General features: G+C 70.7%; 46 protein-coding genes and 1 tRNA gene (1 of these 47 only partly in view). 28 read left to right on the forward strand and 19 right to left on the reverse strand.

The window, feature by feature from the left end:
• The 4 genes in view from FXO23_RS01950 to FXO23_RS01965 are tightly spaced (at most 3 nt apart) and all read left to right on the forward strand, a layout consistent with a single transcriptional unit that may run on beyond the window.
• On the forward strand, window positions 1–267 hold the final stretch of the coding sequence (locus FXO23_RS01950) for an ABC transporter permease (RefSeq protein ID WP_158879905.1). It extends 510 nt beyond the left edge of the window; 267 of the gene's 777 nt are visible here — the last part of the coding sequence; its start codon lies off the left edge, out of view; it ends in the stop codon at window positions 265–267.
• A complete protein-coding gene (locus FXO23_RS01955) occupies window positions 264–1,247 on the forward strand; it encodes a glycine betaine ABC transporter substrate-binding protein (RefSeq protein ID WP_158879908.1) in 984 nt (327 codons plus the stop codon). The genes FXO23_RS01950 and FXO23_RS01955 overlap by 4 nt, the downstream gene beginning before the upstream one ends.
• Window positions 1,248–1,250: 3 nt before the next feature.
• A complete protein-coding gene (locus FXO23_RS01960; protein ID WP_425484826.1) occupies window positions 1,251–2,228 on the forward strand; it encodes a glycine betaine ABC transporter substrate-binding protein in 978 nt (325 codons plus the stop codon).
• A 3-nt stretch (window positions 2,229–2,231) separates the two neighbouring features.
• Window positions 2,232–3,206: a glycine betaine ABC transporter substrate-binding protein gene (locus FXO23_RS01965; protein ID WP_158879910.1), complete on the forward strand. Its 975-nt coding sequence runs from the start codon at window positions 2,232–2,234 to the stop codon at window positions 3,204–3,206.
• Here FXO23_RS01965 and FXO23_RS01970 read toward each other — a convergent pair.
• Entirely contained in the window at window positions 3,203–3,670 is a 468-nt protein-coding gene (locus tag FXO23_RS01970; protein WP_158879913.1) for a DUF6474 family protein, read from the reverse strand. The two genes, FXO23_RS01965 and FXO23_RS01970, sit on opposite strands and share 4 nt — an antisense overlap.
• Before the next feature lie 123 nt (window positions 3,671–3,793).
• Here FXO23_RS01970 and FXO23_RS01975 point away from each other — a divergent pair, with 123 nt between their 5' ends.
• A complete protein-coding gene (locus FXO23_RS01975) occupies window positions 3,794–5,434 on the forward strand; it encodes a TM0106 family RecB-like putative nuclease (RefSeq protein ID WP_158879916.1) in 1,641 nt (546 codons plus the stop codon).
• 105 nt (window positions 5,435–5,539) lie between these two features.
• Here the strand turns inward: FXO23_RS01975 and FXO23_RS01980 are convergent, their stop codons facing one another.
• Window positions 5,540–6,298: an SDR family NAD(P)-dependent oxidoreductase gene (locus tag FXO23_RS01980; protein ID WP_158879918.1), complete on the reverse strand. Its 759-nt coding sequence runs from the start codon at window positions 6,296–6,298 to the stop codon at window positions 5,540–5,542.
• Window positions 6,299–6,459: 161 nt separating this feature from the next.
• Here FXO23_RS01980 and FXO23_RS01985 point away from each other — a divergent pair, with 161 nt between their 5' ends.
• Both FXO23_RS01985 and FXO23_RS01990 read left to right on the forward strand, forming a co-directional pair.
• Window positions 6,460–7,761 carry a UDP-glucose dehydrogenase family protein gene (locus tag FXO23_RS01985; protein ID WP_179956649.1) on the forward strand — a complete coding sequence of 434 codons (1,302 nt, stop codon included), beginning with the start codon at window positions 6,460–6,462 and terminating at the stop codon, window positions 7,759–7,761.
• Between the two features lie 42 nt (window positions 7,762–7,803).
• Complete coding sequence (locus FXO23_RS01990) at window positions 7,804–9,588, forward strand: gamma-glutamyltransferase family protein (protein ID WP_158879920.1); 1,785 nt, start codon at window positions 7,804–7,806, stop codon at window positions 9,586–9,588.
• Between the two features lie 138 nt (window positions 9,589–9,726).
• On the opposite strand, the gene FXO23_RS01995 is transcribed toward FXO23_RS01990, so the two are convergent.
• The 4 genes from FXO23_RS01995 to FXO23_RS02010 are packed head-to-tail and all read right to left on the reverse strand — an operon-like array spanning window position 9,727 to window position 11,663.
• Window positions 9,727–10,083, reverse strand: coding sequence for an ester cyclase (locus FXO23_RS01995; RefSeq protein ID WP_158880127.1), 357 nt, complete (start codon window positions 10,081–10,083; stop codon window positions 9,727–9,729).
• On the reverse strand, window positions 10,080–10,958 hold the full coding sequence (locus FXO23_RS02000; RefSeq protein ID WP_158879923.1) for a VOC family protein: 879 nt from the start codon (window positions 10,956–10,958) through the stop codon (window positions 10,080–10,082). The genes FXO23_RS01995 and FXO23_RS02000 overlap by 4 nt, the downstream gene beginning before the upstream one ends.
• A complete protein-coding gene (locus tag FXO23_RS02005; protein WP_158879926.1) occupies window positions 10,951–11,475 on the reverse strand; it encodes an RNA polymerase sigma factor in 525 nt (174 codons plus the stop codon). The genes FXO23_RS02000 and FXO23_RS02005 overlap by 8 nt, the downstream gene beginning before the upstream one ends.
• The gene (locus FXO23_RS02010) at window positions 11,472–11,663 is read right to left on the reverse strand and encodes a hypothetical protein (protein WP_179956650.1); all 192 of its coding nucleotides are present in this window, start codon (window positions 11,661–11,663) and stop codon (window positions 11,472–11,474) included. The genes FXO23_RS02005 and FXO23_RS02010 overlap by 4 nt, the downstream gene beginning before the upstream one ends.
• A gap of 188 nt (window positions 11,664–11,851) precedes the next feature.
• Here FXO23_RS02010 and FXO23_RS02015 point away from each other — a divergent pair, with 188 nt between their 5' ends.
• The gene (locus FXO23_RS02015; protein WP_158879929.1) at window positions 11,852–14,023 is read left to right on the forward strand and encodes a molybdopterin oxidoreductase family protein; all 2,172 of its coding nucleotides are present in this window, start codon (window positions 11,852–11,854) and stop codon (window positions 14,021–14,023) included.
• Here FXO23_RS02015 and FXO23_RS02020 read toward each other — a convergent pair.
• A complete protein-coding gene (locus FXO23_RS02020) occupies window positions 14,020–14,574 on the reverse strand; it encodes a hypothetical protein (protein ID WP_246256821.1) in 555 nt (184 codons plus the stop codon). The two genes, FXO23_RS02015 and FXO23_RS02020, sit on opposite strands and share 4 nt — an antisense overlap.
• A gap of 177 nt (window positions 14,575–14,751) precedes the next feature.
• On the opposite strand from FXO23_RS02020, the gene FXO23_RS02025 reads away from it, so the two are divergent.
• Window positions 14,752–15,807 (forward strand): LysR family transcriptional regulator, encoded by a 1,056-nt coding sequence (locus FXO23_RS02025; RefSeq protein ID WP_246256824.1) that lies wholly within the window; start codon window positions 14,752–14,754, stop codon window positions 15,805–15,807.
• Window positions 15,808–16,047: 240 nt separating this feature from the next.
• On the opposite strand, the gene FXO23_RS02030 is transcribed toward FXO23_RS02025, so the two are convergent.
• Window positions 16,048–17,490 (reverse strand): MFS transporter, encoded by a 1,443-nt coding sequence (locus tag FXO23_RS02030; protein WP_158879931.1) that lies wholly within the window; start codon window positions 17,488–17,490, stop codon window positions 16,048–16,050.
• Window positions 17,491–17,592: 102 nt separating this feature from the next.
• Between FXO23_RS02030 and FXO23_RS02035 the strand changes: the two genes are divergently transcribed.
• The 5 genes from FXO23_RS02035 (at window position 17,593) to FXO23_RS02055 (ending at window position 22,513) form a co-directional block, all read left to right on the forward strand.
• Window positions 17,593–18,468 carry a helix-turn-helix transcriptional regulator gene (locus tag FXO23_RS02035; RefSeq protein ID WP_158879934.1) on the forward strand — a complete coding sequence of 292 codons (876 nt, stop codon included), beginning with the start codon at window positions 17,593–17,595 and terminating at the stop codon, window positions 18,466–18,468.
• 87 nt (window positions 18,469–18,555) lie between these two features.
• A complete protein-coding gene (locus tag FXO23_RS02040) occupies window positions 18,556–19,680 on the forward strand; it encodes a sensor histidine kinase (protein ID WP_246256826.1) in 1,125 nt (374 codons plus the stop codon).
• Window positions 19,677–20,348, forward strand: coding sequence for a response regulator (locus FXO23_RS02045; RefSeq protein ID WP_158879937.1), 672 nt, complete (start codon window positions 19,677–19,679; stop codon window positions 20,346–20,348). Before FXO23_RS02040 ends, FXO23_RS02045 begins: the two co-directional genes overlap by 4 nt.
• Window positions 20,349–20,606: 258 nt before the next feature.
• Window positions 20,607–21,602 (forward strand): GDP-mannose 4,6-dehydratase, encoded by a 996-nt coding sequence (gmd, locus tag FXO23_RS02050; protein WP_179956651.1) that lies wholly within the window; start codon window positions 20,607–20,609, stop codon window positions 21,600–21,602.
• Complete coding sequence (locus FXO23_RS02055; RefSeq protein WP_158879940.1) at window positions 21,599–22,513, forward strand: FkbM family methyltransferase; 915 nt, start codon at window positions 21,599–21,601, stop codon at window positions 22,511–22,513. Before gmd ends, FXO23_RS02055 begins: the two co-directional genes overlap by 4 nt.
• Here the strand turns inward: FXO23_RS02055 and FXO23_RS02060 are convergent.
• The 7 genes from FXO23_RS02060 to FXO23_RS02090 form a co-directional block, all read right to left on the reverse strand.
• Window positions 22,498–23,307: a DUF1698 domain-containing protein gene (locus tag FXO23_RS02060; RefSeq protein WP_158879943.1), complete on the reverse strand. Its 810-nt coding sequence runs from the start codon at window positions 23,305–23,307 to the stop codon at window positions 22,498–22,500. The genes FXO23_RS02055 and FXO23_RS02060 overlap by 16 nt on opposite strands.
• Window positions 23,304–25,673 carry a glycosyltransferase family 4 protein gene (locus FXO23_RS02065; RefSeq protein WP_158879946.1) on the reverse strand — a complete coding sequence of 790 codons (2,370 nt, stop codon included), beginning with the start codon at window positions 25,671–25,673 and terminating at the stop codon, window positions 23,304–23,306. Before FXO23_RS02065 ends, FXO23_RS02060 begins: the two co-directional genes overlap by 4 nt.
• A complete protein-coding gene (locus FXO23_RS02070; protein WP_158879949.1) occupies window positions 25,673–26,800 on the reverse strand; it encodes a methyltransferase domain-containing protein in 1,128 nt (375 codons plus the stop codon). Before FXO23_RS02070 ends, FXO23_RS02065 begins: the two co-directional genes overlap by 1 nt.
• A gap of 102 nt (window positions 26,801–26,902) precedes the next feature.
• Window positions 26,903–28,168 (reverse strand): alginate O-acetyltransferase AlgX-related protein, encoded by a 1,266-nt coding sequence (locus FXO23_RS02075; protein ID WP_158879952.1) that lies wholly within the window; start codon window positions 28,166–28,168, stop codon window positions 26,903–26,905.
• On the reverse strand, window positions 28,165–30,777 hold the full coding sequence (locus FXO23_RS02080; protein ID WP_158879955.1) for a glycosyltransferase: 2,613 nt from the start codon (window positions 30,775–30,777) through the stop codon (window positions 28,165–28,167). The genes FXO23_RS02075 and FXO23_RS02080 overlap by 4 nt, the downstream gene beginning before the upstream one ends.
• 169 nt (window positions 30,778–30,946) lie before the next feature.
• Window positions 30,947–32,149, reverse strand: a complete 1,203-nt coding sequence (locus tag FXO23_RS02085; protein WP_246256828.1) for a hypothetical protein — start codon at window positions 32,147–32,149, stop codon at window positions 30,947–30,949.
• Between the two features lie 112 nt (window positions 32,150–32,261).
• A complete protein-coding gene (locus FXO23_RS02090; protein ID WP_158879958.1) occupies window positions 32,262–33,341 on the reverse strand; it encodes a hypothetical protein in 1,080 nt (359 codons plus the stop codon).
• A 138-nt stretch (window positions 33,342–33,479) separates the two neighbouring features.
• Between FXO23_RS02090 and msrA the strand changes: the two genes are divergently transcribed.
• The 4 genes from msrA to FXO23_RS02110 all read left to right on the forward strand — a co-directional run bounded on the left by msrA (window position 33,480) and on the right by FXO23_RS02110 (window position 36,734).
• Window positions 33,480–34,145: a peptide-methionine (S)-S-oxide reductase MsrA gene (gene msrA / locus FXO23_RS02095; RefSeq protein WP_158879961.1), complete on the forward strand. Its 666-nt coding sequence runs from the start codon at window positions 33,480–33,482 to the stop codon at window positions 34,143–34,145.
• Window positions 34,142–34,396, forward strand: coding sequence for a helix-turn-helix domain-containing protein (locus FXO23_RS02100; RefSeq protein ID WP_218951874.1), 255 nt, complete (start codon window positions 34,142–34,144; stop codon window positions 34,394–34,396). The genes msrA and FXO23_RS02100 overlap by 4 nt, the downstream gene beginning before the upstream one ends.
• 131 nt (window positions 34,397–34,527) lie before the next feature.
• Window positions 34,528–36,261: a hypothetical protein gene (locus FXO23_RS02105; RefSeq protein WP_158879964.1), complete on the forward strand. Its 1,734-nt coding sequence runs from the start codon at window positions 34,528–34,530 to the stop codon at window positions 36,259–36,261.
• 68 nt (window positions 36,262–36,329) lie between these two features.
• The gene (locus FXO23_RS02110; RefSeq protein WP_158879966.1) at window positions 36,330–36,734 is read left to right on the forward strand and encodes an Imm7 family immunity protein; all 405 of its coding nucleotides are present in this window, start codon (window positions 36,330–36,332) and stop codon (window positions 36,732–36,734) included.
• 64 nt (window positions 36,735–36,798) lie between these two features.
• Here the strand turns inward: FXO23_RS02110 and FXO23_RS02115 are convergent, their stop codons facing one another.
• The 3 genes from FXO23_RS02115 to FXO23_RS02125 form a co-directional block, all read right to left on the reverse strand.
• A complete protein-coding gene (locus tag FXO23_RS02115; RefSeq protein ID WP_158879969.1) occupies window positions 36,799–37,476 on the reverse strand; it encodes an alpha/beta fold hydrolase in 678 nt (225 codons plus the stop codon).
• Window positions 37,477–37,485: 9 nt separating this feature from the next.
• Entirely contained in the window at window positions 37,486–38,070 is a 585-nt protein-coding gene (locus tag FXO23_RS02120; protein WP_158879972.1) for a lytic polysaccharide monooxygenase auxiliary activity family 9 protein, read from the reverse strand.
• Between the two features lie 203 nt (window positions 38,071–38,273).
• Window positions 38,274–38,346, reverse strand: a tRNA-Gly gene (locus FXO23_RS02125).
• Between the two features lie 184 nt (window positions 38,347–38,530).
• Between FXO23_RS02125 and FXO23_RS02130 the strand changes: the two genes are divergently transcribed.
• The 3 genes from FXO23_RS02130 (at window position 38,531) to FXO23_RS02140 (ending at window position 41,484) form a co-directional block, all read left to right on the forward strand.
• On the forward strand, window positions 38,531–40,072 hold the full coding sequence (locus FXO23_RS02130; RefSeq protein ID WP_158879975.1) for a zf-HC2 domain-containing protein: 1,542 nt from the start codon (window positions 38,531–38,533) through the stop codon (window positions 40,070–40,072).
• 103 nt (window positions 40,073–40,175) lie between these two features.
• Window positions 40,176–40,616 carry a DUF983 domain-containing protein gene (locus tag FXO23_RS02135; protein WP_158879977.1) on the forward strand — a complete coding sequence of 147 codons (441 nt, stop codon included), beginning with the start codon at window positions 40,176–40,178 and terminating at the stop codon, window positions 40,614–40,616.
• A 7-nt stretch (window positions 40,617–40,623) separates the two neighbouring features.
• Window positions 40,624–41,484 (forward strand): DNA-formamidopyrimidine glycosylase family protein, encoded by an 861-nt coding sequence (locus FXO23_RS02140; protein WP_158879980.1) that lies wholly within the window; start codon window positions 40,624–40,626, stop codon window positions 41,482–41,484.
• 1 nt (window position 41,485) lies between these two features.
• On the opposite strand, the gene FXO23_RS02145 is transcribed toward FXO23_RS02140, so the two are convergent.
• A complete protein-coding gene (locus FXO23_RS02145; protein WP_158879983.1) occupies window positions 41,486–42,592 on the reverse strand; it encodes a serine hydrolase domain-containing protein in 1,107 nt (368 codons plus the stop codon).
• Window positions 42,593–42,785: 193 nt separating this feature from the next.
• On the opposite strand from FXO23_RS02145, the gene FXO23_RS02150 reads away from it, so the two are divergent.
• From FXO23_RS02150 to FXO23_RS02180, 7 genes are all read left to right on the forward strand, one after another.
• The gene (locus FXO23_RS02150) at window positions 42,786–44,072 is read left to right on the forward strand and encodes a sensor histidine kinase (protein WP_158879986.1); all 1,287 of its coding nucleotides are present in this window, start codon (window positions 42,786–42,788) and stop codon (window positions 44,070–44,072) included.
• Window positions 44,073–44,103: 31 nt separating this feature from the next.
• Window positions 44,104–44,949: a S49 family peptidase gene (locus FXO23_RS02155; protein WP_158879988.1), complete on the forward strand. Its 846-nt coding sequence runs from the start codon at window positions 44,104–44,106 to the stop codon at window positions 44,947–44,949.
• 127 nt (window positions 44,950–45,076) lie between these two features.
• Entirely contained in the window at window positions 45,077–46,018 is a 942-nt protein-coding gene (locus FXO23_RS02160; protein WP_158879991.1) for a glycoside hydrolase family 16 protein, read from the forward strand.
• A 170-nt stretch (window positions 46,019–46,188) separates the two neighbouring features.
• The gene (locus tag FXO23_RS02165; protein ID WP_158879994.1) at window positions 46,189–47,016 is read left to right on the forward strand and encodes a LytR/AlgR family response regulator transcription factor; all 828 of its coding nucleotides are present in this window, start codon (window positions 46,189–46,191) and stop codon (window positions 47,014–47,016) included.
• Window positions 47,017–47,019: 3 nt separating this feature from the next.
• On the forward strand, window positions 47,020–47,520 hold the full coding sequence (locus tag FXO23_RS02170) for a DUF485 domain-containing protein (protein WP_158879997.1): 501 nt from the start codon (window positions 47,020–47,022) through the stop codon (window positions 47,518–47,520).
• 41 nt (window positions 47,521–47,561) lie between these two features.
• Window positions 47,562–49,343, forward strand: coding sequence for a sodium/solute symporter (locus tag FXO23_RS02175; protein ID WP_158879999.1), 1,782 nt, complete (start codon window positions 47,562–47,564; stop codon window positions 49,341–49,343).
• A gap of 175 nt (window positions 49,344–49,518) precedes the next feature.
• A partial coding sequence (locus FXO23_RS02180; protein ID WP_158880002.1) for a DUF485 domain-containing protein occupies window positions 49,519–49,715 on the forward strand: 197 nt, incomplete at its 3' end.

The raw sequence follows: 49,715 nt of genomic DNA on the forward strand, positions 1-49,715 counted from the left end.
GGCGTGCTGTTCCGCATCGAGCTGCCGCTGGCCGTGCCGCTGATCCTGGCGGGCCTGCGCACCTCGCTGGTCCTCGCGGTCGGCACCGCGACGCTGGCGTTCTTCGTCAACGGCGGCGGCCTCGGTGAGCTGATCGACACCGGCTACAAGCTCAACCGCGTCCCGGTGCTGATCACCGGCGCGGTGCTCGCGGTCGGGCTCGCGCTGCTGATCGACTGGCTGGGCGCGGTGCTGGAAGAGGTGTTCGGTCCGAGGGGACTGACATGAGGGCGCGGAGGCTGAAGGCGGCGTTCGCCGCCGCGCTGCTGTGCTTGCCGTTGTCCGGTTGTGGCCTCGAGGTGAACGCGTCGCTGCCGTTCAAGGTGCTGCCCGGCTCGATCCGGCCGACGCCGGGCCTGGAGGGCCTGGACGTGACGGTCGGGTCGAAGGACTTCACCGAGAACATCCTGCTCGGGTACATGGCGGAACTGGCGTTGTCCGCGGCGGGCGCGAACATCACCGACCTGACCGACATCAAGGGTTCGAACAGCGCGCGGCAGGCGCTGGTCGGCGGGCAGATCGACCTGTACTGGGAGTACACCGGCACCGGCTGGATCAGCTACCAGGGCAACACCGATCCGATCCCGGACGAGCAGAAGCAGTACGACGCCACGAAGGCGGCCGACGAGCAGCAGTTCGGGATCACCTGGCTGCCCTATTCGCCGGTGAACAACACCTACGCGTTCGCCACGACCGAGGCCTACGCGGCGCGGCACAACCTGAACACCACGACGGATATGACGAACTTCCTGAAGCAGCATCCGGACCAGGGGGTGTTCTGCCTGGAGACCGAGTTCGCCAGCCGGGCGGACGGTTTCCCGGGCGTGCAGAAGGCGTACGGGTTCCCGTCGACGAACATCAAGTCGTTCGGCATCGGCACGATTTATTCGTCGATCGCGAACGGGGCCTGCCAGTTCGGGGAGATCTTCACCACCGACGGCCGGATCGCCGGGCTCAAGCTCAAGGTCATGGCCGACGACAAGAAGTTCTTCCCGCAGTACAACGCGGCGCCGACGGTCCGCAAGGACTACCTGGCGCGGCATCCGGAGATCGAGCAGGTGCTGACGCCGGTGTCCAAGGCGCTGGACAACCAGCAGATGATCGAGCTGTGCAAGCAGGTCGACGTGGACGGCCGGGATCCCGGTGACGTGGCCCGGGACTGGATGGTGTCGAAGGGCTTCATCGAATCCGGCGCGAGCGCGGGCTGATCCGTGCGCCTGGTGCAGAAGCTGACCGCGCTGGCCACCGGCCTGTGCCTGCTGGCCGCGACCGGGTGCGGGCTGGATGTGAACGCGGCGCTGCCGTTCAAGGTGTTGCCGGGGTCCATTCAGCCGGTGCCGGAGTTGCGGGGGCTTTCGGTGACCGTGGGGTCGAAGGACTTCACCGAACAGATCCTGCTCGGCTATCTCGCCGAAATGGCGTTGTCGGCGGCGGGCGCGGAGGTCACCGATCTGACCGACATCAAGGGTTCGAACAGCGCGCGGCAGGCGTTGCTGGGCGGGCAGATCGACATTTCCTGGGAGTACACCGGAACCGGGTGGATCAGTTACCAGGGCAACACCGATCCGATTCCGGACGAGCGCGCGCAGTTCGAGGCGGTGAAGAAGGCGGACGAGCAGCAGAACGGCATCACCTGGCTGGATTTCTCACCGCTCAACAACACTTATGCCTTCGCCACCACCGAAGCGTATGCGCGGCAGCACAACCTGAACACGACCACGGATATGACGAACTTCCTCAAGGAACATCCGGACCAGGCGGTGTTCTGCGTGGAAACGGAGTTCGCCAGCCGGGCGGACGGTTTCCCGGGCGTGCAGAAGACGTATGGCTTCCCGGCGACGAACATCAAGTCGTTCGGGACCGGCACGATTTATTCGTCGATCGCGAACGGGGCCTGCCAGTTCAGGGAGATCTTCACCACCGACGGCCGGATCGCCGGGCTGAACCTCAAGGTGCTCGCGGACGACAAGAAGTTCTTCCCGCAGTACAACGCCTCGGTGACCATGCGCACCGAATTCCTCCGGGCGCACCCGCGATTGCGGCAGGTGCTGGAACCGGTGGCGAAGGCCATCGACAACCGGCAGATGATCGAACTGGGCAAGCAGGTCGACATCGACGGCCGGGACCCGGGCGACGTGGCCCGCGACTGGATGGTGTCGAAGGGATTCATCAAAACCTCTGGGGGCTGATCGGTGCGATCGGTACGGAAGAAGGCGCTCGCCCTGCTCACCGGCGCGTGCCTGCTGGCCGCGACCGGGTGCGGGCTGGATGTGAACGCGGCGCTGCCGTTCCAGGTGTTGCCGGGGTCCATTCAGCCGGTGCCGGAGTTGCGGGGGCTTTCGGTGACCGTGGGGTCGAAGGACTTCACCGAGAACATCCTGCTCGGGTACATGGCGGAAATGGCGTTGTCCGCGGCGGGCGCGAACGTCGTCGACCTGACCAACATCACCGGCTCCAACAGCGCGCGGCAGGCGCTCGTCGGCGGGCAGATCGATCTCTACTGGGAGTACACCGGCACGGCGTGGATCAGCTACCAGGGCAACACCGATCCGATCCCGGACGAGCGCGCGCAGTTCGAGGCGGTGAAGAAGGCGGACGAGCAGCAGAACTCCGTCACCTGGCTGGATTTCTCGCCGATCAACAACACCTACGCGTTCGCCGCCGCCGAGGCCTTCGCGGCCCGGCACAACCTGCGCACGGTCACCGATATGACGAACTTCGTGCGGCAACATCCGGAACAGGGGGTGTTCTGCGTGGAAACCGAGTTCTCCAGCCGTGCCGACGGCTTCCCGGGCGTGCGGAACGTCTACGGGATTCCGGTCCGGGAGACCAAACTGTTCGGCATCGGCACGATCTATTCGCTGATCGCGAGCGGGAGCTGCCCGTTCGGGGAGACCTCCACCACCGACGGCCGGATCGCCGGGCTCAACCTCCGCGTCCTCGACGACGACCGGAAGTTCTTCCCGCAGTACAACGCCTCGGTGACGTTGCGGAACGACTACCTGCGGGCGCATCCCGAACTGCGCCGGGTGCTGGAACCGGTGGCGAAGGCCATCGACAACAAGCAGATGATCGAACTGGGCAAGCAGGTCGACATCGACGGCCGGGACGCGGGCGACGTGGCCCGCGACTGGATGGTGGCCAAGGGATTCATCAAGACCAGCTAGACACCGAGCCGCTGCAGCAACTGCCCTTCCAGCCGGTCCAATTCCCCGGCGACCGCGCGGTGGGCGGCCTTGCGGCGCGCGGCGGGCATCCGTTCCGCGGCGCGCACGCTGGCGGCGAGCTGCTCGAGCGTGCCCTGGGTGTCGTCGGCGAACTTCCGGTCGTCGGCCGTGGCCCGCTGCGCGGCGCGCAGATCGGCGAGCCCGTCGGCCAGCCCGGCGATCCGGGCCCGCAGCGCGGCGCCGCGCCCGGTGAACTCGCTGAGCCGTTCGACCGGCACGCCGATCCTGCGGGCCTGGTAGCGGTCGTACGCCTCGCGCGCGACCCCGGCCGCGCGGACCGCGAGCGGCGCGAGCACCGGCAGCACGGCCGGGCCGATGATCTTGGCCACGCCGACCGCGTTGCGGGCGTTCTTCGGGGTCAGCCTGCTCTGCTTGCTGCCCTCCGCGGCCTTCTTGCGCGCCATGACCACCTCCGGTTGCTGCCGTCGGCGTCGAACTTACTGGTCCGCGCATCCGCGGGCACGTCGGCCGGGGGTCCAACCACATGACGGATGGCACTGTCGGGGTGGCCTTCTAAGGTGGGGACTGTGGGTAACGAGGTGCTACTGGATGCCGGGGCGGTCAGCCGCTGCCGGCGACGCGTGCATCTCGAGCACGACCCGGTCATGCTCGGTGTGCCGCTTTCCCCGCCGGATCCGGCCGCTGAGCAGCGGATAGCCGATGCCGCCGCGCATCGGGCGGAGATCCGGAACCGGCTGGTGCAGGCGACCGGCGACGGCTGGGTGACCGTCCCGCGCGAGCTGCCTTCGGCCGATCGGTCGCGGATGACCGAACAGGCCCTGGCCTCCGGCGCCGCGTACATCTGGGGCGCGCTGCTGCCGGTCGACCGGGAGGGCCACCGGCGCGGCGGGGCCGAGCTGCTGGTGCGCACCGCCACCGGATACGTGCCGGTGCTGGTGGTGCGGCACCGGATCACCGACCGCGGCGAAGGCGCCCCGACCACCGAACTCACCGATCTCGACCCGGCGAACGTCCGCCCCGATCCGGCGCGCCGCGTCCGCTCGCAACCGCGCGACCAGCTCCGCCTGGCCCACCTGCGGCGCATGCTGCAGACCCTCGGCCACGCCGAACCCGAACGCGCGCTCGGCGGCGTGATCGGCCTGGACGCCGATGTCGTGGTGTGGCTCGATCTGGACGCGCCGACCTGGCCGGGCGGGCGCACCGCGCTGGCCGAGTACGACAGCCGCTTCGCCGACCGGCTGGCGATCGCGCAGGCGGCCGAGGCCGGGCGGGCGGCGCTCGCCGAGCCGTCGCGGATCCTGGAATGCCGCCGCTGCCCGTGGTGGCCGACCTGCGAGGCGGAACTGACCAGCGTCCGGGACGTGAGCCTGGTGGTCCGCGGCGAAGACGCGATGGAACTGCGCAAAGCGGGCGTTTCCACAGTGGACAAACTGGCGGCGCTCAGCCCGTCCGACGAACCGCCGGTCGCCGCCTGGCCCGCCGAGGTGTTCGCCGACGCGATCGCCCTCGCCCGCGCCTGGCTGGCGGATCTCTCGGTCGTCCGCAAGGTCGACCGGGTCGAGGTCCCGCGCGCGGACGTGGAAGTCGACGTCGACATGGAGAGCTTCGGCGACTCCGGCGCCTACCTGTGGGGCTGCCTGCTCACCGGCGCCGACATCGGCCTGGAGCCCGGCTACCGCGCGTTCGCCACCTGGGAACCGCTGCCCACCCCGGACGAAGGCCGCTCCTTCGCCGAGTTCTGGGCGTTCCTCTCCGAGGTCCGCGCCCGCACCGCCGCCGCGGGGCTCACCTTCCGCGCCTACTGCTACAACGCCATGGCCGAGAACCGCTGGCTCTTCGGCTCGGTCGAACGCTTCGCGGGCGCCGAGGGCGTCCCCGCGCGCGCCGAAATCCAGTCCTTCGTGGATTCCGACGAATGGGTCGACCTCTTCCGCAGCGTCGCCGACCAGTTCCTCTGCTCGCACGGCAAGGGGTTGAAGGTGGTCGCCCCGGTCGCCGGTTTCCAGTGGCGCGACCCCGAAGCGGGCGGTGAAGCGTCGATGCGCTGGTACCGCGCGGCCGTCGGCATGGACGGCGAGGCCCCGGATCCCGCGCAGCGGCAACGCATCCTCACCTACAACGAGGACGACGTCCTGGCCACCCACGCCCTCCGCACCTGGATGACCGACCGCGCCATGCTCGAAGTCCCCTTCATGGGCGACCTCTGACCCCCACTGTCATGAGGGGACCCCTTCTAACACCCGGTGTCATGAGGGGACCCCTCCTGACGAATTTTGTCCGGAGGGGTCCCCTCATGGAAGCCCGGCGCCCGGTCAGCGGGGGGCCATGCGCAGGGAGCCGTCCAGGCGGATGACCTCGCCGTTGAGGTAGTCGTGCTCCACGATGTTCACCGCGAGCTGGGCGTACTCGTCCGGCCGCCCGAGGCGCTGCGGGAACGGCACCCCGGCGGCGAGCCCGGCCCGGAACTCCTCGGAGACCCCGGCGAGCATCGGGGTGTCGATGATCCCCGGCGCGATGGTCATCACGCGGATGCCGTGCTTCGCCAGGTCACGCGCGGCGGGCAGGGTCATCCCGGCCACCCCGCCCTTCGACGCGGAGTAGGCGATCTGCCCGATCTGCCCGTCGAACGCGGCGACCGAGGCGGTGTTGATCACCACGCCGCGGGCGTCGTCGGTGAGCGCGTCGGTCTTCGAGATCGCCTCGGCGGCCAGGCGCATGACGTTGAAGGTGCCGAGGAGGTTCACCTCGAGGACCTTGCGGAACAGCTCGAGGTCGTGCGGTCCGTGCTTCGAGATGATCCGGCCCGCCCAGCCGACCCCGGCGCAGTTGACCACGATCCGCAGCGGCGAGCCGGAGGCGGCGGCCTGGTCCACGGCGGCCTGGACCTGCTCGCTGTTGGTCACGTCCGCCTCGACGTAGGTCACGCCGTCGACCTGCTCGGCCTTCTCGATCGAGGCGGCCAGGTCGAGGGCGAACACCTTCGCGCCCTTGGCGGCCAGCGCCTTCGCCGTCGCCCCACCCAGGCCGGACGCCCCACCGGTGACTACGGCCGCGGTGTCGGTGATCTGCATTCTTTCTCCCGTGTCTTCGTTGACCTGCGTCGAACTGGCCACAGGTTAACGTTCGTTCGCGCTCGGCCGGGAGGGTAAGGCTCCTCACCCGTCGCGAGGAGTATTCGGCGGTGTCGGTTTCCGTTAGTGAGGAGGTCAACTCCGGCTGCGACCTTTCGGATATGAGCGCAGCTCGGATCGTCGTCATGGGTACCGGATACGTGGGGCTGACCACCGGCGCCTGCCTGGCCAGCCTCGGGCACCAGGTCACCTGCGTCGACGTGGATCACGCGAAGGTGGCGCGGCTGTCGGCGGGCCGGGTGGACATCCTCGAACCGGGGCTCGCCGAACTGGTCGGGCGCGGGCTCACCGCGGGCCGGTTGTCGTTCGTGGTCGGCGGGCGGGACGCCGTTCGCGACGCCCAGGGCGTGTTCCTGTGCGTGCCGACCCCGATGGGCGCGGGTGGCGCGGCCGATCTGCGCGCGGTCGAGGCCGTGACCAACGAGATCGGCGACGTGCTCCCGGCGGGCTGCGCGCTGATCACCAAGTCGACCGTCCCGGTGGGCACCGCGCGGCGGATCCGCGACCTGCTCGGCCGCGACGACATCCCGGTGGTCTCGAACCCGGAGTTCCTGCGCGAGGGCACCGCGGTCGCCGACTTCCTCGGCCCGGACCGGATCGTGGTCGGCTCGGACGACGCGGCGGCCGCCGAATGGGTGGCCGAGCTGTACCGGGACCTCGCCGCGCCGAGCGTGGTCACCGACGCCGCCAGCGCCGAGCTGGTGAAGTACGCGGCCAACTGCTTCCTGGCGATGAAACTGTCGTACGTGAACTCGATCGCCGAACTGTGCGAGCGGCTCGGCGCGGACATCGAGGCGGTGACCGAGGGGATGGGCCACGACCGGCGCATCGGCCGGTCGTTCCTCAAGCCCGGGCCCGGCTGGGGCGGTTCGTGCCTGCCGAAGGACACGCACGCGCTGGTGCGGATCGCCGAATCGGTGCGGTTCGACTTCGGCCTGCTGACCGCCGCCATCGACGAGAACGTGGCGCAGCGCGACCGGATCGTCGCGAAGATCGCGGGCGCGGTCGGCGGCGCGCTGGAAGGCGCGCGGATCGGGCTGCTGGGCCTGGCGTTCAAGGCGGGGACGAACGATCTGCGCGACTCCCCGGCGCTCTCGGTGGCCTCGGTGCTGGCCGCGCTGGGCGCCGAACTGACCGCCTACGACCCGGCGGTCGGCGGCGAGATCCCCGGGATGACCGTGGTGGACGACCCGTACCAGGTGACCAAGGGCGCGGACGCGGTCGTGGTGCTCACCGAATGGGACGAGTTCCGGCGGCTGGACTGGACGTACGTGTCCGAGCTGATGGAGGGCGACGCGGTGGTGGACACCCGCAACCTCCTCGACCCGCACCCGGTCCTGGACGCGGGCCTGTCCTGGCAGGGCGTCGGCCGCCCGCGTCCCCGGGCCCGGGTCAGCGCCTGATCGTTAGTTGGGGTTGCGAAGTTTTGGCCGTATCGTCGAGGTGTGTTCACGACGAGGCCGGAACTCATCGGCACCCACGGCATGGTCGCGTCCACGCACTGGCTGGCTTCGGCGGCCGGGATGGCGGTGCTGGAGGACGGCGGGAACGCGTTCGACGCGGCGGTCGCGGCGGGGTTCGTGCTCCAGGTCGCCGAACCGCACATGTGCGGCCCCGCCGGCCAGGTCCCGGCGATCTTCGCGACCGCGGGTGACCGAACGCCGAAGGTGTTGTGCGGGCAGGGGGTCGTACCGGCGGCGGCCACCCCGGAGCATTTCGCGGACCTCGGGCTGGACCTGATCCCGGGCAGCGGGCTGCTCCCGGCGACCGTGCCCGGCGCCTGGGACGGCTGGCTGCTGCTCCTGCGCGACTACGGCACGAAAAGCCTGCGCGATGTGCTGAGCTACGCGATTTCCTATGCGAGCCAAGGGGTTCCGCTGGTCACGCTGGTGACCACCACGATCGGGCTGGTGTCCGCGCTGTTCGCCGAGCACTGGCCGACCTCGGCGGAACTGTGGCTGGTGAACGGCAAACCACCGGTCCCGGGAACCTTGCACCGCAATCCGGCGCTGGCCCGGACCTGGCAGCGCCTGCTCGCCGAGGCCGAGTCGGCGACCGGCCGCGAGGCGCAGATCGACGCCGCCCGCCGCGCGTGGTCGCAGGGTTTCGTCGCGGAGGCGATCGACGCGTTCTCCCGGCGCGCGTTCCGCGACGACTCCGGCCGCGACCACGCGGGCCTGCTCACCGGCGACGATCTCGCGAAGTGGCGGGCGAGCTACGAGGATCCGCTGATCACCGACTTCGGCGACTGGAGCCTGGTGAAATGCGGCGCGTGGACCCAGGGCCCGGCGCTGGCCCAGCAGCTCCTGCTCCTCGACGGTTTCCGCGACGAACTGTCCTATGTGGATGGTGTGCCGACCGCGCGGACCGTCCACCTGGCCGCCGAGTGCACCAAACTCGCCTTCGCCGACCGCGAAGCCTGGTTCGGCGACAGCCCCGACGTGCCGTTGAGAGCACTGCTCTCGAAGGAGTACATCGCTCTCCGCCGAGAGCGGGTGTCCCAAACCGCAAGCGGTGCTCTCCGTCCCGGCGCCCCGGACGGCCGGGAACCCCGGATGCCCGCGATTCTGGAGGATCTGCGCGGGATTCCGGCGGGCGTGGGCGCGATCGGGGAGCCGACGATCGGCCCGACCGGAACCGCGCGCGGCGACACGGTTCATCTGGACGTGGTGGACGCGGCGGGGAACATCGTGTCGGCGACGCCTTCGGGGGGTTGGTTGCAGTCCAGCCCGGCCATCCCGGAACTGGGCTTCTGCCTGGATTCCCGGGCCCAGATGTTCTGGCTGGAACAGGGCTTGCCGAACTCCCTGGCCCCCGGCAAACGCCCGCGGATCACCCTGTCCCCGTCGATGGCCCTGCGCGACGGCGAACCGGTGCTCGCCTTCGGCACCCCCGGCGGCGACCAGCAGGACCAGTGGCAGCTGTGCTTCTGGCTCGCGCACGTCCTCGGCGGCCTGAACCTGCAAGCCGCGATCGACGCCCCCGCCTGGCACACCACCGCGTTCCCGAGTTCCTTCTACCCCCGCTCCTGGGCCCCGCGCGAACTCATCGTCGAATCCCGCCTAGGCGAGGCCACCCTGACCGACCTCCGCGACCGCGGCCACGAAATCGTCGACGCGGGCCCCTGGGCCCTGGGCCGCCTCTCCGCGGTCTCCCGCGACCCGGCCACCGGCCTCCTCCGCGCCGCCGCCAACCCCCGAGGCATGCAGGGCTACGCCACCGGCCGCTAACCGCGAGTCCCCCGTTCCGGTCGCGCGAGTTCCCCGTTCCGGTAGCCGAGTTCAACACTCAGGCAAGCGAACTACACACTCGCGTACGCGAATTCAACGTTCGGGTACGCGAACTACACACTCGGGGAGGTGAGTTCGCTATCCGGTGGGGTCTTCGGCGATGACCCAGTACTCGGTGAAGCGGCCGTCGGCGTGGCGCAGGAGGTCGTGGCCGTGGAATTCGGCCGGGGTGCCGGAGAGGTGGCCGCGGCCGACCCAGCGGGCGGCGATCAGGTCGCCCGAGGCGATCGGGCCGACGGCGATCGAGAAGGTCAGGTCGTCGAACATCTCCCGGCCCTGGCGGATGATCGCGGCGAGGGAGTCCGGGCCAAGGGCGAAGCCGGGGCGGCCCGGCCAGTTGCCGACGAAGTCCGGGGACACCACCTCGCGCGCGATTTCCTCCAGCGAAGCCAGGTCACCGTTCCACAGGTCGTTCAGCCAGCGTTCGTACTTCATGCCTGCCACAGCCAGAACTCGATTCCTTGGTTGTCCACACATTCGGCGCTGAGCCCGTAGGACTCGCGGGTCGGTTCGGCGGCCTGGCCGCCCGCGGCGCGCACCCGGGCCACGGCGGCGTCGAGGTCGTCGACCGCGTACATCAGTTTCCAGCCGACCTGCCGACCCGGGCCGCCCCACAAACCACCGGGCAGCCCGCTGCCTTCGACACCCCAGCCGCCTTCCACCCGGCCCGGCGAGAACTGCCAGCCCAGCACCGCGCCGTAGAACGCCTTCGCCGCTTCGGCATCGGGCACCTGGAAGGTGAAGTACCCGGCTTCGCCGTGCCGGGGGGCGGTTTCCCCGGTCGCGGTGCGCGCGGGGGCTTGGGCGACCAGCCAGCGCTGGCCGAACGGGTCCCGGATGGACGCGTTGCGACCGTGCCCCTCATCGCGGGCCGGTTCGACGAGTTCGGCACCGAGCGAGACCGCCGCCGAAACGGCGGCGTCCACATCGGACACTTCAACGCGCAGGCTCGCGCCGCCGGAGGGGGCGGCGACGTGGCCGATTTCCGGGAACTCCTCGGCCAGCATGAGCACGCTGTCGCCGATCGCCAGTTCGGCGTGCCCGATCCGGCCGTCGTCCATGACGATCGGATCCGCTCGCCGCCGCGCCCCGAACACCTCGACGTAGAAGTCGAGGGCCCGCCGCGCGTCCGACACGGCGAGATAGGGGGTGAGCGAGCGGAGTTCGGCTCGCGCGGGAGATTCGGTGGTGGTCATTTCGCCTCCAGGAAGGATCGCGCGCCGCAACTCGTCCCGCAGCGTCGCCGCGAAATCGGGATCGGGAGCCACCGCGCGCACGGGTTCGCGGAGGGCGTCGAACGGATCAGTCATCCCGGCCCTCCTTCTCGTCGTAGGCCCGCCGGAACGCGGCCTTCGCCCGCACCAGCAGGGCTTCGGTCGCGTGCACGGTCCGGTCCAGGTGTTCGGCGACCTCGCGCACGCCCAGGCCGTCCAGGTACCGCAGGGTCAGCGCCGCCCGGTGGTGCGCGCCGAGCGAAGCGAGCACTTCGTGCGCCACGATCGCGTCGAGTTCGGAATCCCACGGGTCGGTGTGCTCCGGCTCGGTGTCGTGCACCAGCCGCAGCCCCCGCTCTTCCCGTTCCCGCCGCCGCCAGTGGTCGACCAGCTTGTGCCGCGCGATCCCGATCAGCCAGCCGGTGCTCACCGGCGGCGCACCGGGCGCGCGACACGTCCGCACCGCCCCGAGGAACGTTTCCGAAGTCAGTTCCTCGGCGAGCGTCCGGTCCCCGCACCGGGACAGCAGGTACCCGTACACCTCCGGCAGCGCCGACTCGTACAGATCGAGCAGCGCGAAGGCCGGGTCCGGTCGTACCCGTGGATCCGTCACACCTGCATCGTCGTCCGGGGACTCGACTTTCCGACGGGCGAATCGCCAAGTTTTTCGCGCTTCATCCGGACGGTGACCAAATGCCGCCGCTCGCCGCCGAGCAGCCGGTACACGCTGACCAGCCAGGTTCCAGCCCGCGCTGCCACCCGATCGAGGTAATCCTGCGCGCAGGCGGTCGTGTACCGCACCAGCCACGCCTCCCGGTGCGCCCGCCGGTGCTCGAAGCAGAACCCCATGTCGTCGGCGACTTCGACGAGCCCGCGTGCTGGCGGATTCCGGACATGTTGATGCCCCAGCACCCGCTGGGGGCGGGGGGACGACTTCGTCGGTGAAGTGATCTGGACGGGTGTGATTGACTCGGGAGTAGGAGGTGGCCATGCCGACGACGCACTTCCACAGCTGCACCCTGTGCGAGGCGACCTGCGGGATCGCGGTGACCGTCGAAGGCGATCGCGTACTGGACATCCGCGGCGACGACCAGGACCCCTTCTCCCGCGGCTACATCTGCCCCAAGGCGACCGCGCTCGCCGACGTGCACCACGATCCGGACCGCCTGCGGCATCCGATGGTCCGGGCCGGGGACGACTGGTTCGAGACGAGCTGGGACGCGGCGTTCGAACTGGTCGCCGCCGGGCTGAAGGACGTCCGCCGCCAGTACGGCAAGGACGCGCTCGCCGTGTACATCGGGAACCCGAGCGCGCACAACCTCGGGCTGCTCACCTTCGGCCTGCCGTTCTTCCGGTCGCTCGGCACCCGGAACGAGTATTCGGCGACCTCGATCGACCAGCTCCCGCACATGCTCGCCGCGCTGCAGGTCTTCGGCAACCAGTTCCTCATGCCGGTGCCCGACGTCGACCGCACCGACCTGTTCATCTGCCTCGGCGGCAATCCCGCGGTGTCCAACGGCAGCATCATGACCGCGCCGAACATCCGGGTCCGGCTCAAGGCGATCCGGGACCGCGGCGGCCGGGTCGTGGTGGTCGACCCGCGGCGAACCGAGAGCGCTGCTCTTGCTTCGGAGCACTGCTCTATCCGGCCGGGGACCGACGCGGCGTTCCTGTTGTCGGTGATGCACGTGTTGTTCGAGGAACGATTGGTGCGCCTGGGGCGGCTCGCGCCGCATGTGCGGGGGCTCGGCACGCTGCGGGTGGTCGCCGACGGGTTCGCGCCGGAGGTCACCGCGGCGGCCACCGGCCTGGATCCGGAGTGGGTCCGCGCTCTCGCGCGAGAGCTGGCGTCAACTTCGAGAGCAGTGCTCTACGGGCGAGTAGGGATCTGCACCCAGGAGTTCGGCGGGCTGGCGGCGTGGCTGGTGCTGGTGGTCAACGCGTTGACCGGGCATCTGGACGAACCCGGGGGCGCGATGTTCACCTCGCCCGCCATCGACGCGGTACCGCTGGCCGCGGCGGCCGGGCAGCTGGGCTCGTTCGGGCGGTACCGCAGCCGGGTGCGCGGGCTGCCCGAGTTCAGCGGTGAACTGCCGGTTTCCGTGCTGGCCGAGGAAATCGACACCCCGGGTGAGGGGCGCATCCGCGCGCTGATCACCTCGGCCGGGAACCCGGTGCTGTCCACCCCGAACGGCGCGCGGCTCGACCGGGCGCTGGCCGGGCTCGACTTCATGGTGAGCATCGACCCGTACCTCAACGAGACCACCCGGCACGCGGACGTCATCCTGCCGCCGACCGTCCACTTGGAACGGTCGCATTACGAACTGGCGCTGGCGAACTTCTCCGTCCGCAACACCGCGAAGTACTCTCCGGCGATCTTCCCGCGCGCCCCGGATCAGCGCCACGACTGGGAAATCTGCCTGGAACTGGCCACCCGCGTGCTGGGCGGCGGATCCGCGGTCCGGGCGCTCGCGCGTCGCCTCGGCCCGGAGGCACTGCTGGAACTCGGCCTACGCGCCGGACCGCACGGCCTCCGGAAACTCCGCGGTTCGTTGTCCTTGGCGCGCTTGAAGAAACAGCCGCACGGGGTGGACCTCGGCCCGCTGGAACGCCGGTTGCCCGGCCGGGCCAAGAAGATCGACCTCGCGCCGCGGCTCTACCTCGACGATCTGCCGCGCCTGCGGGCCCGCCTCGAACGGCAGCCCGCCGACGAACTCCTGCTCATCGGGCGACGCCAGTTGCGCAGCAACAATTCCTGGATGCACAACAGCCCGCGGCTGGTCAAGGGCAAACCGCGCTGCACCCTGCTGATTCACCCCGAAGACGCCGCGCGCCGGGGCCTCGCCGATGGCGACACCACCACGCTTTCCTCCCGTGCGGGGGAAATCGAGGTGCCGGTCGAGGTCACCGACTCGATCATGCCGGGGGTGGTGAGCCTGCCGCACGGCTGGGGTCACCACCGCCCGGGCGTGCGGCTGCGGGTGGCGAGCGAGCACGCCGGGGTGAGCGTCAACGACGTCACCGACGAGCACTTCATCGACGAACTGACCGGCACCAGCGCGGTTTCCGGGCTGCCGGTGCGGGTCGGCGTCGTGAGTGCCGCGGACGGCTCCCCCGCGCCCGCGGCACTCACGTCCCCCTCTGCCGCCGAACGCGCCTAGTAGCGGACCTTCCGGGCCTTGGCGTACCGGTTGTTCGGGGGCAGCCAGCACAGCACCAGCGCGATCAGGCCGAGCGCCATCGCCGCCCAGCTCGTCGCCGAGACCGACGCGGGCGAGTAGTCGCTGATGATCAGCAGGTGCGGCAGCAGCGCGAGCACCGCGCCGACCGTGATGAGCACCCGCGCCCAGGTGGCCGCCTTGAGCGCGCACAGCCCGAAGATCAGCAGCCAGGCCGCGAAGAACAGCGCGAAGCCCGCGCGGGCGACCAGGGTGGCCATCCGTTCGTCGATCGCGGCGTCCCAGAGCAGGCCGGACAGGCCCTTGACGTCCTCGGTGCTCATGCCTTCGGGCAGGCCCATGTCCGGCAGGAGCTTGTCCATGGCCTCGTTCAGGTTGGTGGTGGCCAGGTCCCGGCCACCGGCGAAAACCAGGACCGCGCCGACGACCGCGGCCAGCGCCGCCGCCACCGCGGTGCCGACCAGGGCCAGCACCGTCGGCGGCCGCGAGGGCGGCGCTGGGGGCGCGATGGGAGCGGCTTGTGCATACGTCACGAGCGTATTTCTCCTTGCGAAGGTGGGGACGAATCCGGTCGTGCGGAACGGCAACGACCATTCGGGCTGCGAAAGTGTGCCACGAGTGGAATGCTGGTGACAGCGAATCCGGAAATGATTTCGAGATTACTTTTACTGCATCCGAGATTAGTTTCGCCGGGGATACACTCTTGCGCTATGACCGAACCCGGGCCGTTGCGACTGCCAGCCGTGAACCGGAGAAGTCGATTGCTGCAGAGCCCCCAAGCCCTGCTGGACACCACGATGGACCAGCTCAGGACGCTGATCGCGGTCCGGGAAGCCGGGACCGCGCTGGGCGCCGCGCGCCTGCTGGGGCGGGAGCAGTCGAGCATCCAGAAACAGCTCGACACCCTCAACCGCAACTTCCGCGAACTCTGCGGCGAACCGTTGGTCCGCAAACAGGGACGCGGAAAAGACGTGCTGTTCACCGGGACCGGAGAAGCGCTCGTCGAGATGGCACGGGACACGTTGAGCGGCTGGCTGGACGGAATCCACGAATGCCGCCGCCACCTCGGGGAAACGCTCACCGTCGGCACCACGCGATTCACACTCGGGTACCTGGCGAGCGCGGGGGAACGGGTCGCCGGGGAGTTCGAGCGGCGGGGGATCGAGCTCAAGGTGGTGCACGTGCGGACCCGGGATCTGCTGGATTCGTTGCTGTCCAAGCAGGTCGACGTGGTCTGCGGCAGCGTGGTGACGGCCGAGGACGAGCGGCTCGAGGCGTTCGACGTGATGGAGTGGCGGCGCGGCGGGCTGTCCGTGCTGACGAACCTGCCCGAGGATCAGCTGCCCGGGCCGTCCGCGGGAGCCAGCGAACTGCGCTCGCTGCCGCTCGTGGTGCCGGCGAGCGGGTTGATCACCGGGTTCCTGCAGGGCTGGTTCGGCGCGGACTACCGGAACAAGCTGGACATCGCGGCCGAGATCGACGCGGTGCACTACGGGTTCGAGCTGCTGCGGTCCGGGCTGCTGCGCGGCTGCATGCTGGTCACCAGCGGCGTCGGGCAGGCGGCGAGCGACGGGCGGCTGCCCGACGGCGAGGGGTTGCGCAAGATCGAGCTGATCAACGACATCGGGCCGAAGCTCGAGGTGCTGGTCGGCGCGTTCACGCGGCAAGGCGAGAGCACCGCTCACGATTCGGAGCACCCGCTCACGCTGCTGTGGCGCGCCCTCGCCGCCCAGAACGCCGAGTGGAAGAACAACTGGTGGAAGTAGCGGGCTGCCCGGCTCGCTCGTCGCTCCCGCCCGGAATCCGCGCGAAGTCGGCAAAGTGCGCCAACTGGGGGTCGCACTTTGCCGACAGAGTGCGGTCTTGCGCGGGCCGGAGGAAGGTGCTTGGCCGGTGGAGATCGGGTTCCGCGGGGGCGGGGCCGCACTTTGCCGGCTGAGTGCGGGGGGCGCTCGCCGGGGGGCACTTGGGGAGAAAGTGCCCCCCGGCGTTCCCCGCGAAGGGGGTCAGACGCGCGGGTCGGGGAGGGCGCGGGCGAGCAGCAGCACCAGGAGCGCGCCCGCCGCCTGCACGGCCATCACCAGGACGAACGCGTCGCGCATGCCCAGCAGGTCCGGGTGGCTGAGCGAGGCGAACAGGCTGCCCAGGGTCGCCACGCCCAGCGCGAGCGAGGTCTGCTGGGTCGTGGTCAGCACCCCGCTGCCCACCCCCGCCCGCTCGGCCGGAACGCGGGACAGCACGATCCGGAACAGCGTGGTCATCGCCATCCCCTGCCCGATGCCGCAGAGGAGCATCCCGGGCGCGAGGTCGAGCGCGTTCACCTCCGGCCAGGACAGCAAGGTCGCCCCGATCAGCGACAGGATCCCGATCGCCTGCAAACCGGCGCCGGCCACCACGACCTTCTGCCCGAACCGGGCCACCAGGCGGCTGCTCACCAGTGAGGTGCCGAAGAACCCGATCGCCATCGGGGTCAGCGCCAGGCCGGAACCCATCGGCCCGAGGTGCAGGCCGTCCTGCAGCGTCACCGCGTAGACGAACATGAACCCGCCGAACCCGGTGAAGAACGGGACGCCCACCGCGAGCCCGCGCCGCATGCTCGGCATCCGCATGATCGACGGCGGCAGCAGCGGCACGCCACCGGCCCGTTCCAGCCGCCGCTCGACGGCGAGGAAACCGGCCGCCGCGAACGGGGACGCGGCCAGCAGCAGCCAGGCCCACACCGGCCAGCCGAGCGCGCGGCCTTCCATCAGCGGGATGAGCAGGGTCAGCAGCGTGACGCCGAGCAGCACGGTGCCCCAGCGGTCCACGCCCATCGGGTTGGCCGAACGGGTCTCCGGCAGCGTCCGCTTGGCGAGCAGCAGGCCGATCAGGCCGATCGGGACGTTCACCAGGAAGATCGGCCGCCAGCTCGTCCCGGCGATGTCGGCCGCGACGAGCACCCCGCCGAGCAGCTGGCCGATGACCGTGGAGATCCCGCCGGTCGCGCCGTACAGGCCGAGTGCCTTCGAGCGGCGCTCGCCCTCGGTCGTGGCCTGGATGATCGACAGCACCTGCGGCAGCATCATCGCCGCGGACGCCCCCTGCGCCGCGCGGGCCAGCACCAGGGTCAGCGCGTCCGGCGCGAGCCCGCACGCCAGCGAACTCACCGTGAACGCGGTCAGGCCGATCATGAACAGCCGGCGCCGCCCGAACGCGTCGCCCAGGCGGCCGCCCACCACGAGCAGCAGCGCATACGCGATCCCGTACCCGGCGACCACCAGTTCCAGGGTCGCGGTCGAGGCGTTCAGGTCGGCGTTGATCGTCGGCAGCGCGACGTTGACGATGAAGAAGTCGATCAGTGGCAGGGCCGCCCCCAGCAGCACGGTGATCAGTCCGGCGGAGGTCAGTCCCGGCCCGAGGGGTCGCCCGGCCGCACGGGTGGTCGGCTCGAGCAAGGTCTGGGTTGTCATGGGTACCAGGTTGGGGCCGTTCCGAAACTGGTACCAGGAGCCTGTTTATCCAGGTATCAGGACTACCTGGTAACAGGATGAGGGTTGTGCGAGAGTGTTCGCATGACCACCGCCGTCCGTCCCGATCTCCCGAGCGACGCAGCCGAACAGCAGCCGACCGCTCAGCAGAGCGACGCGGTCCGGCGGCGGGAACTGGCCGCGTTCCTGCGCAGCCGCCGCGAGCGGATCACCCCGGACCAGGTCGGCCTGCCCCCGGCCGGCCGCCGCCGCACGCCGGGCCTGCGCCGCGAGGAGGTCGCGCAGCTCGCCGGGGTCGGGGTCACCTGGTACACCTGGCTCGAACAGGGCCGCGACATCAACGCGTCCGAGCAGGTCCTGGAGGCGATCGCCACCACGCTGCGCCTGGACCGGCACGAGCGCGCGCACCTGTTCACGCTCGCCGGTGCGCCCGAACCGGTGATGGCGAAGGAATGCCGCTCGGTCACGCCCGCGGTGCACGCGATGCTGCGCAAACTGGAGCCGTTCCCCGCGGTGGTGAAGAACGGGCGCTGCGACATCCTCGCCTACAACCGCGGCTACGACTGGCTGATGGGCGGCATCGAGCAGATCCCGTTCGAGGAGCGCAACACCCTGCTGCAGGCGCTGCTCAACCCGTCCTGGCGCGAGCGGCTGGTCGACTGGGAAGAGAACATGCCGCGGGTGGTCAGCGCGTTCCGCGCCGCGATGGCCGAGCACATCGCCGAACCGAGCTGGAAGTCGCTGGTGAAACGGCTGCGCGCGGAGTCCCCGCTGTTCGAGAAGCTGTGGAACCAGCACGACGTGACCAACAACCGCGTGGTGACCAAGCGGTTCCTGCACCCCGAGGCGGGGCTGCTGCAGTTCGACTTCACCTACCTGTGGCTGGGCCGCCGGTCCGAGATCCACGTGACCAGCTACCTCCCGGACCCCGAGACCGCGGCCAAGCTCCCCGTTTTCTGACCCACCCGGAGTAATGCCGGTGTCGTAACGCAACAGCCGCTTTACGACCGACGCGCGACGGCCCCCGGGTGACGTAACTTCACTTGCGTGATCCGTGCCGTGCGTCAGTACCTGCCCAGCCTGGGCGACGTGCTGCTGACCGTCCTGCCGCTCGGGTTCGTCCTCGGCGTGACCTCCGGCGCGAACCGCTGGCAGCACGACGCGCCCCGGCTGGACACGCTCGGCTACCTGTGGCTCATCGCCTGCGCGCTGCCGTTGCTGGTGGCCCGCCGGTTCCCGCTCTCCGCGTTCGCGGTGACCGGCGTGCTGACCGTCGCGTACTACGCGGTCTACGACACCGGCGGCCCCGCGGCCGTGCTGCCGACCATCGCGCTGTTCCTGCTGACCCGGGACCGCGGCCCGCTGATCGCCGGGATCGCCGGGACCCTGGCGATCGGGATCGGCTTCTACGGCGTGCACCTGGCCACCGGCGGGACCCTCGTCACCGACGCGCGCGCCGCGCTCCCGATCGCCTGGATCGCGGCGGTGGTCGGCATCGGCACCGCGGTGCGCAACCGGATCGCCGCGAACCGGGCCGCCCGCGAGCAGGCCGTCGAACACCAGGAACGGATGGCCGAACAGGAACGCCTGCGGATCGCGCGCGAGGTGCACGACGTGGTCGCGCACAGCCTCGCCATGATCAACGTCCAGGCCGGGGTCGCCGCGCACGTCGCCGACCGGCGGCCCGAACAGGCCAAGGAGGCGCTGCGGAACATCAAGGAGGCCAGCGCCGCCGCGCTCACCGACCTGCGGGCCACCCTGGCGGTGCTGCGCGGTCAGGACCACGCGCCCGCGCCGAGCCTGGACCAGATGGCCGAGCTGCTGGAGCACACCCGCACCGCGGGGCTGACCGTCCGCGTGCACGGTTCGCCCGGGAACCTCCCGGCGCCGACCGACGCGGCGGCCTACCGGATCCTGCAGGAATCGCTGACCAACGTCGTCCGGCACGCCAACCAGCCGAAGCACGTCGATGTCCACTTCGGACGCGACGGCGGCAGCCTCGAGCTGGTGGTGCGCGACGACGGCATGGGGGCGACCGAACCGAAGATCGGCAACGGCCTGCGCGGCATGCGCGAACGGGCCGAGGCACTGGGCGGCCGGGTGCGGGCGACGGCCGTCGAAGGTGGGTTCGAGGTCCGCGCCGAACTCCCGATCCAGGAGGAACACCGGTGACCATCCGCGTAGTGCTCGCCGACGACCAGGCGCTCGTGCGCGCCGGATTCCGCGTGCTGCTGGAGACCGAGGACGGGTTCGAGGTCTGCGGCGAGGCCAGCGACGGGGGCCAGGCCGTGGCGCTCGCCGAGGAGTACAAGCCCGATGTCGTGGTGATGGACATCCGGATGCCCGGCGTGGACGGCCTGGAAGCCACCCGGCGGATCACCCGGAACCCGGAGCTGGGCGGGGTCAAGATCCTGGTGCTGACCACGTTCGACGTGGACGAGTACGTCTACGACGCGCTGCGCGCCGGGGCCAGCGGGTTCCTGCTCAAGGACACCGACCCGCCGGAACTGCTGCGCGCGCTGCGTGTGGTGGCCTCCGGCGAGGCGCTGCTCGCGCCCACGGTGACTCGGAGACTCATCTCCGAATTCGTCGGCCGCCCGGAGAACCGGCGCATCGACACCGGGGCGATCCGGCAGATCACCGAACGCGAACGCGAGGTCCTCGCGCTCGTGGCGGGCGGGCTGTCCAACGACGAGATCGCCGCGCAGCTGGTCATCTCCGCGGCGACCGCGCGCACGCACGTCAGCCGGATCATGACCAAGATCGGCGCCCGCGACCGGGCCCAGCTGGTCGTGCTGGCCTACGAATCCGGCCTGGTCACCCCGCGCGGCGGGAACTAGGGTCTGCGGCCCAGCTGGAGGACCAGCCGGACCAGGAACACGACGGCCAAGGCGACGACGAAGGCGATTTCCAGCAGCATGCGGCTCCTTCCTTCTGCGCAGCCGATGCTCCGTCGGGAGGACGTGCCGCCGGGGGAGGTGCGTGGTCCGACACGGCCGACTTCACCCACAAGGGTGGCCGCCGTCCATCCGGAAGGGGGACGGGTCGTTATCGGGGATCCCCGCCCGGTGCCGGTGACGTGCGACTATTCTCGGCGCGTGCGTCGAGCGTTGATTACCGGTATCACCGGTCAGGACGGCCAGTACCTCGCGGAACTCCTGCACAGCAAGAACTACGAGGTGTTCGGTCTCATCAAGGGGCAGAACAATCCCCGCATCGACCTGATCCGGACCGAGTTCCCGTTCGTGGAACTCGTCTCCGCCGATCTGCAGGACCTGTCCAGCCTGGTCGCCGCGCTGGAACAGGTGCAGCCGGACGAGGTCTACAACCTGGGCGCCATCTCGTTCGTGGCGCTGAGCTTCAAACAGGCCGAACTGACCGCGAACGTCACCGGGCTCGGCGTGCTGCGCCTGCTGGAGGCGATCCGCATGGTCGGCGGCAGTTCCGGCAACAGGATCCGGTTCTACCAGGCGTCCAGCTCGGAGATGTTCGGCAAGGTCCGGGAGTCGCCGCAGACCGAATCGACGCCGTTCTACCCGCGTTCGCCGTACGGCTGCGCGAAGGTCTTCGGGCACGACATCACGGTCAACTACCGGGACAGCTACGGCCTGTTCGCCTGCTCCGGGATCCTGTTCAACCACGAGAGCCCGCGCCGCGGCATCGAATTCGTCACCCGCAAGGTGACCAACGCGGTGGCCCGGATCAAACTCGGCCTGCAGGAGACGCTCGCGCTGGGCAACCTCGACCCGCGCCGCGACTGGGGCTTCGCCGGGGACTACGTGCAGGCGATGTGGCAGATGCTGCAGCAGGACGAACCGGGCGACTACGTGGTCGCGACCGGGCACACGCACAGCGTGCGCGACTTCGTCGACGCCGCGTTCCGGCACGTGGGCCTGGACGACTGGGAACGGTTCGTGCTCCAGGATCCCCGGTTCTTTCGCCCCGCCGAGGTCGACGTGCTGGTCGGCGACGCCACCAAGGCGCGCACCGAACTCGGCTGGAAACCCCAGGTCGACTTCGAGTCCCTGGTGGCCATGATGGTCGACCACGACCTGAACCTCGAAGCCGGAAAGGCTGGAATAGAACTCCCGTGATCTCCTACGCCCAGAACGCGGAGGACGTGGTCCTGGCCCGGGTGTTCCACGGCCAGGAGACCGGTCGCTATGTCGACATCGGTGCGGGTTACCCGGTCGAGGACTCGGTGACCAAGCACTTCCACGACCGCGGCTGGCGGGGGATCAACATCGAACCCGAGCCGACGCTCGCGCGGCGGCTGCGCCGGGAACGGCCGGACGACGTGAACCTGGCGGTCGCCGTCGGGGCGAAACCGGGGAAGACCGCGCTGCACGTGGTCGACGGCCAGTGGGGCCGGGCGACCCTCGACGACGGCCTGGCCGAGAAGTACCGCCGGGACTGGCCGGTGCACGAGGTCGAGGTCGACGTGGTGACGCTCGCCGACCTCCTCGACGAGCACCCCGGTCCGGTCGACTTCCTGAAGATCGACGTCGAGGGCGCCGAGCGGGACGTGATCGAGGGCGCCGACTGGACCCGGCACCGCCCCCGGGTCGTCGTGGTCGAGGCGACCGAACCCGGTTCGCCCACCCCCGCGCACGCGGAGTGGGAGCCGATCCTCACCGCGGCCGGGTACCGCTGCGCGCTGTTCGACGGGCTCAACCGGTTCTACGCCCAGGCCGGCGACGAGGAGGCGCTGGCCCGGCTGGCCGCGCCCGCGAACGTGTTCGACGAGTACGAGCGCTACGACCTCGCCCGCCTCCGCACGGAACTGCGGACCGAGCGGTCGGCCGAGGCCGGGTACATCCGCCGCCTGGAAGGGCTGCTGGAGCAAGCCCACGAGGGCAGCGCGGAACGCGACGCGTACGTCCGGAAGGTGGAGGAGACCCTGGCGCAGACCCAGCGCGACGCCGCCCGGGCGCGTCGCTACGCGGCGGCGCTGGAAAACCGCGTCGCCGAGCTGGAAGCGCAGCTGACTCAGCGGAACGCGTGAACGATCGCGGTGTAGATCTCGGATTCGCCGAGTTCCAGCGGCCGCACGTCCGGGCCCAGGACCACCTCGACCTTCCGGAAACCCGCCGCCTCGCACCAGCCGATCAGGCATTTCATGCTCGGCACCCACCAGTTCGTGGGGTCGCCGTTGAACCCGTCGAACGGGAAGAAATGCGCCAGTTCTCGGTCTTCGAACCCGGCGATCCGGATCCCGTGTGTGGAGATCACCGCGAGGTCCCCGGTCACCGAGTACAGCCGCCGCAGCGCGCCGACCGGATCGGCCAGGTGGTAGAGGACGCCCGCGAACAGCACCACGTCGAACAACCCGAGTGAGCCCAGGTCGTCCTGGGCGAAGTCCAGCACGGCTTCGGTGACCTTGCTGCCCCGCAGCCTGCGCGCGGTGTCGAAGCCCGCCTTCCCCGGCAGGGTGTCCGGCCGCCAGGCTTCGGCGACGGTGTTCGCGTCCGGAACCCGCTCGCCGCGTTCCCGGAGCTCGTGGGCGAGGGCGTAGTACTTCGGGAAGTCGATCGACCACGAGTAATGGTCGAGCGCGACCACCCGCGCGGCGCCGGCGTCCTCGGCGGCGAAGGAGTACTGGCCGTCCCAGGCGCCGATGTCCAGCACGCTGCGCCCGGTCAGGTCCGGCACCCGCCACATCGCCCATTCCTTCTGGGCGCTGAACTCCGCGCTCTTCGTACCGGGCGTCACCACGCCGTCGCCCACGTCGATCGAGTGGAACCAGTACGGGACGGCGTCGACCGCCGCCTGGCGTTCTTCCTTGCTGAGAGAGGTCATCCCCGCGCTTCCTTGAGTGGTAGGTGCTTGAGCTGGTCCAGCCGCCGCGCCATCACGGCGCCGACCGCCTCGGGGCTGCTGACCGCCCGGACGGCCGCGGCCCCGCGGGCGCCCAGTTCGCGCCGCCGCCGCTCGCTTCCCGCCAGCCAGCGCAACCAGCGCGCGGCGAGCGGCACATCGGGCTCCGCCCAGAGCTGCCCGGGGCTGTACCAGTCGCCGAATCCGGCGGCGAGCGCGAGCCGGTGGTCCTGTTCGACGATCGGGCGGATCTTGTAGCCCACCACGGCCGCCGCGCCCGGGGGCATGAAGTCGACGTTGCCGCCGTAGCCGGTCGCGATCACCGGTTTCCCCATGGCCATCGCCTCGGCCATGCCGAGCCCGAAACCCTCCGAGCGGTGCAGCGACATGTACACGTCGCAGGTGGCGAGGAGGCAGTCCATGTCCTCCCGGGACATCTCCTCCTCCAGCAGCGTGCCGTGCACGCCCGCCACCGCCGAAGCGAGATGCGCGGACAGCTCGGGGAACCGGTGCAGGTCGTTGGCCTTGATCACCAGATGCGCCGTGGTGCCCCACTCCTCCGGCCGGAACGCCCGCCGGAACGCCTCGATCACCGCCCACGGGTTCTTCCGGGCGTCGCTGGAGGACGCGCTGAACGTGAACAGCACGATCAGGCCGTCTTCGGCGAACCCGAACCGGGCGCGGTCGCCCGCGATCTCCCGGTCCTGGGGCACCACGCTCGGGATCACCGTGATCGGCATGTCGGTGGCCGTGCGGCAGGCTTCGGCGACATAGGACGAGAGCACCCACAGCTCGTCGATCCGGGGCAGTTGCACCAGGGCGTGCTCGGGCATCGCGGGCAGTTCCCACGCCCACAGCGCGATCGTGTACCGGTCCAGCGAATCCTCACGAATGAGCTGGAACTCGTTGACGTTGACCAGCCACAGGTCGACCGGGAACTCCTTGCCCCGCCGCAGGCCGGTGAGGGTTTCCGAAAGCGGCAGCGAGCGGTTCGGGGCCCGGGTGTTGAACTCGGTGTAGGTCATCTCGACGCCGGTCGCGGCCAGCGCGTGGATGTGCCGCCGGGCCGATTCGGAGAGTCCGGTGGTCGCGCGCGCGTCGGCGAACACGTTCACGCCCCACCGGGGTTCCGCGCGCGCCGGTGCGGGCGGGGTGTCCCGGGCGGACTCCAGCACTTCGAGGTAGGCGTCCGCGGCCACCGGCCAGGCGAGGTGCTCGCGCGCGTACTCGCGGGCCTGCCGACCGGCCGCGCGCAGGTCCTCCGGCCAGGACACCGCGCGTTCGAGCAGGCCGTACAGCTGCTCGGCCTCCTGCGCCGGATCGGTCGACACCGGCCAGCAGAACGCGCGGTCGTAGTGCCGGTGCTGCGGGAGATCGCTGGTGATCACCGGGCGGCCCGCGGCGAACGCGCGCATCATCACCGCGCTCGTCTCCCCGGCGGTGGGCCAGCGCAGGTTGATCACCGCGTCGGTGGCGGTGATCAGGTCCTCGAACTCCCGCTTGTCCGGGGAGAGCGCGATGTGCACCGAACCGTCGGCGCCGGTTCCGGTGATGGTCCGCCGGATCTCGGCGAGGACGTCGTCGGCTTCGCCGTGGCCCGCGATCACCAGCCGGGCCTGCGGCCACCGGCGGCGGACCTCCGCGAACGCCAGCACCGCGACGGTCACCCGCTTGATCCGCGCCAGGCTGCCGAACACGCCGAACACCACGTTCTCGTCGTCCCAGCCCAGGCGGGCCCGGATCGCCGCGCGATCGGCGTCGTCCCGGATCGGGGCGCCCGAGGGGACGGTGTGCACCGGCGTGCCCGGGTACCGCGCGCGCAGGAAGTCCGCCGAATGCGGATCGTGCACGAGCACCGCCCGGCTGGCCGTGACCAGCCGCCGTTCCATGGTCAGCGTGGCGCGGTCCAGCGTCGGCACGCCGTCCACCTCGATCGCGGGCCAGCCCTCGATCAGCCCGGGATCGTGCGGATCACCCCAGACGGGACCGTGCGCGAACCGGACCTCCTCCCGGAACTCGGGTGCGGAACGGCTGCCGAAGTACCCCGAGTAGAAGTCCAGCAGGGAGGTGTCGTGCAGCACCACCACCCCGGGCACGGCCAGCGCCCGCCGGTAGATCCACGCGTGGGCGCTCGCGTGGTTGCCCATGTGGTACAGGTGCAGCGTGTCGTCGCCGAAGACGGCGTCCGGATCGGCGACCCGGCCCCCCGCCGGGGTCAGCGCGGTGCCCGCCCGATCGTTCACCGCGGTGATCTCGGTGCGGCCGGACAGCGCCTCCAGGAGTTCGAAGCTGTAGTCGGCGATACCGCTGCGCTGGGGTGGCAGCGGCGTCCACATCGCGGAGCGCATTAGCGCCACGCGATCAGCCGGTAGCGGCCGCCCGGTTCCCCGGTGCGGACCGCCACGTTCGCGAAACCCGCCGCCTCGGCGAGGAAACGCAGGAAGGCCGGATGCACCGGGCGCCGGGCGAACGGGTCGAGGTGGAAGTCGTCGCCCGCCTCCGGCGTCTCGACCAGCAGCACCCCGCCGGGCTGCAGCGCGGCGGCCGCGGCGTCGACCATCCGGGCCAGGGCCGCCGGGTCGAGGCGCTCGGCGTACCGGAACGCGGTGACCGCGCCGAGGGAACGCCGCGGGGTTCCGGCGAGCGCGTCGAGCGGTTCGGCGTCCTCGATCGTCAGGCCGAGATCGGCGGAATGCCTGCGTACCAAGGAATTCACCGACGCGGCCCGGTGGGGGACCGCGGCGGTGCGCAGGACCTCGAGCCATTCACCGCGGCCGGGGGCCAGATCGAGCACCGGGCCCGTGGCGCCCTTCTCCCGGGCTTCGGTCACCACCGGGAGGCAGGTCGCCCGGTCGGCGCGCACGCGGTCGGCGGGCCCGTCGAGCAGTTCGGACACCGCCAGCTCGAGGAAGGAATCCCGGTCCGCCACGGTGTTCGCGGTTTCCGCCGCGGTCTTGCCCGCGCGCAGTTCGTCGAGGAAGACGTCCAGCTGCGCGTGCCGGGAGCGGACGTCCCGCGCCGCCGAGTTCAGCGTGGCCAGCTGTTCCTCGGCGGCCTTGAGGCGCTGCTGCGATTCGTCGGATTTCTCCGCCGCCTCGGTGAGTTGCAGCCGCAGGTCGCTCAGCTGGGACTGCAGGCGGCCGATCGCGGCGTACAACCGCTGGTTGAGCCCGGCCGTGAGGTTCTGGTCGCTCTGCTTGAGCAGCGCCACCTCGTGCGCGAGCTGGGGGTGGGTGACCAGATCACCCCGTTCGGCGATCCGGTCCAGCCCGGTCTGCTGGGTGCGCCGCGCCTCCTCCAGCCCCTCGAGCGCCTCGCGTACCGCGAGATTGGTCTCGACCTGCCATTTGAGGTGGCGGCGCCAGAGGAAACGCAGCGCCAGCCGGCCGAGCACGTCGGTCCGCCGGAGCGGCAGGTGCAGCTCGTAGTGCTCGGCGAGCCGGGACAATGCGTGCGCCACGCGTGTTTCAGACATTACTTCTTCCGTCGAGTCAGCGATGAGATCCCCGGAAATCGGGGGGAGTCTACCGGGAACGCCCTCGGGTAATCGCGCACTCGCCGGAACATCGATTCTTCCTCATCGGGAAAGGCTTTGGAGAATGGTGTCCAGCGCGGGCGGATTGATCGCGCCGACGTTGCCCCGGACCAGGGAACGTTCGGCCACTTCGAGCACCACCACGTTGCTTCCGGCGAACATTTGCCCCGCCGCCTTTCCTTGATCTTCGGCGACGGTGGCGTGGTGCAGAACCGTCATGTTCCGGAATGCGGCGGTGAGATACGGGAGGGTGCGGATGGTGAAGGAGTCGCCGAGCAGGCCCACGCTCAGCCCGTAGGTTCCCGGACCGGAAGCGGTGTCCAGCCGCAGCGGGGTGGAGAAGTCCGAGGGCATCGGGCGGGTCTGGTCCCGGTTGCCGTCCGGCATCAGCTCGTAGTGGCGGCCGGTGGTCTGCCCGGACCGGCCGATCAGCGGCGGCAGATCGGCCGGGACCTTCCAGTTCGCGCCGGGTTCGACCCGCCAGGTCGCGCTGATCCCGGCGCGCAGTTTCTCGGCCACCGCACGGGTCGCGGTCACCGCGCCCTCGTCGGACCAGTGCGCGTCCAGCGGCCCGTAGACCGGCGCGCCGTTCCGGACACCCCAGTCACGCAGCTGGGCGCGCAGGTCGAGCATGTAGTCCTCACCGGCGACCCGGTTCCAGAACTCGGTGACCGTCTTCTGGTGGCAGTCCTTGCCGACGTAGTCGTCGGGCAGGTGCTCGGGCACCATCGTCGCCTTGTCCGGGGCGACCACCACCACGAACTTCCGCCCGGACGCCTCCACCCCGTCCCGGAGCCGCCGCAGGCTGGCCAGCGTGGTGTCCAGCGGCTGGTTCGGCGCGCAGTGGCTGGCCACCTCGTCGCCCAGGTACAGCCACCCGTCCTTGCCCTCGATCGCGGTGGGGTAGTGCTTGGGGACGGTGTCGACCGGAGGCGACTGGATCGGGCCCTGCTGCCCGCCGGTGCGGCCGAGTGCGGGCGGTTCGCCGAACAGGCCCCGGCTCATCCCGTCCGCGGCGTGGATCGCCTGCTCCCGGAAGACCAGGTGATCGGTGGCCCACTGGGAAAGCCCGGTGAAGAACCCCCAGCCCTGGCCGAGGCTGGGGAACGGGGTCAGGGCGTGGTTCTCGAACTCGGTGGGGCGGGCCCCGAGGGAGAACGAGAGCAGCGGCGTCGCGAAGAAGATCGCGGCGCACACCAGCGCGAAGGTCTGGCGGCGCGCGTGCCGGGGCCGGTGCAGCGCGTGCTCGCGCGGCAGCCACGCCTCGTGCACGGGCGGGAGCGGGGTCTGCCGGTCGCCGACGGTCATCTGTCTTCGGGACTTTCGAGTCGCTCGAGTCGTCGTTCGATCGCGTCCAGGCGCCGGGCCTGGGTTTCGGCCTGCCGATCGGACCGGTGCTGCACCCGGCGGATCGCCTCCCGCGTGCCGTCGGTCAGCCTCCCGAGGATCCGGCGCTGGTGGGTGTCGTAGTGGTCGAGCGCGCGGCGGATCACCCGGCGCAGGGCCGGGGCGAGCGGGACCCGCGACGGGCTGTGCGGATCGGGCTCCCAGTGCAGCGCCTCGCGGGCCCGGTCCAGCGGCGCGAGGGGATCGTCCCCGGGCGGCCCGTCGCCGCCGCGGGCGCGCCAGGTCTCGTAGGCGCCGCGGAGTGCATCGCGCATCCAGGCCGCGGCCGCGTCCAGGGACCGGGTGCGCAGCACGTGCTCGCGGGCCGCCGCCCCGCGCCGGCGCGCTTCCGCCGGGTCGTCGGCCACCTCGCGCAGGGCGCGGGCCGCCGCGTCCAGATCGGGTTCGGCCCAGACGGCTTCCTGCTGGTAGGGCACCCAGCCGGGGCCGACCTCGGTCATCGTGTACGGGATCGGCCAGCCGCAGTCCGCGGTGAAGAACTCGGTGGTGCTGGAGTAGTCCGTCGCGATCACCGCGAGGCCGCGGACCATGGCCTCGGCGACGGTCAGCCCGAACCCCTCGCTGCGGTGCAGGGACACGTACGCGTCGCTGGTCTCGTACAGGGCCGCGAGCTCGTCGACGCCGAGGTACCGGTCGAGCAGTTCGATCCGCGGATCGTCGCCGATGGCGCGGCGCAGCCGTTCCGCGGCCGCGGTGTGCAGGTGCCCGTTGGTGGCCTTGATCGTCAGGCGCACGTCGTCCCGGCCGGGGAACGCGCGCCGGAACGCGGTGACCACGCCCCACGGGTTCTTGCGCCCGCCGGTCGAGTTGAAGTCGAAGGCGAACAGGAACCGCGCGGGCGCCCCGGGTTCCCGCGGCGGGCGGGTGACCGGGCCGGGGTCGAGCACCGGCACCGGGATCACCTTGACCGGCACCGGGGAATGCGCGGCGATCGACCGGCGGGCGAACTCGCTGACCGTCCACACCTCGTCGACGTGGGCGAACCCGGCGTGCATGGTCTCCGGGAACTCCTCGAGCTCCCAGGCCCACAGGCCGATCCGGTACCGGTGGTGGCCGACCTCGGGATGGCTGTTCAGCAGCAGTGCGGTGTAGTCGGAGTTGACCGCGAGGACGCTCACCGGGAAACGCGGCCGCCCGGCCGTGTCCGGGTGGTCCAGGGCGGTGCGCACGGTCTTCGTCAGCGAGTGCTCCTCGACCACGGAGACCACCGGCACGCCCGATTCCCGCACCACGCGGTGCACGATCCGGCCCATCTCGCCGAGTCCGAGTTCGGCGGTCAGGTAACCGGCCACGTTCACCCCGAACTCGTCGACCGGATCGTCCACCGGGGCCGGATCGCGGGGCAGCGCCCACTCCGGGAGCAGGCCCTCCTCGGTGCCGTGGGCCGTGCACCACTGGCGGAATCCGGCCGACCCCACCGGGTCGCCGAACACGGCCTGCAGGTCGATCCGGGCCGCCCAGACCGCCATGATCAGCCGGTTCAGCCCGGCGGCCGCCTCGACCGGCGAAGCCGGGGAGGCCAGCCACTGCCGGAACGCCAGGCCGCGGTCCTCGCCGAACGGATGCGGCGGCGCCTTCTCGACGGTCCGGCCGAGCGGATCCGGTTCGACCTCGGCGCGTTCGACCTTGCGCCAGGCGGCGTGGAACAGCCGCCGCATCTCCCGGGTGAGCGCCGAACCGTCCGGCAGGCGGTCGAACCGGTAGCGGACGTCCTTCCGGTAGCCCGCCCGGACGACCTTGTCCCGGTGGGCGTCGGCGAGTTCGCGCAGCCGGGCGTCCGCGGACAGCAGGACCCGCGGTTTGCTCGAGCAGGTCCCGCTGAGCAGCCACGGGGTCTCCGGGTCGTAGCCGGTGAAGTGCAGGAGCCGGACGTTGCCGAGGCCGCGTTCGTGCAGGTTCCAGTACGCGACGCCGAGCCCGGGGTCGCGGACCACGGTGTGCCGGAACAGCCCCGGCACCAGGTCGAACACGGGCCGTTCCGGCCGCGGCGGCACCGGTTCGGGCTGCTTGCGCCGGGCCCGTTCGGCCCAGAAGTCGAGGAATCCCCGGGCGCCCTGCCCGGCCGCGAGGAAACCGGGGTCGAAGACGCCCGGCGCCTCGGCGGGATCCCGGCCGTCGTCCGGCAACGGGGCCAGCAGGGCGGGCGTGAGCACCAGGTCGTGCTCCGCGGCGAGCGCGGTGACCTCGGACAGCGGCGCGAAGACCTCGGTTTCCGGATCGAGGAGGACGGCCACCTCGAACCGGTCGAGCAGTTGCCGCAGCACCAGCGGCCGGACCGCCTCGATCAGGTCGTCCGCGCCGTAACAGGTGGCCAGCCGCAGGTAGGCGTCCGGATCGAGGTCGAGCCAGTCGTACCCGGCGATCCGGTACCCGTCGCCGGTTTCGTCTGTCCCGTCCACGACGAGGACCACGAACTCCTGGCCGGGATGGTGTTCCAGGTAGGTCTCGGCCAGGACCCGGGCGGCGGGGAGCCGGTCCCGGGCGACGACGGTGGCTGCCCCGGTCGCCATCTCAGCGCCTGCCCCGAGAACTCGCTCCGCGATCACGTCGACAGGGCGCTCCTTGGCGAGCCGCGCTCGGCGCTGCTGCTGGGCACCCTGCCGCCGCGCTAGCGGGGCCTTCGGCCGGGCGAGTTCCCCGGTGCATTTTCGCAGTTCACTCCGGTTTCAGACGTCATCGTCAGCTGTTGTCGGCGGGCAATGCCTGCAGCTGCGCGGCGAGGATCTCGTCGAACACCCGGCTGATCTCGGTGAGGTCGTTGCCCTCGACGTGCAGCCGCACGATGGTGTTCTTGTGGGCGTAGTGCGCCCGGATGAGCGCCTTGCCGCCCTCGACCTTGTTCAGCTGGGTCACCTTGACGCCCGGCGGCGTGGCCCCGGAGTAGTACTGCAGGCCGTACTTGATCTGCAGCTCGACCAGCTTGTCCCGGGCGATGGTCGCGGCGTTCGGCGAGGACGACTCCGAGGTGAGGACGACCGCGCTGATGCTCGAGGGCAGGTTCGACACGGCGAGCCGGGACTTCTCCGCGCCCGCGGTCGTGTAGGCGGCGTTCTCGTCGTCGGTCAGCACCTTGCGGGCGGTCACCTCGGAGAACTGCGGGAAGTCGGTGACCTCGGCGACCGTGCCGGGCAGCTTGGCGATCTCCAGGTTGTCCTTGGGCTTGGCCGAGCTGGCCGGCGGCTGGTTGCTCTGGCTCGCCGTGGGCGGCGTGGTGTCGTCCGACTTGTTGGAGAACAGGAAGAACGCGCCGACGCCCAGACCGGCGAGCACGACCACGGCGACGACGATCGCGATGATCTTCTTCTTCGAGCCGGACGGCTCGCCGAAGACCTCGGGCCCCTGGCCGACCCACTCGTGGCTGCTCGACGGCGCGATCGGCGGGAAGTCACCGCCACCCCACGGCGGGCTGGCGTCGGCGCTCGGCGAGTTCCAGACGGGCTGCTGTTGCCGTGGCTGCTGCTGGGCGGGGAAGCCGCCGGAGGGCGAGGCCGGACCGCCGGGGTACCCGCCGGCCACCTGCTGCGGCGGCACGCCCGGGACGACCTGCGTCCGGTCCGCGTCGCCCTGGCCGGGCTGGGCCGTCTGCCAGCTGGGCCGCACGGCCTGGGTGCGCTCGCCGCTGGTGTCGGCGTTCCCGACGATCTGCGTGCTGTCGGCGGACGGTCCCGGTGCGGGCGGCTGCTGCTGCGGCGGCCCGCTCACCGGCGCGATGATCTGCGTGCTGTCCGCGTTCCCGGTGCCCTGCTGGGGCTGTTGGTTCTGGGGGTCGGCGTTGACGGCCGAGGACAGCACGTTGTCCCGCCGAACCCGGTAATCGTCGGCTGAGATCTGCCCGGCGGCCAGCTCCTGGTCCAACCGGCGAAGTTCCTCCTGCCAGGACAAACCTGGCCCCCTTCCCTCAAAGTGCGCCCGAGCCCCGCAGACTCACGCACATTGTGCACTCAGGGCGTTTCGCCCCGGCTGCCGAGGGTCGATTCGTAACCAGCGCGCGGGCTCACCCCGGGGGAAGCACCGCCCGCATGGCCTTGACCACCTCGTCCTGCCGCGAAGCCAGGGTCGATTTGTCCTGGTCGAGCGGTTGTCCGAAGGCCACGCTCACGACCTTGTCCCCGGACGCGTACCAGGTCGCCTTGACCCGGGTCTTGGTGTCGGACCCGGTCGCCGTGGTGACGTCGGAATCGACCTTGGTGAAGCCGCTGGCGAGCGTGCCCCGGTACAGGTACTCGGCCACCGACTTGGCGTTGGCCGGGCTGCCGGTCGGCACCACCAGGACCAGGTAGCTGCTGCCGTTCACCGCGGACCCGCGGAAGATGACCTCGGTCGCGCCGTTGCGGGCGAAGGCGTCGGCGTACTGCTGGGGGTAGAGCCCGAGTTCGCGGCCCCGCGCGATGGACATCGTCGAGTTGTTCGGGTTCTGCACCCCGGGCAACGCGGGCAGGCGTTCCTCCAGCGGCGCGTCCGCCGGGGCGGACGGGGCCGGGGGCTGGGCCTGCGGGCTCGACGCCGGATCGCCGGCGCGGGTGGAGTTGTACCACCAGGCGCCGCCGATGATCAGCGCGAGCACCAGGAGCACCCCGAGCGAGAGGAACAGCCACGTCGGTTTCGTGCGGTTGGCCCGCATGGCGGGGAACGGATCGTCGACCGGATAGGGCTGCGTGCTCGGCGTCGCGGGCACGGGCGCGGGCGCGGGTGGCGGAACCGGCGGCGGCGCGGGCGGGCGGACCGCGGGCCGGATGACCGTCGGCGCCTCGGCCAGGCGCGGGTGCTCCATCGAATCGGTGGTGCGGCTGTCCGCGGGACTCGGCGCGGTGGTCGGCTTGTCGGTGGAGAGCAGGGCCGCCGACGACGGCTTCGCGGGTTTGGGCGGTTCCGGCGCGGGCGGGGGTGTGCTCGGGTTCGCGCTCTGCCAGCCGGGCCGGTCGGTGCGGGCCAGCGGGGAGGCGACCGGGGAGGGCGCGGCGCCGCCGGAAGCCGAGGCGAGCAACTCGTCCCGCAGCTTGCGGTGCTGGTGCTGGGTGATCTTGCCGCCGGCCAGCTCGGTGTCCAGACGGCGCAGTTCTTCCTGCCAACTCATCTGGTCGCTCCTCGTCGGTCTCTCCCGGGACCCTCGACGCCCCTCGGCGGTAACCGTAGCGCTTTCGAGTGAAAGTCGTCCGGGCATCCGGACATCTCACCTGGGGGAACCGGGCGATTCACTGCGTAGAGTGGAGGCATGTCGTGGTTTGGTCGAGACAGGACCCGGCCGGTGTCCGCCGAGGACGCGCTCCCGGGTCGCAGCGAGCCACTGGCGGCGCCCGAGACGCACGCGGTGCATCCGGATCGCCGCATCCAACCGCCGTTCCCGGACGGCCTGCGCACGGCGGTGTTCGGCCTCGGCTGCTTCTGGGGCGCCGAGCGGCTGTTCTGGATGACGCCGGGGGTGTACTCGACGGCGGTGGGTTATGCGGGCGGCTACACCCCGAACCCGACGTATGAGGAGGTCTGCTCGGGCCTGACCGGGCACACCGAAGCCGTGCTGGTCGTCTACGACCCGGCGCGGGTTTCCTACGAGACGCTGCTCAAGGTGTTCTGGGAGGGCCACGACCCGACCCAGGGCATGCGCCAGGGCAACGACGTCGGCACCCAGTACCGCTCGGCGGTGTACTACGCCGACGACACCCAGCGCGCCGAAGCGGAAACCTCCCGGGAAACGTTCGCGGCCGCCCTGCGCGCCGCGGGCCACGGCGACATCACCACCGAGATCGCGCCGCTGCGGGAGTTCTACTACGCGGAGGACTACCACCAGCAGTACCTGTACAAGGTGCCGAACGGCTACTGCGGCCTCGGCGGCACCGGCGTGAGCTGCCCGGTCGGCCTGAACGTGAAGGGTGAGCGGTGAACGGGACATCCGAGCGGCTGAGCGAGTTCCGCGCGCCGCGTATGACCAAGTTGGAGCGGGCTCGGTGGGATGCCGACGACTCGGGTCGTTTGGTGCGGATGCTCCGCGAGGAACGCGGGCTCACGCGGTCACAGCTTGCCGAGGCGGCTGGGGTGCCGCACGTGGAGGTCGTGCGGTTCGAGGCGGGCGCGACGATTCCGTCCGAGCCGATGCTGATCCGTCTCACCCGTGCCCTGGGGTATCACGCCTGAGTACAAGGAACTGCCCGATCGGGTTGAGCGGGAAAGGTGAGTAGTAGGGTCCCCTTGTGCGCGGAAGGTAACCGCTGACCTCCGTCTCGTGACCGCGAGGCGTGGCAGGTCAGCACATTCAGGGGGAGTTCGTGGTCACCGACACCGTTGCGGACGGCCCGGTCACACGTGTCCGGGCGAAGCCGATCTTTCGTTGGTTCGCCCGGGAGGGGCCGCTCGTCGTCTTCGCCGGGCTGGCGCTTTCGGCGATCTTCAACTGGCCGATCGTCCGGCATCCCAAGTCCACGGTGCTGGGCGGGATCGGTGATCCGAACCTGCAGGCCTGGGAACTGGCGTGGCAGCACCACTTCCTCACCGCGGGCGGGGATTTCTGGTCCGCCAACATGTTCTACCCGGCGAAGGACACCTTCGCGTTCACCGATTCGCTGCTCGGCTACTTCCCGCTCGCCCTGTTCGGCGACGGGCAGTACGCCGCGATCCTGCGCTACAACATCGCCTACCTGCTGGCGTTCGCGCTCGCCTTCGTCGGGTGTTACCTGCTGGCCCGGCAACTGGGCGGCACCTGGCAGGCGGCGGCGCTGGCCGGGGTCGTGTTCGCGTGGGCGCCGTGGCGGCTCGCCCACAACAGCCACCTCAACGTCCTCTCGGTGGGCGGGATCGCGCTGGCCCTGTTCGCGCTGGCGCGGGGGCACGGCTACTCGTTCCGGTCCGGTCTGCGCCCCGAGCGCGCGCGGCCGTGGTGGGCGTTCGCCGGGTGGCTGCTCGCCGCCTGGCAGGTCTGTCTCGGCTTCGCCGTCGGCATCCCGTTCGTCTACGTGATGGGCCTGGTCGGCCTGGTGATCGCGGTGGTGAACGGGGTGCGACGGCGGCAGCTCGGTCGCCGGGTGAACCTCGCCAACGGCGCCGGGATGGTGGTCTTCCTCGGCGTCACGTACCTCCTGACGATCCCCTACCGCCGGGTCGTCGAGACCTACCACTTCGGACGCTCGGCGCACGAGGTGGAGGTGATGTCGCCGCCGCCGCAGGGGCTGCTGACCGCGCACGGGCAGAGCTGGCTGTGGCAGGGCACGGTGTTCGACGATCTGACCCGGATACCGGAACCCGCGGCGGGGGAGAAGCTGCTGTTCCCCGGGCTCGTGGTCCTCGTGCTGGCGCTGGCCGGTCTGGTGGTGAGCGCCTGGCCGGTGCGGGTGCGGATCGGTCTCGCCGCCGGGGCGGCCGTGGCGACGGTCCTCGCGCTCGGCACGAACTTCTTCGGCGGCGGGTTCACCTACCTCCTGCTGTGGAACAACCTCCCGGGCTGGGAGGCCCTCCGCACGCCCGGGCGCCTGATCCTCTGGACGATCCTGCTGCTCGCCCTGCTGGCGGCGGGCGCGGTCACCCGGCTTTCGCAGGTGCTGGCCGAACGGGGCGTCCGGAAACGGCTCGCCGCGTTCGTCCTCGTCCTGCCCGTGCTCGGCGCCCTGCTCGAAGGCGTCCCCGACCAGAGCCACGCCACGCCCCCGGGCATTCCGCCGGGGCTGCGCCAGGTGTTCGCGCAGACCCGCGATCCGATCCTCATCCTCCCCATCGACACCTTCGGCGAGTTCAACTACCTGCTGTGGTCCACCGAGGGTTTCCCGCGGATCGCCAACGGCAACTCCGGGAACTTCCCGCCGCAGTACGAGGAAATCGTCGCGGCCTCCCAGTCCTTCCCGGACGCGCACAGCATCGCGGTGCTCGAGAAGTACGGCATCCGCAAGGTCGCGGTGCTGAAGGTCGCCGCGGCATCCAGCCCGTACGCGGAGGTCCTCCGGCGCCCGGTCGACCGGCAACGCCTCACCAGGGACGAATCCGCCGACGTCGTGGTGTTCACCCTCACCTGACTCCACGCGCGCTTCCGGTTTCGCGTACGGCACACAGCGCCGAACGGCGTAACCGCTAGCATCGCCGCGTGTTCGAGTACCACGGATGGGTGGCGATCTCCGAAACCCCGGGCCTGGACGGCGACGACGCGTTGCTGAACCGCGCGGTCAAACGGGTCCGGCGCCAGCTGAACGACATCGGCGGCGACCACCTCCTCGACCTGCGCTGGATGAACGGCGTCCCGCACGTGCACCTCGCGGGCTCGCCGATCCGGCGCGGGAGCTGGGGCGAGGAGATCGTGGAGCTGTTCAACCAGATCGCTCGCCTCGCCCCCGGCTCCTACGGGCTGCTGTACGTCCGTGACGACGACGATCCGTTCCAGGGCAACGAGTTCCAGGTCTACCGGATGGCCCGCGGCCAGGTGACCCGGCACGCCGACCCGTTCCTCTCCCCGGTGGTGCCGACCGTCGAGGACGGTTACCCCGACGATTAGCGCGGTGAGAACAGGAATTCGCGGAAAATAGTCGGTGACCGCCGGTGCGGAAAGGGCAAGCGGGTTAAAACGCTATCGCGTTCGCGACGGTCAGCGGATTGGCGACGTGCGGGCAGTGGCCACCGTCGATCTCGATCGGCTCGACACCGAGGCGTTCGGTGGCGCTGCGCCGCATCCAGTCCGGGCGCAGGGTGCGGTCGTGGCGGGGCAGCACGAAGGTCGACGGGGCCACGGCCGGCACGAGCGCCGGGGCCTCGGTGTAGGCGGCGGCCGGGTAGAACTTCCGCAGGGAGGCCAGCCCGCGGCGCAGCGCGTCCAGATCGCCGTCGTGGAACAGGAAGTAGGCGGCGATCGCCGGGTCCTCGGTCGGCGACCGGGGCAGTGACGTCCACTCGGGATTGAACATCTCCGCCTGCGAGGTCCGGATCTCCTCGGCGAGGCTGCGCCCGTCCACCGGATCGGGCACGTAGGCCGCGAGCCACACCAGCCGGCTCGCGCGCAGCGCGGACGCGACCGCGGGCAGCAGCAGGCCGCTCGCCGAATGCGCCACGACCACCGGGTCCACCAGCCGGTCGCCGACCTGTTCGGCCGCGATCTCCGCGTAGTCCGAGATGCTCAGGCCGGGCTGGTCGACGGGGAAGTCGACCAGCCCGACCCGGTGACCGCGTCCGGTCAGCACCTCGGCCAGCGGGGCCCACCCCTCCGGGGACTGCGTAGTCCCGTGCAAGAGCGCGTAGTCCATGCCAGGAGGCTAGAACTGCACGTCGTCGCAGGAGTAGAACGCGTTGCCGGTGTCCGCGATGTCCCAGACCGCGAGGATCAGGTGCCGGCCGCTCTTCCCGGCGGGCAGCGTGCCGCTGTGCTTGACGGTGTTCGGCGGGCGCTGCCCGTTGAACGGGACGGTCAGGAACGGCGTGGCCTCGAGCTGGGCCCGGGTCAGCGGGGCGGCCGGGTTCCAGCCGTCGCGGGTGACGAAGTAGCGGAACGACGTGGTGGCGTGCGCCGCGGTCAGGGTCCAGGTGAACTCGAACCGCGCGCCGCTGGTCAGGCTCTTCGCGGGCCAGGTGCCGCCCCGCGGATCGTCCAGCTGCTTGAACTGGGACAGCCCGGCCGAACAGATCTTGCCGTCCGCGGGACCTCGTGCGGGGAAGCCCTTGGGGCCTTCGACGCTCTGCGGCTCCCACTGGATGGGACCGCAGTTCTTCACCGCGCCGGTCTTGCAGTGGTAGGACCGGCTCGGCGGGTTGGCGGTGTACCCGTGGCCGGTGGCGGTGCCGGTGCAGACGAACGGCAGGACGAGCCCAGCGATCATGGCCGCGACAAGGCGCTTGCGCATGGGAAAATTCCTCTCGAAGCAGGGCAGCAGGGTGTTACAAAGTCTGTTCTCCCCGCGCAACTGGTTCAGACCACCGACCGGCCCAACCCGCCCGCGAAGAACCTTCACCAGAACGGCCGCTCCACTGCGCCATCCGGCCCAGCACATATAACGATCCGGAATGCCGAAAAAGAAAAGGGGCCCGCGGGCCCCTGGAAGACGAGAGCGGACGACGGGACTCGAACCCGCGACCCTCACCTTGGCAAGGTGATGCGCTACCAACTGCGCTACGTCCGCATTTGACCGGCGAACCGGTGCGGCGCACAGTCTATACCGACGCGGTTGGCGGTTTCGCACCCACCCAGAAGGAGGGAAGATGGTTACTCCGGGCGTACAGGGGGTGACGCCAACCGCTCAGCTCCGTATGGTGTCCCCATTCAACCGAAAGGGTTAGTCCCGCGGGGAGGAGGTGCCTGGCCGGATGACCGAGCAGGGGACGGTACTGCCGCGCGTGGTGCCGGGGTCCGATGAGCAGGTGCTCCTGAAACGCCTTCGCGCGGGCGAGGACGCCGCGTTCGGGGAGCTTTTCGAACTGCACGCGGCGGCCGTGCGGCGGCTCGCGCTGGGGCTGGCCAACGACAGATCCGAGGCGGAGGACATCACCGCCGAGACCTTCTTCCGGGTGCTCCAGGCGTTGCGGCGCGGCGCGGGTCCGAAGGACCACGTGCGCGCCTACCTGCTGACCGTCGCCCGGCGCGTGTCCTGGGAGTGGCACGGGGCCAAACGGGACGTCCCGGTCACCGACGACGAGCTGACCCACCGGGCCGGTGCGGGCGCGGACACGCACGCGCGCAGCGCCGAGCACAGCCTGATCGCCCGCGCGTTCACCAGCCTGCCGGAGCGCTGGCGCACGGTCCTGTGGCAGACCGAGGTCGAGGGCGAGCAGCCCGCGGTGGTCGCGCCGCATTTCGGCCTGAGCGCGAACGCGACCGCGGCGCTGGCGCGGCGGGCCCGGCTGGGCCTGCGGGCGGCCTACCTGCAGGCGCACCTCGCGGTGAACCGCACCTCGGAGACCGGGTGCCGCACGGTCATGGAGAAGCTCGGCGGCTACACCGCGGGCAGCGTCACCGGGGCGGAGGCGCGGCGGATCCGCGCGCACCTGCTCGGGTGCGCCTCGTGCCGGTCGATGCACGCGGAACTGCGCGACGTGTGCTCGTCGCTGCGAGCCCACGCGGGTGTCCTGGTGCTCCTGGTCCCCGCGTCCGGCTTGGCGTTGAGCGGCGCGGGATCGTCCGGCGTCGGCAGTGGCCTGGCCGCGACGCTCAAGGGCCTGCTGGTCGGTTCCAAGATGAAGGTCGGCGTGGCGCTGGCCTCCACCGCGGCGGCGGGCGCGTTCGGCATGGCGGTCGGCCCGGCGATGATCGATCCCGATTCGGCGCACACGATCGGGCTGCCCGGCCAGGGCAACGGCGTCGAGCTGCGGATCGCGCTGCCGCAGCAGCCGCCACCGCTGCCGCCGGTCACCCAGCCGGTCGGCGCCGATCACAACATCATCTGGTTCCCGGGCGGCCAGCGCGAGCACGGCCGCCCGAACGCGGGACCGGCCGCCGTGCCGCAGGCTCCGGCGGCCCAGGCGCCCGCCGAACCCGGTCGCGCTGAGCAGTTGCCGGGCACGCACGAACGGAGCAGCACGCCGAAGGAGCCGGACAAGCCGGGCGGGACGAGCCCGCGGATCGACACCAGCGGCCCGTCCGGCGGCGGCTCGACCGAACCCGAGCCGACCCCGCTGTCGAGCACGGACCCCCCGGACAGCTCCTCCAGCCGGTCGGACCTGCCCTCGACCGCCCCGACCCGGACGCCGACCACGCGCGCGGGCACCGCGGGCAGCACGAACGCGGAGAAGCCGACCAAGGCCAAGGTCAAGAAGACGAAGGTCACCCGGGTCAAGACCGCGCGGTACTCCTACACCCGGATCGAAGTGACGGAGTGCTCGTCGACGGAAACCACGACATCATCCGGATAGCGGATCCTCGCTTCCGTTCGGGGCTCGGATCTCGCACGCCCCGGCGCGCGCACGGTACCGTGACAGCGCTCAACGGACCGCGTGCGGCGCGCAGGAGGCAGTGATGAACCGGCTGGTGCAGGGCGACGACGGCCGGGAATGGGTCGTTCGCGCACAGCTGGAGTGGCGGCCACCGGCCACGGCCGACGACTTCGAGCACGATGTCGCGGGCAGCTACGCGCCCGGGGTGGCGATGGCGATCGTGGCCGCGGTGCTCGGGATCGTGCTGATCATCTGGATGCCCGACGACGTGCTGGTGCCCGCGTGGGTGCCGCTCGCGCTCCTGCTGATCGCGTTGTTCTTCCCGCTGCGCTGGGTGCTGCGGCGGCCGTGGACGGTCGTCGCGGAGACCGACGGCGACGTCGGCGGCGAGCGGCCCTCGGAGCGCTGGGTGGGCACCATCCGCGGCCTGTTCGCGGTGCGCGGCGAGGTCAACAACATCATCCGAACCATTCAGAAGCACTCCCTGCCGGACTTCGACGGTCCGCTGCATCCGGTGGAATAGTGGCGGTATGCCGGAGTTGCCCGAGGTCGAAGCCCTGGCTCACCACCTGCGTGAGCACGCCGTCGGCAAGACGGTGTTCCGGGTCGACGTCGCCTCGATGACCGTGCTGAAGACGGTGACCCCGGCGTGGACCGAACACCACGGCCGCGAGGTGACCGGCGCCGCGCGGTACGGCAAGCACCTCGCCCTGGAATGCGGCGACCTGCACCTGGTGACGCATCTGGCCCGCGCGGGCTGGCTGCGCTGGTCGGATTCGCTGGCCCCGGCGCCGCCGAAACCCGGTAAGGGACCGATCGCGTTGCGGGTCCATCTTGAGTCCGCGGCAGGTTCCGGCTTCGACCTCACCGAGGCCGGGACCAAGAAGGGCCTCGCGGTGTGGATCGTGCGCGATCCGGCGGAGGTGCCGAGCATCGCGCGGCTCGGCCCGGACGCGCTGTCGGTGGACCGGGCGCGCCTCGCCGAACTGCTGGCCGGGCGGACCGACCGGTTGAAGACCGCGCTGACCGACCAGTCGCTGATCGCCGGGATCGGCAACGCCTACTCCGACGAGATCATGCACATGGCCAAGCTTTCCCCGTTCGCCACCACCGGCAAGCTGTCCGGCGAGGCGCTGGACCGGCTCGCCGAGGCGATGCGCGAGATCCTGACCGGCGCGGTGCACCGCTCGGTCGGCCAGGAGGCGGCGCGGCTGAAGGGGGAGAAGCGCTCGGGGCTGCGGGTGCACGCCCGCACCGGGCTGCCGTGCCCGGTGTGCGGGGACACCGTGCGCGAGGTGTCCTTCGCGGACAAGTCCTTCCAGTACTGCGCCACCTGCCAGACCGGCGGCAAGCCGCTGGCCGACCGGCGCCTCTCCCGCCTGCTCAAGTAGGTCAGGAGCACAACCCGGCCTCGAGCAACGGGGTCGGCACGGCCTGCCACGGCAACCGGCCCGCCTGGTCGGCGGCGAGGTCGAACTGGGTCAGCACGAACACGAGCTGCCGCGACCCGTCCTCGGTGGTGAACGACATGCTGGTGTAGCCGGGGCCGCCGCCGGTGTTGCCCCAGATCGTCCGCTCGCCGGACGGGCAGTCCACCGAACCCCGCTCCACCCCGAGCGCGTAGTGCCCGCCCGGCGCCAGTTCCTTCAGCAGCCGCTGCTGCTCGGGCTCGAGCAGGTCGCCCTCGAACAGCGCCCGGTGGAACGCGGCCAGATCGTCCACTGTGGACACCATGGCCCCGGCCGTCCAGTCGTAGGAGGGGCTGAACACCGACATGTCGCGCAGGCCGAAGTCGTAACCGTGCAGGTGCGGGCCGCGGATGTGCGGGTCGGTCAGCGGGAAGTACGTGTCCTTCAGCCCGAGCGGGCGCAGGATCCGCGCGGAGATCTCGTCCCGCACGTCGTTGCCGGTCACCCGCTCGATGATCTTGCCGAGCAGCAGGTAGCCGGTGTTGGTGTAGCCCGGCTTGTCGTCCGGCGGGTCGAGCAGCGACTGCCGGATCACCTCGTCCGGGGTGTACACGTACCCCCAGTTCTCGTCCTTCAGGTACGGGTCGAAGAAGTGCGGGTCGCGCGGATCGTGGATCCCGCTGGTGTGGTTGAGCAACTGCCGGACGGTGATCTTCGAAGCGTCGTAGCCTTCGCCGCGCACGGTGCCGGGCAGCCACCGCTCGACGGAGTCCGCCAGGGACAACTCCCCCTCGCCGACCAGTTGCAACAGCACCGTCGCGACGAAGGCCTTGGTGTTGCTGGCGATCCGGAACCGCTGGCCGGGCCGCACCGGTTCCCCCGTGCGCAGCTCCGCCACCCCCGCGGTCGCGTACCGGACCCGTTCCCCTGCGCGCAGGTAGGCCAGCCCGCCCGGGAACCCCGCCTGGACGAGCCGGTCGAGCGCGCCCCCGAGCGGGTCCTGCTCGCCGGCCGCCGCGGCGGGCGCCGCGATCGTCCCCAGCAGCCCCGCCATCGCCACCCCGGCCACGACCTTGCGGCACCCGCGCATCTTTCTCCCCTTCGGTTCCGGATCGTCCGGTCACAGCATGTCGCGGGGGCGTGCGCGGAACCATGAAGATCGCCACCGGACTGTCGGTAGGGTCAGCCCTACCGGAACCTCGAGTTCGGACTACACCCGCAGTGGTCACAACTGCACAGAAAGTGGGTTGGAAGGCTTGCACCCGGATGGCCGAGCGCAGAGCATGGACGCCGTGTCCGGCCTGCCGATCGCGCTCATCATCCCGTGGGGGCTGGTGGTGCTCGCGATCATCGTGGTCGTCGTCGTCCTGCTGCGGTCCCGCAAGCCCAGCGGGTTCGTCGAGGACGCGGTGCTCGAAGCCGTCTACCTGATGTCGAAGGCCACGCCCGACCTGCGCGAGGGCTTCGACCAGTCGGCCGCGGACCGGATCACCTCCCGGCTGCTGGAACTGCTCAAATGCGTGGCGGTCGGGATCACCGACGCCGAGGGCACCCTGCTGTCCTGGGACGGCGAGGCGAACGACCACTACATGGACCTGGTGGACGCGATCGGCGCGGCGATCCGCAAGCACCGGCGCGAGGTCGTCGGGCACGAGAAGATGCCGTGCAACCACCGCGGCACCTGCAAGATGCGCACCGCGGTGATAGTGCCGCTGATCGTCGAGGGCGAGACCGAGGCCGCGCTGATCGTGGTCGGCCGGACCAAGGGCAAGCGGCTGATCCAGATGGCCGACGCGGTCGCGCAGTTCGTCTGCACGCAGTTCGAGCTGGCCCGCCTCGACGAATCGAAGCACCAGCTCCAGCAGGCGGAGATCAAGGCGCTGCGGGCGCAGATCTCGCCGCACTTCGTGTACAACGCGCTGAACACGATCTCCTCGCTGATCCGCACCGATCCCGAGGAGGCGCGCGAACTGCTGCAGGAGTTCGCCGACTTCACGCGGTACTCCTTCCGCACCTCGGGCATGTTCACGTCGCTGGCCGAGGAACTGCGCAACATCGACCGCTACCTGACCATCGAAAGCGCGCGGTTCGGCGGGCGGCTGGAGGTGCGGCTGAAGATCGCGCCGGAGGTGCTCTCGGTGGTCGTGCCGTTCCTGATCATCCAGCCGCTGGTGGAGAACGCGGTCAAACACGGCCTGGCGAACAAGCCGACCGGCGGCACGGTCACCGTGACCGCGCAGGACTACGGCACCGAGGCGCTGATCAGCGTCGAGGACGACGGCATCGGCATGGACCCGGCGCGCCTGGGCGAGCTGCGGAACTCGCACCGCAGCGGCGCGCACGTCGGCCTGGGCAACATCAACCAGCGGATGCGGCAGCTCTTCGGCGACGAGTACGCGCTCATGGTGGAGACCGCGCCCGGCGCCGGGATGAAGGTGACCCTGCGCGTGCCGAAGTTCGCTCCGGGCGTGCGCACCAACCTGCCGGACTACTCGGCCGAGGTGCCCGACCAGAGCGCGCGCCCCGGCCCGGCGCCGCGCACCGGACCGGCGCACAGCCGACCTGCCTGAGCACCCGGGTATGCGCAAGTAGGGTGGGTCCATGAGCGTCACGGACAAGCTGACTTCGCGCATTCCCCGGATCGGCGACCGGGGCGACCGCACCGATGTGGTCGCCGTGGTCAAGCTGCACGGCGTGATCACGCCGACCCCCTCGCCGCTGGCCCGGGGCGCGATCAACCTCGCCGCCATGGAATCCGCGCTGACCAGGGCGTTCGACCACGACCGGCTCAAGGCCGTCGCGCTGCTGATCAACTCGCCGGGCGGCGCGCCGACGCAGTCCGCGCTGGTCGCCGAGCGGATCCGGCAGCTCGCCGCGAAGAAGGGCGTGCCGGTGCTCGCGTTCGCCGAGGACCTCGCCGCCTCCGGCGGGTACTGGCTGGCCTGCGCCGCCGACGAGATCTACGCGCACAGCACCTCGGTGGTCGGTTCGATCGGCGTGGTCAGCGGCGGGTTCGGGTTCACCGGGCTGCTCGAGCGGTTCGGCATCGAACGCCGCCTGCACACCGCGGGCGCGAACAAGGCGCGGCTGGACCCGTTCAGCCCGGAGAAGCCCGAGGACGTCGAGTGGCTGAAGAAGCTGCACGCCCAGCTGCACGAACAGTTCGTGGACTGGGTCAAGGAGCGCCGCGGTGACCGGCTCGCCGACACCGAGGACCTGTTCACCGGCGACGTCTGGCTGGGGTCGAAGGCCGTCGAGCTGGGGCTCGTCGACGGGATCGGCAACCTGCGCGAGGTGATCTCCGAGCGCTACCCGGACGCCGAGATCACCGTCGCCGAGCCGAAGAAGCCGCTGCTGGCCCGGCTCGGCCTGGGCGCACCGGCGGCGGCGAACGCGATCCTGGACGCGGTGAGCCACCGCGCCGCCTGGTCCCGCTTCGGGCTCTGAGCCGCGCGTTTGGTTCATACCAATGGCGGGTCGACAGGGCGCCCGCCCGGAGTTTCCATGGTAACGGCTTTGTTGTTACTGGCAACAAAACCAACCCTGCTGCTCCGGGCCGACGAGGAGGTCGCCCATGTCCGCATCCAAGCTCGCCAGGATCCGGTGGTTCGCGCTCGCCGCCGCCGCGCTCGTTCCCCTCGGCCTCGCCACGCCCGCGAGCGCCACCGTCCCGCCCCCGGACGCCGGTTGGATCCAGGTGTTCGCCGACGACTTCACCGGCGCCGCGGGCTCGTCGCCCGCGGCCGCGAACTGGATCGTCGACACCGGGCACTCCTATCCCGGCGGTCCGGCGAACTGGGGCACCGGTGAGATCCAGAACTACACCGGCGACCCCGCGAACCTCGCCCTCGACGGTTCGGGGAACCTGCGGATCACCCCGCGGCGCGACGGCGCCGGGCACTGGACCTCGGCGCGGATCGAGACCCGGCGCGCCGACTTCAAGCCCCCGGCGGGCGGGGTGCTCCGGCTGGAGGGCCGCATCCGGATGCCGGACGTCACCGGCGACGCGGCGCTCGGCTACTGGCCCGCTTTCTGGGCGCTCGGCTCGCCCTACCGCGGGAACTACTGGAACTGGCCGGGGATCGGCGAGTTCGACATCATGGAGAACGTCAACGGGATCAACTCGGTCTGGGGCGTGCTGCACTGCGGCGTGAACCCCGGCGGCCCGTGCAACGAGACCACCGGCCTCGGGGCGAACCGGGCGTGCCCCGGCTCGCCCTGCCAGTCCGGTTTCCACACCTACCGCTTCGAATGGGACACGAGCGTCACGCCGAACGCGTTCCGCTGGTACGTCGACGGCGTCGGGTTCCACGGGGTCGACCAGAACCGGGTCGACGCGGGCACCTGGGCGAACATGACCTCGCACGCCGGATACTTCCTGCTGCTGAACGTGGCCGTGGGCGGCGCGTTCCCGGACGCGCTCGGCGGGAAGACCCCGACCCCGGCCACCCGCCCGGACGTGCCGATGGTCGTCGACTACGTGGCGGTCTGGACCAAACCGGGAGGCGGCCGATGACGGCGCCGGGTGTTCACCACGTCTTCGCCGACCGGTTGACTCCCGGCGCGTGACCAGGCGTTTCCGCTTCGCGTAATCGGCCGAATACCACGGCGGCACACTCACTGTCGAGGGTGGCGCCGTGGGTTCCCCCGCTCGTGCTCTGGACATCTGAGCTTGCAATGGGCAGGATGCGACTCACTGTGAGTGCTCACGATGACACCCGCCAGCTCCTCGTCCTCGCGGTGGACGACGAGCCGCACGGCCTTGCCGAGCTGGCCCACTGCCTGCACAACAACGCGCATGTGGGGACCGTGCTCACCGCGGTGGACGCCTCCGAGGCACTGGGCGTGCTGTCCTCGGCCGAGGACGAGGTGCGCGGCCGCCGGGAGCGCGGGCTCCCGCCGGTCGACGCGGTGTTCGCCGACCTGCAGATGCCCGGCCTCTCCGGGATGGAGATGGCCCGGGTGTTCGCCGCGCTCAGCGCGCCGCCGATGCTGGTCTTCGTCACCGGGCACGCGCACGAGGCGGTGAACGCCTTCGACCTCGGCGCGGTGGACTACGTCCTCAAACCGTGCAAGCAGGAGCGGCTGGACCGGGCGATCAAACGCGTCCTGGAGAAGATGCAGACGGTTCCGGCACCGGAAACGACCGTCGGCGAACCGGTCAAGAACGACGACGAGGTGATCCCGGTCGAACTGGCCGGCACCACGAAACTCATCCCGCGCTCCACCGTCCGCTGGGTCGAGGCGCAGGGCGACTACGCCCGGCTGTTCACCACCGAGGGCAGCCATCTGGTGCGGATTCCCTTGGCACAGCTGGAAGAACGCTGGGAGAAGGCGGGGTTCGTGCGGATCCACCGGTCCTTTCTGGTCGCGCTGCCGCTGATCACCGAGCTGCGCATGGGCCAGGGCGGGTACCAGGTCGTGATCGGCAACGAGGAGAAGGTGCTCCCGGTCAGCCGGCGGCACACGCGGGAACTCAAGGATCGTCTGGTCGGCTCGGCCCGGAACGGCTAGCCCATGACGGAAGACTTCTACCGGCGCATCGACGGTGTTCGGGAACCGGATCCCACCCTGGGCAAGAACATCCGGCGGCTGCGCCGACCGGCCGTGGAACCGGTGGCGCTGCCGGTCATCCCCGCGCCGGAGCCCGAGCCGCAGGTGAAACCCAAGCGGCAGCGGGTGGTGCTCGCCGATCCCCGGCAGCCGACGACCAGCCTGCGCGCCCGGGTCGAGCTGGAAGAGCAGACCAGCTGGGGAGAACTGCTCATCAAGGATTTGGTCAAGGCGCAGTTCCGGACCGGAATGTGGCTGGCCGCGCTGGTCGTGGTGGTGCTCGGTTCGCTGCCGCTGGCCTTCTACCTCGCGCCGGCGTTCGCCTCGGCCTCGGTGATCGGGGTGCCGCTGGCGTGGTTGCTGCTCGGGGTGCTGCCCTTCCCGTTGTTGTTCGGGGCCGGGCTCTGGTACAACCGGCTCGCGGAGCGCCACGAACGCGACTTCGTTGACATGATCGAGAATTAGCGGCGTCGGCGTTCTCCCGCTCCAGGTGCGAGGATCTTGCAGTGCAGTTGAACCCGTGGGCGCTGAGCAGCATCGTGCTGGTCGCCGTGCTCACCTTCTACCTGGGGCACCGGTCGTCCCGGTTCGCGAACACCACGCACGACTTCCTGGTCGCGCGCCGGACCGTGCGGTCGCGGCGCAACGCGGCCGCGATCTCCGGTGAATACCTGTCCGCCGCGTCCTTCCTCGGCGTCGCCGGGATCGTGCTGAAGGACGGCGCGGACGCGCTGTGGTACCCGATCGGTTTCACCGCGGGCTACCTGGCGCTGATGCTGTTCGTCGCCGCGCCGCTGCGCCGGTCGGGCGCCTACACCCTGCCGGACTTCGTCGAGGCGCGGCTGGGGTCGATCCACCTGCGCCGGTTCTCCACCGCGTTCGTGGTGTTCATCGGGATCCTTTACATGGTCCCGCAGTTGCAGGGCGCGGGGCTCGCGCTGACCTCGATCGCCCCGGCGCCGGTGTGGGTCGGCTCGGTCCTGGTGACGATCGTCGTGGCGTTCAACGTGATCGCCGGGGGCATGCGCGCGATCACCGTGGTCCAGGCGTTCCAGTACTGGCTCAAACTGTTCGCGATCGCGGCGCCCACCTTCGTGCTGTGCGTGGTGTTCCTCGGCGGCGGGACCTCGGCTTCGCCGACCTCGCTCGGGACGCCGGCGCCGCCGGTGTTCACCGCGGACACCAAGGTCGACGTGCAGGAGGACGTGACCCTGCAGGTCAGCACGCTCACCCCGGTGCGGGTGCGCGAGCCGGGGGAGTCGGCCGACCACGAGGTGGTGTGGCCCAGCGAGAGCGCGCACCCGGTGGGCGAGGGCACCACGCTGCGGTTCGCCGCGGGCACGCCGGTGCCGGTGGTCTCCCAGGCGGTGGTGTCCAACGCGAACTGGCTGCACCCCAACTCCGAGAGCCTCGCCGATCTGCTCAGCACCTATTCGCTGATCTTCGCGACCTTCCTCGGCACCATGGGCCTGCCGCACGTCCTGGTGCGCTTCTACACCAACCCCGACGGCAAGGCCGCCCGCCGCACCACGGTGCACGTGCTGCTGCTGCTCGGGCTGTTCTACCTCTTCCCGACCCTGCTCGGCGCGCTGTCCCGGATGTACGTGCCGGAACTGCTGGTGACCGGGAAGACGGACGCGGCGGTGATGCGGCTCCCGCTCGCGATGCTGCCCGGGGTGGGCGGTCAGATCGTCGGCGCGGTGACCGCGGCCGGGGCGTTCGCCGCGTTCCTGTCCACGTCGTCCGGGTTGCTGGTGAGCGTGGCCGGGGTGGTGTCGACCGACGTCCTGCCCGGCCGGGTCCGGGATTTCCGGGTGGCCACCGTGATCGTGGCCCTGGCGCCGATGCTGCTCGCGATCCTGCTGCGCCCGAACGACCTGTCGCTGAGCATCGGGATGACCTTCGCGCTCGCCGCGTCGACGTTCTGCCCGCTGCTGCTGCTCGGGGTCTGGTGGCGCCGGTTGAGCTGGCAGGGGGCGATGGCCGGGATGGTCGTCGGCGGCGGCATGGTGCTGAGCGCGCTGATCACGAACATCGTGAGCGGGTACACCGGCGACTGGGCGCCGTGGTTCACCGAACAACCGGCGCTGATCACGGTGCCTTCGGCGTTCTTCGCCACGATCCTGGTCAGCCTGGCCACCCCGCGCGGGGCGCCGGACGACCTGAACTCGGTGATGCTGCGGCTGCACGCGCCGGACCCGCTCGGCTTCATGCGCGATCGCGCGGTGGCCCGGTTCGGCCAGGCGGAGGAGAAGGCCCGGACCTCGAAGGGCCGCCATCGGAAGTAGCCCGCTTGGCGGTTCCGTCACCCTGGGTAGCTCAAAGCCGCGGCGAATTCTCTCTTTCGCGCCGGTATCCAGACAAAGTACTCGACTTTTGATCGAGAAAGGTATACCGAGAGTAAATCTCTTCACTCAAAGAGACCAGAGTCTTCTGGGCCGTTTGAGGAGCATGATCTGTCGTATGAGCGCCACCGACCACGACCTCCCGAACGATCCGGAACCAGGCGAGTGGAAAAAGGTTCAGGCGAGCCCGGAATTCGCCCTGCTCAGAAAGCGCCTGCGCAATTTCGTCTTCCCGATGACTGCGTTGTTCCTGGGTTGGTATCTGCTGTATGTGTTGCTGGCTGATTATGCGCATGGGTTTATGTCGGTGAAGTT

The sequence above is a fragment of the Amycolatopsis anabasis genome (assembly GCF_009765355.1).
GTDB classification, from domain to species: domain Bacteria; phylum Actinomycetota; class Actinomycetes; order Mycobacteriales; family Pseudonocardiaceae; genus Amycolatopsis; species Amycolatopsis anabasis.

Excerpts from the sequence above, each read along its gene's own strand:
- FXO23_RS02035 (WP_158879934.1), top strand. The coding sequence starts at position 17,593 with ATGACCACCGCCGTCCGTCCCGATCTCCCGAGCGACGCAGCCGAACAG.
- FXO23_RS02080 (WP_158879955.1), bottom strand. The coding sequence starts at position 30,777 with ATGGCGACCGGGGCAGCCACCGTCGTCGCCCGGGACCGGCTCCCCGCC.
- FXO23_RS02025 (WP_246256824.1), top strand. The coding sequence starts at position 14,752 with ATGACCGAACCCGGGCCGTTGCGACTGCCAGCCGTGAACCGGAGAAGT.
- FXO23_RS02170 (WP_158879997.1), top strand. The coding sequence starts at position 47,020 with ATGACGGAAGACTTCTACCGGCGCATCGACGGTGTTCGGGAACCGGAT.
- FXO23_RS02115 (WP_158879969.1), bottom strand. The coding sequence starts at position 37,476 with ATGGACTACGCGCTCTTGCACGGGACTACGCAGTCCCCGGAGGGGTGG.
- FXO23_RS02135 (WP_158879977.1), top strand. The coding sequence starts at position 40,176 with ATGAACCGGCTGGTGCAGGGCGACGACGGCCGGGAATGGGTCGTTCGC.
- FXO23_RS02145 (WP_158879983.1), bottom strand. The coding sequence starts at position 42,592 with ATGCGCGGGTGCCGCAAGGTCGTGGCCGGGGTGGCGATGGCGGGGCTG.
- FXO23_RS02015 (WP_158879929.1), top strand. The coding sequence starts at position 11,852 with ATGCCGACGACGCACTTCCACAGCTGCACCCTGTGCGAGGCGACCTGC.
- FXO23_RS01995 (WP_158880127.1), bottom strand. The coding sequence starts at position 10,083 with ATGAAGTACGAACGCTGGCTGAACGACCTGTGGAACGGTGACCTGGCT.
- FXO23_RS02000 (WP_158879923.1), bottom strand. The coding sequence starts at position 10,958 with ATGACTGATCCGTTCGACGCCCTCCGCGAACCCGTGCGCGCGGTGGCT.
- FXO23_RS02120 (WP_158879972.1), bottom strand. The coding sequence starts at position 38,070 with ATGCGCAAGCGCCTTGTCGCGGCCATGATCGCTGGGCTCGTCCTGCCG.
- FXO23_RS02150 (WP_158879986.1), top strand. The coding sequence starts at position 42,786 with ATGGACGCCGTGTCCGGCCTGCCGATCGCGCTCATCATCCCGTGGGGG.
- msrA (WP_158879961.1), top strand. The coding sequence starts at position 33,480 with ATGTCGTGGTTTGGTCGAGACAGGACCCGGCCGGTGTCCGCCGAGGAC.
- FXO23_RS02090 (WP_158879958.1), bottom strand. The coding sequence starts at position 33,341 with ATGAGTTGGCAGGAAGAACTGCGCCGTCTGGACACCGAGCTGGCCGGC.
- FXO23_RS01955 (WP_158879908.1), top strand. The coding sequence starts at position 264 with ATGAGGGCGCGGAGGCTGAAGGCGGCGTTCGCCGCCGCGCTGCTGTGC.
- FXO23_RS02030 (WP_158879931.1), bottom strand. The coding sequence starts at position 17,490 with ATGACAACCCAGACCTTGCTCGAGCCGACCACCCGTGCGGCCGGGCGA.
- FXO23_RS02140 (WP_158879980.1), top strand. The coding sequence starts at position 40,624 with ATGCCGGAGTTGCCCGAGGTCGAAGCCCTGGCTCACCACCTGCGTGAG.
- FXO23_RS02160 (WP_158879991.1), top strand. The coding sequence starts at position 45,077 with ATGTCCGCATCCAAGCTCGCCAGGATCCGGTGGTTCGCGCTCGCCGCC.
- FXO23_RS02130 (WP_158879975.1), top strand. The coding sequence starts at position 38,531 with ATGACCGAGCAGGGGACGGTACTGCCGCGCGTGGTGCCGGGGTCCGAT.
- FXO23_RS02060 (WP_158879943.1), bottom strand. The coding sequence starts at position 23,307 with ATGACCTCTCTCAGCAAGGAAGAACGCCAGGCGGCGGTCGACGCCGTC.
- FXO23_RS02065 (WP_158879946.1), bottom strand. The coding sequence starts at position 25,673 with ATGCGCTCCGCGATGTGGACGCCGCTGCCACCCCAGCGCAGCGGTATC.
- FXO23_RS02075 (WP_158879952.1), bottom strand. The coding sequence starts at position 28,168 with ATGACCGTCGGCGACCGGCAGACCCCGCTCCCGCCCGTGCACGAGGCG.
- FXO23_RS01980 (WP_158879918.1), bottom strand. The coding sequence starts at position 6,298 with ATGCAGATCACCGACACCGCGGCCGTAGTCACCGGTGGGGCGTCCGGC.
- FXO23_RS01985 (WP_179956649.1), top strand. The coding sequence starts at position 6,460 with ATGAGCGCAGCTCGGATCGTCGTCATGGGTACCGGATACGTGGGGCTG.
- FXO23_RS02165 (WP_158879994.1), top strand. The coding sequence starts at position 46,189 with ATGCGACTCACTGTGAGTGCTCACGATGACACCCGCCAGCTCCTCGTC.
- FXO23_RS02070 (WP_158879949.1), bottom strand. The coding sequence starts at position 26,800 with ATGTCTGAAACACGCGTGGCGCACGCATTGTCCCGGCTCGCCGAGCAC.
- FXO23_RS02155 (WP_158879988.1), top strand. The coding sequence starts at position 44,104 with ATGAGCGTCACGGACAAGCTGACTTCGCGCATTCCCCGGATCGGCGAC.
- FXO23_RS01970 (WP_158879913.1), bottom strand. The coding sequence starts at position 3,670 with ATGGCGCGCAAGAAGGCCGCGGAGGGCAGCAAGCAGAGCAGGCTGACC.